The sequence below is a fragment of the Streptomyces sp. NPDC001157 genome (genome assembly GCF_053598255.1).
This window is the reverse complement of record NZ_JBSFJW010000054.1, coordinates 1-46,437: the sequence shown is the minus strand read 5'-3', so window position 1 is coordinate 46,437 and position 46,437 is coordinate 1. Positions and strand designations below refer to the sequence as shown.

Below are 46,437 nucleotides of genomic sequence, written 5' to 3'. Positions count from 1 at the left end.
CCGCAGCGAACGCGGCCCGGTGGCTCCGGCCAGAACGGGCACGGGTCCGGCGGGCGGCCAGTCCAGGGCGACGTCGTCCCTGCGGGGTCCGACGGAGGCGGTTCGGCGGCCGGGCCGTGCCCCAGGAGGGGGAGGCATCTCCCGGCCGCGCCGCCCGCGGGGTGCGGTCAGTGTTCGCGCGGCGCGGGCACCACGCGCTCCACCTCGGGGTGGACGGTCAGCAACTGACGCATGGCCGACTCGGCCGCCGTGCCGTCCCCGGCGCCGAGGGCGTCGACGATCCTGCCGTGGTGCGCCAGCGACGTCTCGTTCGGCCGGTCGCAGCCGGTCACCGGGCCGCCGGAGACCTGAAGGGCGGCCGAGACGATCCCCGAGAGGTGCTCCAGCATCCGATTGCCCGCAACCTGGATCAGCAGGGAGTGGAACTCGGCGTCGGCGCGGGAGAAGGTGATGGCGTCGCCCTGTCCCATGGCGTGACCCATGATCTCCACCATGTCGGCAAGCCGCTGCTGGACGTCCTCACGCCCGTGCCCGGCGGCGAGGCGGGCGGCGAGCGGTTCGATCGTCCAGCGCAGTTCGCTCAGCTCGCGGCGCTGGTCGTCGCGCTGCGGCCCGAAGGCGCGCCATTCGATGATGTCCGGATCGAGGAGGTTCCAGTCGCTGACCGGGCGCACACGCGTACCGACGTTCGGGCGAGCGCTGACCAGGCCCTTGGCCTCAAGGACCCGGAGCGACTCACGGACGACGGTGCGGGACACCTCGAAACGCTGGCCGATTTCTTCGGGCACCAGCGGACGGTCGGCGCCCAGATCGCCGGAGACGATCATCTGGCCCAGCTGCTGGACGAGTTGGCCGTGCAGCCCGCGTCCGCGGCTACCCGCGGCGCGCCGGCCCACGCGGCCCAGCTCCGGGTCCGCGCTCTCCCAGGCGGGGGCTCCGACGCGGTCGACCACATGGGCCTCGGCGTAGGGGTAGCGGTCGAGATCGCCCGGGCCGGCCAGACCGGAGTCGGCGGAGCGGGCGGCGGTCATCATGGTGTGCGCAAGGGTACTCACGGATCCTTTGTCGGCGCCGTCTCCAACTCCCTTGAGGTCTTTGGTGAAAAGCACACGAAAGGGTGATCGCTCACCCCGTCGCAATTGACGCCTTATCGGAAAGAAATGGGCTTTCCCCAGGGAGTTGCGCACAGGGTAGGACGAAAGCGCGCGGACGGTTGTCATCGGACCCTGCTGCGCAGGGTGGTGAGCAGATATGCGCAGAGCAGAGCGGTGAGCGACAACGTCAGGGCACCACCGACGGGTTGGGCGATCACCCTCGCCGCAGCCCACAGATAGCGCTCTCCCCCGAAGGGCCACTGCAGCAGGAACACCTCGCGCAACCGCAGCGGAAGCCCGGCCGCCATCCGCACGGACGATCCCGCCAAGGCTTTCTGTACGAGCGGAACGACGAGGACCGGTACGGAGACCACGGCCGCGAGTCCTGCCGTGGTGGACCGGAAGACGCCTGCGGCCAGCACTCCGGCCCAGGCACATCCGACGACGAGACCAAGCCAACTCGCGCTCAGCGAGAGCCAGTCCGCGGGAACTTGCATGAGCTCCCGTCCGTAGACGATGTAGAGCACTTCGGCGTCGCAGCCGACCGTGAGGAAGGCCAGCATCAGTGCGGTGGCCGTGGCGACGAGGAGTTTTGCGGCAAGCAGCCCCAGCCGACGGGGCACGGTGCCGCGATCCGCCGCAAGCGCGGGATGCCGGAACTCGTCGCCGAAGGCCAGCGCGCCGAGGAGTCCCGCACCGAGCGCGGCGGGCGGGAGCGGCAGCTCGCGCGGCCACGCGGCCATCAGGCGCGCCTGCGGGGTGTGTCCGATCCGGGCAAGAAGGACGGCGGCGAGGGCGGACACGACGAGCACGGCGGCCCCGGTGACGAACCCCGTGCCGATGCCGGCGGCGCGACGGATCTCGTAACGCAGAGGACGGAGGGGGCTGGGAGCCGGGCGGACGGAAATGGGGGGCGGAAGAGAGGGCGGGCTGTCGACGGCGCCTGCTTCAGTCGGGCGCACGGCCGGCGTCGGGACGCGACCGGCCGTCGCACGTGACGGGGGTGCATCGACGGGCGACTTCAGCACGCCGACGCTAGGGGTTGTGTCGGCCGAAGCCGGGGATTGCGGTTCGGGGTGCGCTTCGGGGTGCGCTTCATGGGACGCATCAGCCGGAGTCGGGGGAGCCGGTTCAATGCCTCCCTGTCCGACCGCTCCGGCCGGGGCCGGGCCGTCCGCCGACGCGTCGGGCACCATGACCCCGTCCGCCGCGTGCGGCTCGGCCGCCACCTGCGGCTCGTCGGCGGATTCCGGCCCACCGGCGGGAGATTCCACGGCCCCTGGCCCCATGTCACCGATCTCGTCGGCGAGTTGATGTACGAGGATGCCGTGGCGGAACGCGGTCTCTCCGACGTCGGCGCAGCTACTGCCGTAGACGGAGAGGCGGTTGCCGCCCTCGTGTACGACTTCCACGGAGCGTCGGGCGGTGCGGGCCTCCTTGGTGAGCAGGGCGGCAAGGCGCACGACGTGCGGGCTGCGGACGGCGACACGAGGGCGCAGCCGGGTACGGGCGAAGTCCTCGGCGTCCTGGTCGGCGACGAGCCTGCCCCGCTCCAGCGTGACGACGCGGTGGGCGCTGCGCGCGGCCTCCTTGGGGTCGGCCGTGGTGAGCAGGACGGTGCCGCCCTGGGCGGCGTGCGCGTGCAGCATGCCGTACAGCCAGCGGACCTCGCGGGGGGAGAGACCAGCGGCGGGTTCGTCGAGGACGAGCGTGTGCGGGTCGGACAGCAGGGCGCAGGCCAGGCCGAGGCGGCGGTCCATGCCGCGCGACAGGGTGCCGAGGCGTTCATCGCGCAGACTGACGAGGCCGACCACCTCGAGGACCTCGTCGGCGCGGCGGGCGGGAACTCCCGCGGCGGCGCACAGCATGCGGAGATGACCACGGACAGTGCGGGCCGGGTGTCCCGGCACATCACCCAGGAGCACGCCGACTTCGCGCCCCGGATGGGCGATGCGGTGCAAAGGGCGGCCCTTGAAGTAGGTGATGCCACGGCCCTGTTGGAGTTCGAGCATGAGTTTGAGTGCGGTCGTCTTGCCCGCCCCCGGCGCGCCGAGCAGCGCGGTGACGCGGCCTGCGCGCACGTCGAAAGAGACGTCGTCGACGGCGGGCGGAAGCTCCTTGCGAGGATTGCTGGTCAATCCGTAGGCCTGGATCACCCGAAGCAAGATAGCGCGCTATGTCCGATTTTTCGGGTATGGCGTGGCCTGCTCTGCAGGCTGTAACCGGTCCGCCGGGAACCGTGCCGTCACACTTCAGGGCGCAGCATCGGGGGGTTGAGCAGTGTGGCGCCGCCGGCCCGGAACAACTGGGCGGGGCGGCCGCCCTGGCGTGTGGTGGTCCCTCCGGTGGGGACGAGGAACCCCGGTGTGCCCGTGACCTTGCGGTGGAAGTTGCGCGGGTCGAGAGCCACGCCCCACACCGCCTCGTAGACCCGGCGCAGTTCACCGACGGTGAACTCGGTGGGGCAGAACGCCGTGGCGAGGGACGAGTACTCGATCTTGGAGCGGGCGCGCTCCACGCCGTCGGACAGGATCTGGGCGTGGTCGAAGGCGAGCGGCGCCACCGGTTCGCCGTCTCGGCCGTAACCGCCCTGCTGCAGCAGTTCCTCGACCGGCGCCCAGCGCGCATTGCTGGCGTCGCCGCCCGCTCGGGGTGCGGGCAGGTCGGGGGCGAGTGCGAGGTGGGCGACGCTGACCACACGCATCCGCGGGTCCCGCTTGGGGTCTCCGTAGGTCGCGAGTTGCTCCAGGTGAGCGCCGTTGTCCTGGGCGGGAACGGCCGGGTCGTGGGCGCGCAGCCCGGTCTCCTCGGCCAGCTCGCGTGCAGCCGCCTGCGCCAGATCCTCGTCGGCCCGTACGAAGCCGCCCGGGAGCGCCCAGCGCCCCTGGAACGGTGGTTCGCCCCTGCGTACCGCCAGCGCGCACAGGGCATGACGGCGCACGGTCAGCACGACCAGGTCCACGGTGACGGCGAAGGGCGGAAATGCTGACGGGTCGTAGGGCATGCGGCGATCATAGTCGTCTGCCTGACGATAAACACTCCTTTCGTCGGCCGCTTCGATGACTGATCCACTTCGGTCCGCTGTGAGCCTCGCCCCCTGGTTCCGGGTGCTGTGCGGTGGTATGTCGTCCCAGGTCACACTCCCAATTGCAGTCCGTCCGCGGCCTCCTCGACCATGGCGAGGCCGAGGCGGCTGACCCGTACGGAGAAGGGAGCGCCGGCGATTCGAAGTCCCCTCAGGACGATCTCGCCCAGGGGGGCACTGTGCATGGGCCGCAGTGTGATCGTCCCCGCCGGAGCGTCCGGACGGATACCCGCGAGAGTCACCAGCAGCAGCACACCGGCGGCCGCCGCGGTGGCGGCCGGACGACAGGCCGCCGGGTGCGGGAGGGGAATGCTCCCGGCGGTGCGCTGCTCCCCCGCGTACATCTCGGGCAGCCGGTGCCCGAAGCTCGCGGCCGCCGCCAGGGCTCCCTTCAGCAGCGAACCTGCCTCCTTCTCGTAGCCGGCGGCTGCCAGGCCTGCGACCGCGATCGCCGTCTCGTGGACCCGCACGGCACCGCTGCGGTGGCCGAACGGGTTGTATCCGGCTTCCTTCGCACCCAGTCCACGCAGCCCCCAGCCCGAGTCCATCCCCGGGCCGCCGAGCAAGCGGGCGAGCTGTTCGGTCTGCACCTTGTCGAGCAGCCCGGGGGCGGGCTCGCCCCCGCCGAGCAGGCCGGTGTCGAGGAGATGGGCCGCGGCAGCACCCAGGTACGGCAGCGGGGTGCCGTCGGGGGCGCGAGCGGCGGCCGGCCTGCCACCACCTCGGTCGTCGACCCAGAAGTCCTCCCTGAACTCCGACCGCAGCTTCCGGGCCCACTGCCGCAGTTCGGCGCCGCCCGGTCTCCCGCAGCCATCGAGCAGATCGGCGCCCAGCAGGGCCGCACGGTGGGCATGGGCCTGCGTCTCGCAGCGGACGGGACCGCCGGGATGCGGGTCACACAGGTAAACGCCCTCGCCGACGGTCGTCCGCAGCCAGGCCAGACAGCGCTCGGCCGCCGGCAGCAACTCCTCCGTCTCGGCCTCGGGAAGGCCCCAGCGGCGGGCCTCCGCGAGGAGCGCGGGGAAGAGCAACGTGGCTTCCGTGCCGGTACAACCTGGCGGCAGATGGATGCCCGCGTCCCGGCGCGGCCCGTGGATCATGCCGGAATGCGGTCCCGCGCCTCGCAGTTGAGTGCGGGCGAGGGCACGCAACGTGCCTGCGGCGAGCCGGGTACCGAGCGGCAGCGTCATCCGCGCCGCCGCCAGTGCGTCGGCCGGGGCCGGACCGCAGCGCCAGGGGGCTCCCGCCGCGAGTTGCATGTCGGAAAGGTGCGTTGGGTCGCGCACCAGGAGGGCATGGAGATCCTCGAGGCTTGTCCGTAGCAGCGGCTGGACTCTGGGGTCGTCGCCGGACGCCCGAGCGGCGGCAAGAGGGCTCGTGGCCGTGCGGCTCACCCCCCGGGCAGGGCCCGCTCCGTCCGGCCGTACCCGTAGCTCCACGCTTGTGCTGCCGCCAGGGGACAGCTCGAACTCCCAACGCAGCAACCCGGCGGAGGCCAGTGCGTCCGCGGGCGGCGGATCTGCCGTGACCGACGAGTTCCCGGTGGCGCAGGACCAGCGCAGGCCCGAGTCATGGACGCTGGCGGGCAGTTCGGGCCCAGCGGTACCCGACGCGATGGCGCCCAGGTCGGCCAGGTCCGTACCGAGCGCGACTTCGAGAGGCACACGCAGGGGGCGCCGGGCCGCACTGTGCAAGGTGATGCGCTCCGTCCCGTCCGCATGCCGAATGCGCTCGACGACAAGGTCCGGGTCCGGGCCTGAGTGCGGCGAGGCATGCAGCGTGCCCACGAAGCGGGCTCGGTCGGCCGAGGTCATCCGGGCTTGCACCGCGAGCGGTTCGCGCCCGGCCACGCGGACCTGGCAACGGGAGAGCACGCGTCGGCCCGCGCGGTAGAACCCTTCCAGCCCCTGGCCTGCCATCTGCCCGTGCTCCGACGAGATGGCGAGTCCCGGGAGCGCGACGCAGATCATGGCGGTGTGCGTGGACGGCAGTTCGACGGACCGGGGGGATGTCGGCAGCGGTGCGGCTCGGGGCGATGGAGTTGCTCGGGAGGGCGGGAAGGTGGACGAGCGGGGTGTCCGACTTGAGGGTGAGGGCATGGTCCGGCCCTGGCCCGGGGGTGACGGCTGTGAGCGTTGCCGACCTGTGCGTGGGTCAGAGGGCCGGGTCAGGTCGGTCGACCCGGGTGGGGGTTGATCCGAGCGTGTCGGCCGGGACGCAGAGTGGCCGGGCTCGGTCGGCTCGAGGGCACGGCGCCCAGGGTCGTGCGGGCGAACGGCAGTGAGACCCTGGTCGCTCGGCCCGCCAGGAAGTCGGTCCTGATAGGTCGCCCCGATTGCGGCCCCGGGTCGTTCCGTAGGCCCAGGCGGATGCCGGTCCTGGCCGCTCGTTGGGGAGGCGCGCGTGCCGGCGGCCGCAGACCGGGCGTCTCGCCGGGCGGCACGGTCCGCGTGTGTCGGCAGGCGGGCGCCCGTCGCGGGAGCCAGCGTGGACCGGTTTGCGCCGGAGGTATCGTCGCCGGCAGCGGAGGGCGGAGTCGGCTCATGCATGGGGCGGCTTCTTCTGCGCTCGGTGCACCTCGGGCGTATGCAGCGCCGGGTGGAGGGATCCGGACGGACGTGGACTGTGTGGCGGCCCCGCCCATCCAGGCGTTCCACCACTCAGGTGAACGGCAGAGCAGTCCTCCGGGTCACGCCCGCGACGGGCCCGCCCGGACGGGCGGCGGCGACGCTGATCATTTCCGGCGAATTCTGGTTCCCCCGGGCGGGACGCCCCGCAACTGTGGTCGGTCCGACCGCCCCGACGAGCGTTCGCCCAGCACCCGCTCACGCCTGCTCCTCTGTGCCGTCGCTTCCGGGACGCAGGCTTTCGGGGCACTGATCGCCACGGCGCGCGGCGCCCTTCCCGGGGGTACGCGGGCGCGTGCGGCCAGTCCGTGCAGAGCCGGGACCCGTGCCCCTTGCCACAGCCGTCCGCGAGCGAGGAACGCTCGTGCCACTCCCCCGGCCTTCCGCCCTCGCCGAGCGGGAATGGCTGCGCACCGTGCCACTGGAGCGGACACGGCGTCGCGGGCGGGAAGCCTCCTCCGACACCGATTCCGACACCGATTCCGACACAGATTGCGACACAGATTCCGACTCCGGAACCGATCCCGAGACCGATACCGAGTCCGATTCCGACACCAGTTCCGCCGCCCGCCCCGACTCGACGGCCCGGGCCGTCAGCGGCTCTGCGTTGTTCCCCTTGCCTTGCGACTGCTGGACTGCTGTCCGCCCCCGGTCATGTCGCTCCGCACGCAGGCACCGGCGGATCGACTCAGGGTCCAGCCCTTCGTTGCAGGCCTGGTGCAGCAGGCGGGCGAAGAGGTAGCCCGGATCCGCGCCAAGTGCCATAGCCAGGGCTTCCCGGGCCTCCAGGTCGTCACCCGTGGACCAGGCGACCCAACCGGCCAGCGTCAGCGGTGCCGCCGCGTGTTCGCCGTAGGGTCCGACGCACCGGCGGGCCAGGGCCCGCCAGAGCCGGAGTGCGAGTGCGGCCTCCTCCCCCTCCATCCACTCGGCCGCGCGGTCTCGGGTCGCACGGTCCTGGAGGCCGAGAATCAGTGTCGCGGCTTCGTCGTGTGCGAGCAGTTCGTCATCGCGGAGATCCGCCGTGAGCGTGCCGGACACGGGCGGTGCGCCGGCCAGCCGGCGCATGATCTGCGCGGACAGCTCCAGTGTCTCCTCGGCGACCCCCTCGCGGCTGGCGCCGTCGAGGATCCTGGGGACCAACGCCATGCTCGCGGTGTCCAGCGCGCTCTCCTGCTCCAGGGCGGCCGCGGTCTCCCAGGGCAGCAGCCTGGCCCGCAGTTCGCGCAGAGTGCCCCGTACCTGCAGGCCGGCGTATGTGGCAGCGGCGGCCAGCACGGAGGTGCCGGGCAGGCCCATGGGCAGGCCTTCGGGCGGGCAGCACGCCTCGTTACCGCAGCAGTACGACCAGAAGCGGCCGTCCGAGATGCACAGCGCCTCGATCACCGGCACATCGAGCTGACCACACTCGACCCGCAGTTTCTGGGCCAGCGGACGCAACCGCTCCATGACCTGCCGACCCGACTCGCCCTTCGCCGGTTCCTGGCAGAGGTACGCGACCATCTGTTCGGGTCGGGCGCCCCTGCGCTCGCTGCCAGTGACCAGCCCGTGGGCCAACTGCTGGGCGACGGAGGCCCAGTCGTCCGCACTCGCCGGAATGCCGAGGCGGGCACGGCCGCCGAAGCGGCCGCGGCCGTCCCTGTCGTGCAGGGCGACCAGGACGATGCTTTCCTCGGGCCGGTACCCCAACAGATAGGGGAGGGCATCGGCCAGTTCGGCCGGGGTGCGCAGCGTGACCTGGTGCTCGGGGCCATGACTGTCGTAGGCGGTGCAGTCGACGTGGGCCGGGCGGCCCGGCCGCTCCTCGTGCGCGTCTAGTGCACCGTACTCGCGTGGCGCGCCGCGCCCGCCGTGGTCGTCCGAAGCAGCCGGGCCGACGCGCTTCTCCGGCCGGCCGGCTTCGCCGTGTCCGTCGTGGCGCTCGGCGCCTTCCCGTCCGGCGGCCTTGCCGTTTTCGGGGGATCCAGTGGTTTCGCCGTGGTTCGTCATGCGCAGACGATCTCGCGGATCGCGATATTCCGGTTTGCCCTGTGGATAAGTCAGGCCAGGGACATGCCAAACACCTCTCTCCTCCACAGGCCCGGCAGGGCTTGTCAGCGCCGTCCTGTTTGATGGGGTGCATGGAGCACACGAGCAACGCGGAACTCCGGGCGGCCGCCGACGCGGTCCTCGCCCGCCTCGTCGGGGACGCCACGGGCGCGGCCCGACTGCGCGAGGACCAGTGGCGGGCGATCGAGGCGCTGGTCGCCGACAGACGCCGGGCGCTCGTCGTGCAGCGCACGGGGTGGGGCAAGTCCGCGGTCTACTTCGTGGCGACGTCGCTGCTGAGGGCCCGAGGCAGCGGGCCCACGGTCATCGTCTCCCCGCTGCTCGCACTGATGCGCAACCAGGTCGAGGCGGCGGCCCGGGCCGGTATCCATGCGCGGACGATCAACTCCTCGAACACCGAGGAGTGGGACACCGTTCAGGACGAGATCGCCGCAGGTGAGGTCGACGTCCTGCTGGTCAGTCCGGAGCGCCTCAACAACCCGGACTTCCGGGATCAGGTGCTGCCCAAACTCGCCGCCGCCACCGGGCTCCTGGTGGTGGACGAGGCCCACTGCATCTCCGACTGGGGGCACGACTTCCGCCCGGACTACCGGCGGCTGCGCACCATGCTCGGTGATCTGCCGCCGGGCGTCCCGGTGCTCGCGACCACTGCCACCGCCAACGCGCGCGTGACTGCCGACGTCGCCGAACAACTCGGCACCGGGGGCTCGTCGGACGCTCTGGTGCTGCGGGGCCCGTTGGACCGGGAGAGCCTGAGCCTGAGCGTGCTGCGGCTGCCGGACGCGGCACATCGGATGGCCTGGCTTGCCGACCACCTGGGCGAGTTGCCGGGTTCCGGGATCATCTACACACTCACCGTGGCCGCCGCAGAGGAGGTCACTGCTTTCCTGCGGCACCGCGGTCACACAGTCGCTTCCTACACGGGCAGGACCGAGAACGCCGACCGGCAGCAGGCTGAGGACGACCTCCTGGCCAACAGAGTGAAGGCCCTGGTCGCCACCTCCGCGCTGGGTATGGGGTTCGACAAACCGGATCTCGGATTCGTGGTGCACCTCGGCTCGCCGTCTTCGCCCATCGCCTACTACCAGCAGGTGGGCCGCGCCGGACGCGGCGTCGAACACGCCGAGGTGCTCCTGCTGCCGGGGAAGGAGGACGAGGCGATCTGGGAGTACTTCGCGTCGCTCGCCTTCCCGCCGGAAGACCTGGTACGCCGCACTCTGGACGTCATCGCGCGCGCGGACAAACCCTTGTCACTGCCCGCCCTGGAGCCCTTGGTGGAGCTGCGCCGCTCCCGCCTGGAGACCATGCTCAAGGTTCTCGACGTGGACGGGGCGGTCAAGCGGGTCAAGGGCGGCTGGATCGCGACCGGGCAGCCGTGGACGTACGAGGCGGAGCGGTACGACTGGGTCGCGCGGCAGCGCAGGACCGAGCAGCAGGCGATGCGTGAGTACTCCTCGACGACCGACTGCCGCATGGAGTTCCTGCAACGCCAGCTGGACGACGAGGGCGCGAAGCCCTGCGGCCGCTGCGACAACTGCGCGGGCGCACGGTTCACCACGGACATGTCCACGACGGCACTGGACGCGGCACGTGTCGATCTCGGTCGGGCGGGCATCGAGGTGGAGCCACGCCGTATGTGGCCGACCGGCCTGCCGGCGATCGGCGTCGACCTCAAGGGACGCATCCCGGTCGATGAACAGGCAGCTCCCGGGCGGGCGTTGGGCCGGCTGTCGGACATCGGCTGGGGCAACAGGCTGCGGCCGATGCTGACGCCACAGGCCTCCGACGGCCCCGTGCCGGACGACGTGGCGAAGGCCGTTGTGGGCGTGCTCGCCGACTGGGCCAAGGGGCCCGGGGGCTGGGCCTCGGGAGTGCCTGACCCGCAGCCGCGCCCGGTGGGTGTGGTCACCGTCTCCTCGCTCACCCGCCCCCAGTTGATCGGCTCCCTGGGCGCGCACATCGCGGAGGTCGGCAGGCTGCCGTTGCTCGGCTCCGTGGAATACACGAGCGACGCGCCCCACGTCTCCCGGAGCAACAGTGCACAGCGCCTGAAGGCACTGGCCGGCACCCTGACCGTGCCGCCCGCCCTGGCTTCCGCTCTCGCCGAGGCCGGGGGCCCGGTCCTCCTCGTGGACGACTTCACCGAGACCGGCTGGACGCTCGCGGTCGCAGCCCGGATGCTCCGACGTGCCGGTGCGCAGGGGGTGTTGCCACTCGTCCTGGCCGTCCAGAGCTGACTGCGGCACCGCACGCCGCTTGGGAAGACGCACCTGAACCCCGCCGCCCCAACGGTGTACCAACTCCGGGTGAACGGTGGGCTCATGCGTCGTGACGCAACGCACTGGGTAGGGATATAAACCGCACACCGCCGTGTTTCGGTCAGTGGCCCCAATTGCTCGTTGCCGCATCCAAGTTCGACAGGAAGAATTGAAGTCCGCTCCCCGCACGGCTCGTCCGTGGTCCGGTAGGGCTCTGCTGCGGCGTGCGCTCCCCTGAACATGACCCCGCCCGCAGTGTGGGCGCGTAGCCGAAGGGAGGACCGTGACCTTCGGATTCGCTCCGTCCTCGGCGGCATCCACGTCGACGTCTGCCGACCTGTCCGCCGCATCCGCCAACCCTCTCACCCGCATGCTCGAACCCGCGGAGTGGGCCGCCGCCGGAATTCCCCTGCTGCGCAATCCCCGAGAGGTTGTCAGCGGACTTCATTCCCGACATCACCCAAGGCCCGCGACCGCGGTGGTGGCCGTCCTCGACCCGGACGAACGCCTCTGCGCGAGCGCCTCGTTCACCCGCCGCCCGGCTCCGGCCGACGGCTGGATGTTCCGCAACACGCTGCTCGCGCAGCTTCGCCGGGTCATCCCGCACGACCTGCGGCGCCGCACACCGGTGCGCACCGCGGTGCTGCTCTACTGCCGTGAGGGCGACGCGCGTTGGACCGAGGAGGACGGCGCATGGATGTGGGGCCTGCGTGACGCGTGCACACTGCACGGACTGCGCTGCGGGGCGTACATCACACTGACCCGGGACGGCTGGCAGGTGCTCGGTGAGGGTCGTGGCGGGCGCCGCCCCAACGCGGACTCCTCAGCGGAGCCCTTGGGCATGTCCGAGGCGCCGCCTCCACTGCCACGCACCGGTGGTGTGGCCTCGGAGGTCATGCGCCGCGCTGCGGCCCGCTGAGAACACCGACGGACCACGCCCGACCGACCAGCACACTCCCTTCGTACACCGGCTTCGCGGCGCCGAGGGGAGTCTGCACACGACAGTCAGGGCCGTCCGTCGGCACTCCGAGCAACCACCGCCCCATGCCGTGGGGGACCTTCGCTGCACGAGCGGCGGACGCCGCCCGCCAAGGCGCCGCCGCTCCCCCACCTGCTGGTCACACACGACACAAGTGGAGGGAAGCACTCGCGCAGCGGTCATCCCCGCGGTACCTGCGCATGCCGAAAACGCCCGCTGTGCCGATGCCGCCGCAGCGGCGTCCTTGTCGCTCCGGCATCTCCGTGGAGGTACCGGAACAGACTCAGACGCCCGCGCCCAGCACCGAGTTGATCTGCTGCGGGTCACCGCAGACGATCAGCAGGGCTCCGGCCCGGGTGAGGGCCAGCGGCAGGGCCGAGGCGGCGGCTGCGTCGGAACCTCCGTTGACGGCAACCACGACGACCGGCCGCAAGGCTGCGCGACCTGCGACAGAGGCGTCCATGTAGAAGACGTCGTCGCCCGCGTCGTGCTGCGCCCAGTACGAGGCTTCACCGAAGGACAGCTCGTGGGCGGCCCACGGGTGCTGTTCACCGGTGGTGATCACCAGTACGTCACCGGGGGCACGCCCCGAGTCCAGAAGCAGGTCCACGGCTTCCTCGGCGGCGTCGAGCGCACCCTCCGCCGAGGCCGGGATCAGCTGGATCTGCGGGGTGGCCGAAGCAGTGACAGTGGCAGGGGCCGCCGGGACCGAGGGTCCGGGCTTGGCCACGGCCACGTCACGCGACGTGCGCTGCACCGGCGGCGTGGGCCGGAGCGGACCAGGACGACCGGGGCGCGGCGGGGCCGCGGGACGGGGACCGGGTACGGGACGGGGGGTCGGCGCGGTGCGGCCGCTGGCCGGCGTGGCGCGGGGACCCTGGGCACTCTCGTGAATCTGAGGCTCCTCGGGAATGAGAGGCATGGGCTGATATTTATCAAACGTTGGTGCGGCTCGCGTCGGCGGGTGGCACATGAGCGCGAGCGGAATCGTCAGAAGTCGAAGCCGAGCTGACCCTCGATCTCCGGAACGCTTCCGTCCGCCCAACTGCGGACCTTCTTGAGATGTCGCCACTGGGGCAGCGCATCAAGATAAGCCCACGACAACCGGTGGTACGGGGTGGGTCCCCGCTCCGCCAGTGCGGCCTTGTGCACGGGCGACGGATACCCGGCGTTGTCCGCAAAACCGAAGTCTGCATGGTCGATACCCAGTTCGGCCATCATTTTGTCGCGCTGAACCTTGGCGATCACCGAGGCCGCCGCGACCGCCACGCACGACTGGTCACCCTTGATGACCGTACGGACCTGCCATGGCGAGCCCAGATAGTCGTGCTTGCCGTCAAGGATCACCGCGTCGGGACGGACCGGCAGAGCCTCCAGGGCACGCCCCGCCGCCAGGCGCAGCGCTGCGGTCATGCCCAGCTCGTCGATCTCCTCCGGCGAGGCGTGGCCCAGCGCGTACGAGGTCACCCACTTCTGCAGTTCCACGGCAAGAACAGTGCGCCGCTTGACGGTGAGCAGCTTGGAGTCGGTGAGGCCCTCGGGGGGCCGACGCAGTCCCGTGACCGCCGCGCAGACGGTGACGGGGCCGGCCCACGCACCGCGCCCCACCTCGTCGACACCGGCAATGATCTTCGCTCCGGTCGTGGCGCGGAGGGAGCGCTCGACGGTGTGAGTAGGTGGTTCGTACGGCATGGCGCCTTCAGCCTACGCCCCGCGGATCATCCGGCGACACCCCGGCTCCCCACTACGACCACAGGTCCACGGCTCGCCTCATTCAACCGACCCCCGGTCGCAGCAGCGGAACCATCAACTGGTCGATCATCTCTTCGAGATCGCGATCGTCCCATTCGCTTCCGCGCAGCTTGGAGCGGTACATCATCATGGCCGGGATGGCATCGAAGACATAACTGTTCGCCGCGTCGGGTCGCACCTCATTCCGCTCTATTCCGCGGGTGATGACCTCACGAAGCAGCTTGATGGTGGGCTCCACGATCCCGTCGAAGATCACGCCATGGAAGCGCTCCGCTTGAATCGGGTCGCATTCGTGAATCACGGAGCGGACCGCGAAACCGGGTCGCGAGAACATCGCCGCACGCGCCTGCCGGCACAGCGCGAGCAGATCTTCGCGCACGCTGCCCAGGTCGGGCGCCTCCTCTATGCGCGGCAGCCCGGCCTGGAGGGCATCAGCGACGAGATCCTCCTTGGACGGCCAGCGCCGATAGACGGCGGCCTTGCCGGTCTGGGCGCCGGCGGCGACGCCTTCCATGGTGAGGCCGTTCCAGCCGACCGTACTGAGCTGTTCCAGGGCGGCATCGAGGATCGCCCGTTCGAGCACGGCACCGCGCCGACGGAGGGAGGCCGCCTGAGCGGGGGCGGCCGTCCAGCGCGAAGTAACCATCTGCGTATCTCCAGCGAGCAGGGGGAGCGGGGTTTTCGGGGATGAGAGAGCACCAAGCGGCAGCAACGGGGGGTTCGCCACGTGACATCAATTTAAGTGAACGCTTGCGTTCACTATCAGGGACTCACTACGGTTGACGCGACAGTGAACGCGAGCGTTCACTAACGCACTTGTGGGGGACTCATAGTGACAACCTCTCAGTTGATCAAGGAACAGAAGCCAGGTGCGGCTCGCCGGGAGGGGCATCCCGGCATTGCGCTCGCAGTCATCGCGGCCTGCCAACTCATGGTGGCGCTCGACGCGACGGTTCCACCGCGTGTTTCACCGTCCTCAACATCACCATCGCCGGTATGGAACAAGCGGGGGTCGACCACGCCCTCGACCAGCATCTCAGGCAACGGCGGCTCTTTCGATGGTTCAGGAACCGGAACCGCCTGAATCCCCTCAACCTCCGCCAGCGTCTCCACCACGTGCTCCCATGTGCCGTCCGCGTTCCAACGGGTCCAGCGGCTCATGAGGGACTTGCCCACGCCGCGAGTCATACGTGAAGCGGCCTCGTTCCATGCCTTCGCCGTCCGCGCTTTCCACAGGATCGCCTCTACGGCATCACGGACCGGTAGGTCGGTGGACTTGCCCGATCCCCGGCCGGTCTTCGTGACAAATGGCTGGATCACCGCCCACGCCGCATCGGGAACTTCGACCGGAATGAGCAGAATGCGCTCTTTGAACCATGCGCCGACAGCGCAGCTGGAGCGTCCCTTGCGCACGGGGACAGGGCTCTGGAGCGTCACTTTGACGTCGATGAGATCGATGGCGTCCGCCCGATCCTCATCATTCATGGACGGCATCTGAGTACGAGCTCGTTCGGCGAGGGCACGAAGGTCCCTGGCTCGGCGCTCGGCGGCTTCGTTCTCACGCTGCCATGCGGCGGCTTCCTCGCGGAGCTTGCGCAGCTGGCCGAGTTCGGTGTTCATAGGGCCGGTGGTTTGGGTCACGACCTGGGTTGCGGCCTCTTGATCGAGCCCTTGCTGCGCGGCCTGGATCTGCTGGTACGCGCCGAACACCGCAAGACACAACGGCAGCAGCGTCAGAAGCACGGAACTCTCGGCGATCTCCAGGAATCGGCCCCAAAAGGGGGTGACCCCCTTGCTGGGGACGACCAGCGCGATCGCGGCGATCGCCCCGGCGACGACGGCGACCGCGACCGACAGCCAGACCAACCTGATGTCGAGGGCCGTGCTGTCACCCCGCAGCGCCTCCAAGACCATCCGCCCAGGCGGATTGATGCACAGGCCCAATCCCAGGAGCACCAGCGAGGCAAGGCCTGCCGCAAGGGTGCAAGCCACCTGAGCGGTGGGCCGGAACAGGTGGGCGCGCGTCAGCAGGGCCAGACCCGTGGCGAGCGCGAGCAACTGTGCCCACAGGTCGTCGGAGAACCCGAGCACCGCGGACGCCCTCACGACCAGCGCGCACCCGCCGACCAGGCCGAGCAGCAGTTCGTGGCCACGCCGCGCCTGCGCGGCGATGCGTTCGGCGTCGATCACGGCGGATGCCTCGGCGCCCTGGCCATCGCCATCGTCGGCATCGTCGTAGTCGCTGCCGACGACGGTGCGGGGCGGGTCGAAGCCGATGGGCAGGCGGGCGAAACGCGTGGCAAGGCCCGGCAGGAAGGCGAGAGCGCCCAGCGCGAGCGGAGAGCAGACCGCCGCGGTCTCTGCCGGCCTCATCTCGGCGAGGATCGCGACGAACGTCAGCAGCATGCCGATGGCCGAGGCGAATGCGAAGGCGACGAAGGGGCCATCACCGCTCGGTGTCAGGAACACCAGCACCACCGATCCCACGAGCACGGCGGCGCAGGCGAGCAGGAACTGCAGCCTGCCGATGCCCTCTCCGGCCGGCAGCGCGACCAGTCCGCTGCCCGCGACTCCCAGGTTCGCGAGGGCGCCCGTGCCGAAGGCCACGGACGACCCGCGGTCGCCCTACACCCGGGCGCGTACCGCGGCGATCGCCAGGAGCACCACGCCTGCGACCGCGGCCACGGTGCCCGGCAGCCCGTTCATGTCGTGGCGGGGGTCGGCGCTCCAGGCCACGAAGGCGAGCAGCATCAGCGGCACGCAGCCGCCGAAGAGTCCCGCGCTGCGCAGGAGTTCGTCGTTCCACAGCGCACGGTCGCGGGTGACGGCGCTGGCCGTGGCGTGCGAGACGTCGTCGAACACCGCGGGCGGGAGCGAGTCGGAGAAGGGGCGCAGCAGCAGGAATTCGCCGTCGGCGATGCGCTGGGTGGCGAGTGAGCGCGCCTCGTCGAGCACCGTCCCGTCCCCGGCGCACCAGGTAATACCCGACCGGGGCGCCGGATGCCGGGCTCTGCCCCGACAGGCGCAGGATCTCCGGGTAAAGGTGCGCGAGGGGAATGTCATCGGGCAGCGCCACATCGACACGGCTGTCGGGCGCCGCCACGATGACCCGGCGAAAGCCGGTGCTGCGGGCGGTCGGCGTCCCTGGTCCCCAATGGTCCCCTGGCCCAGGATGGCCTCCGGGTGCCGGATGGCCCCCCGGCCTCGGGTGACCGCCGGTACTTCCCGCCGTTCCAACTAGTCGACAGGGTGTCCGCCGCCCTGGCCGAGGGCCGGCGCGGCAAGAGCGCGCTGCGTCACGCGACCGGGAGCTTGGAGAGTCCCCGGCAGAGGAATTCCTGACGCAGACCGGCCTGACCCCGGCATCGCCCCAGTGAGCCGGATACCAGGCGGTCTTGGAGTTCATGCCGGCCGACAGCATGATCGTCGATGACCTCCTCGCAGCCATCGAAGCCACCACCGACAGCGAACAGCTCAACGCGGCCGACACCGTCCGCATCCTGCGGGCCATGCAGGTCTTCGACGTGGACGCTGACGGCAGGCACCGCCTCGAACCCGTCCTGCGACGGTGCTGGACGCGGGCGCACTCCGGCTGATCGGACGCCGGAAGGCGTACGGGCTGCTCTGGTGCTTGTCCGCAGGGCAGCCCGTGGGCGCCAGGACCGCGGAAGGAACGGCGCGGTGTGGTGCGCCCCGCTTACACAGCCGGACTCGGCCGTCCCGGTCCTGGCCTGCAAAGGCGCGGGCGAAGCAGGATGGCGCCGTGCTCGGCAGCAGCCGAGGACCGTTGCCTGTCGCAGAGGGTCGTGAGGGTCCGCGGCATGAGACCGCCGGAGGAACTGGACCATGTCGACTCGTCCGCGCTCACCCATGCGTACGGCAGCACGGGGAGCGCGCTCGTTGCTCCACCTCCGCCGGCTTCATGTCAGCCCGTGGCGCTACCGTCTTCGCTCATGACCGTGTTACTCGAAAATGAGCTCCGGGACCTCTTGGCGGAACAGCTGGACGTCCTCGAACCAGGACTGACCCTGGTTCAGTGCGAGTTCACGCTGAGCGACCGGCCGCTCCACACGAGGGGCTGGATCGACATCCTCGCTCGTGACCGGCACGGCCTGTGGGTGATCATCGAGTTGAAGCGTGCGAGGTCGACCTCGCGTGAGGCGTTGCACGAGGTCGCGAAGTACGCAGAGCTGCTCCAGCGCGACAAGCAGGTCGCTCCTGACCGCATCCGTGCCCTCATCGTGTCGACCGATTGGCGCGAACTGCTCGTCCCCGTGAGCAACATGGCCCGGGACTGGAGCCATGACCTTCGCGGCTACGAACTCCAGGTGCGTGGTCACCGGACACTCGGCGCAGAGCGCGTCACGCTGCTTCCCGCGTCGCCGGAGCAATACATCACGCCGGTGCATGGCATCTACCTCTACGCGACTCCCCAAGATCGCGACCGAGGATGGAGGCACATCCGGCGGATTGCTGCCGAGATCGGCGCACCGAACCTACTTGCTGCCGACTTTGATCGCGTCAGCGCCAAGGGCGCTGTCATCGCGCACTACGGCCTGTACTTGGGCGTCGGCACCGTGAAGTGGGGGAGCACGTTGTCAGAGGCCCCGGAGGCGGAAGGGTACGCCGCGGAGCACCCGGCCGAGTATGAGGCATTGTGCGAAATCAATGCCCGCGTTCGCTGCGCGGGAGTCGAGTCGGCTTACCCCGGAGCGCTGGGTACTCTCCTGGGTGATCCCAATTGGGACATCACCGGGTATCGGGGCACTGGGGCGTTCTCCCTGAACAACGGCGCGTACGAGGAACGCGACTGGTTGCAGATGCTGGTTGGTCACGATCGAGGAGACGGGCACTTCAAGTTCATCGGGTCCGCCAACCCCCGGATCACGAGCCGGTGGCGTTCCTTTGTGGACCATGCTATGACCAGTCTCGGCGGCAACCCCGAATGGGAGATGCTCATCCGAGCGTGGCTTGAGCGAGTTGCCCAGCAGCCAGGGGACATCGACGTCGTCTTGTGGATCTACAACCCCTGTGACCTCATTAAGACCATCATCTACGGATGGCCGGACGAACTCGCCCGCTGGGAACCACGCATCAAGGCTGTCGCCAGTTTCCCCGACGGCAGCAGCTCCGTCGCCGAGGGCAGGCTGTGCACGAACAGCACTGGCGGCGCACCAGGCTTCCACCACTACGTGCACGAGGTGTACAGCGATCCCGTCAGCTGGATGACAACTCAATACGGAGGCACCACCTGGGTGAGTGACCTGGACCTGGTTCGCCGTCTCGGGCTGCGCTATACGTTCCTTGAGATCACCAGCGACCACCCGGGGCCGCCAGCCCCAGAAGACGAGCGCGGACTGTGGCTGGTCGAGGATGGGCAGGCGACCCGCTACTCATCCAGTGACCCGGAGTTCTTCCTAGCCTGGCAGCTCAACACCCACAACGGGAAGCTCGTGACCCTTCGAGAGTTCCTCAAGATGTACCGCTACGAGGTCAACACGCTCCGTATCGAGTACCTCAACTGCATAGACATTAGGCGCTGAGGGCGCGGCGCCTGAGGCTGCCCCATCGACTGACGGCGAAGAAGGACCCGAAGCAGCGGCGCCGGCCCAATACGCCGAGCACCGCGACATACCCGTGGTCGCTGACCGCCCGGGACGGTGCAGCCCGCGGGCTGCCGCGACCTCCGCACGCCCACCACCCCGGGCAGGCCCAGAGAGGAGTCGCGCCCGCTCAGTGCACAACGCGTGCACATCCCCCTGGGAAATGTCGAGAACGTCCAGGCCATGAAGAGGACTCGGGCAGCCCGCCCCAATGGCCTGACCAAGGAAAAGTCCCTGTTCAGGGCCCTGAAGGCGGACGAGTCGGTCTGCACTCCGGGTTTAGAGCGAGACGGCTGCCGTCACCACTAGCATTCCGCCCAGCGTCCGCGGCGATCCCACTTCCCATGTTCTGCTGCTCCCGCCCAGGACTCGAATCTGCGGCCAAGCAGTATCGGCCTACCGCTTCAGCTGGACGACCGCCTGAATCACCAGCTGCCCGCTCCCGACCGACGGCTTCCCCTGTTCCCATGTCCTGGGTCCCCCACCGAGGAATCGCACCTGCGCAAACTCAACCCGCAGCCGCCCTCTGGGATCAACCCCGCTAGAGAACGCTTGTGTTCACAAAGGCCGACTCGCTATCGTCCAAGTTAGTGAACGCACACGTTCACTACTTCGTCTCTGGGGGACCTTCTGTGACGCACGATCAGATACAGACGCAGTCACCTGTGCCCGCACCACCGGGTCCAGCCTCACGGCCGTCACACCCGGGCATCGCGCTCACGGTCATCGCTGCGTGCCAGCTGATGGTGGTGCTTGATGCCACCATCGTCAACATCGCCTTGCCGCACATCCAAACCGCCCTGAACTTCTCCACCACCAATCTGACTTGGGTGGTCAGCGCCTACACGCTCACCTTCGGCGGCCTTCTCCTGCTGGGCGGCCGCGCCGGTGACATCCTCGGTCGCCGCCGGGTCTTCATCACCGGCATCCTGCTCTTCACCTTCGCCTCTCTGCTCGGCGGACTCGCCCAGGAACCCTGGCAGTTGCTGGCCGCCCGCGTCCTGCAGGGCATGGGTGGCGCGATCGCATCGCCCACCTCGCTCGCGCTCATCACCACGACGTTCCCCGAAGGCCCGGAACGCAACCGGGCGTTCGGTATCTTCGCGGCGGTCTCCGCGGGCGGCGGCGCCATCGGGCTCTTGGCCGGCGGACTCCTCACCGACTGGCTCAACTGGCGGTGGGTGCTCTTCGTCAACGTACCCATCGGCATCCTCATCGCGGCACTCGCACCGCGCTACATCAACGAGTCCGAGCGGCACCCCGGGCGCTTCGACCTCACCGGGGCCGCCACCTCGACGCTGGGTATGGTCGCCCTGGTCTACGGGTTCATCAGGGCGGCATCCGACGGCTGGCGGGATTCGCTCGCTCTCGGCGCGTTCGGCGCGGCCGTGGTGCTCCTCGCCGCCTTCTTGCTCGTAGAGAGCCGCGCCAAGGAACCGATCACCCCGCTGCGGATGTTCGCCAACCGCAACCGCTCCGGCACGTACGTCATCATGATCAGCCTCGCCGCAGCGATGTTCGGCATGTTCTTCTACATCGTGCTCTTCGTACAGAACGTGCTGAGCTACTCCCCCATCCGTGCCGGCCTCGCCTTCCTGCCCGTCACCGTCGTCATCGCGTTGGGCGCGGGGATATCGCAGCGGCTGCTGCCGACCTTCGGTCCCAAGCCGTTCCTGATCACCGGCGCCACTCTCGTCGCCATCGGCCTGGCCTGGCAGTCGCTGATCGACTCGGGTAGCTCGTACGTCGGCGGAGTGCTCGGCCCGATGCTGATCTTCGGCTTCGGTATGGGGCTCAACTTCGTCACCGTCACCGTGACCGCCGTCTCCGGCGTCGCCCCACACGAGGCGGGCGCGGCCTCCGCCTTGCTCAACGCGACCCAGCAGGTGGGCGGTTCACTCGGTCTGTCCATCCTGACCACCGTCTTCGGCTCGGCCAGCCGCGACGAGGCGACCAAGCAGGCCGCGTCGTTCATGGCCCACGCCTCACCCGAGCAGAAGGCCGCGTTCGCCAAGACCCACCAGCTACCGGCCCCGTGGAGCCACGAAGTCCTCGCACACGGCATCTCCACGGCCTTCATCCCGGCCGCCGCCATGGCCGTCCTCGCGCTCGCCGTCGCCGCTGTCGTCATGCGCGTCCGCAAGAGCGACCTGGAGGCCCTCAGCGGCACGGGCGGCGCCCCGGCCGTGTAAAAGCCCTGACCGTCCCCCGACCGCGGCGCCCGTGGCCGAGCCGCCCCGTCCACCACGGGGGCGTCGGCCCACGGGCGTCGTGCGGCGCCCTGAGCCGTGGGACTGGGACGCCCCCGACGAGGCCGTCACCGTCGCCACATGACGTCACGTCGTCGACGCCAATCGGAACCTGATAACGCACGTTGGAACGCCACCGGAGCCACCGAGTATGAGGCGGGCTGGAGTCGACTTCAACAGTCCTCCGCAACGTTCCCCAGCTCACATGCCGTTTGCCCCGTAGGGGTAGGGCCCGCCCAACGGGCCTCAATGTCTGGGAGGTCGGGCCAGAGCGTCGATGGAGCGCTGAAGGAAGTCCCTGAGCGCCTTCGCCGTCAGCGCGATCGGAGGGCCGCCTCGAGGCCGCCGTGGGATGCCGGACACCCACAACTTCCCTTGCGGTCACGTCTCTACGCTAGAGGACAACCTCAGCGTGGACGCGTCGAAGGTGCGTCTGGAGGCACAGAGCACGGCCAAAGAACCGTCCCCGGGGCCGGGCGGCACTCATCCGTACGAACTGGCGCGCACCCGAAACCGCGAGAAGGACCGGTCCGGCTGTGCACTCGCACCGGCTCGTGAGCGCAGTTCGGACACCGCCACCCTCAACCCGCGTCCGGGCAGCGACGGGGACCACGCCGCCCGCCGACCACACCCGTTCCACCCGCACCACATCCACGTGCGGAGACACAATTCGGACGAGGTCATCACACTCGCTGACACTGCCGCTACCCATCACGGAGTGTCACCGGCGCACGGTTGCACAGCCCCGTTTCACGGAAATCTTGCCAGGGCCATGAAGATGCTCAACCCGGTACAGGCGAACGTGCACCGCCCGCCGCGCCGGTGCAAAGCCGGCCCGTGACTGGAGGTCCTGGTTCCAAGGTCGCTGTGGAGATGGGTCCATCGGCCGACGCACGCCCCGGTCACCGAGGTGATCATTTGGGTTGTCCGTTCGAGCCGAGGAGGAGTCATGCGGGTGGAGCAGGTGGACTGGGTCGACACGGCGGCACCTACCAGCGCTGTCGCGTTCATTGAAGCCGTGGAGAATCACGGTGCTGCTTTGCAAGCGCGACTCGTCGTCCGGGCAGGGCAGTCCCGAAAGGGATCTGGCCCCAACTCCACTGCAGGTTCTCGGTGCTGTTGCGGCACTTCGACGAATGGCAGCAGAAGCCGGCCTTGGCCTTCGAGGCCCGGCTGCTTGGGCAGGGAGGCGTGCGGGCGGTGGTCCGGATCGCTCAGGTCGGCGAGACCACCGTGCGCCGTTCCCGGCCGGCGCACCACACGGACGGTCTCCTCCACGGACAAATACGCCGGCAGCGGATGGTTCCCCGCCCAGGCGGTGGATCGGATCAAGGCAAGCAGGTGCTGGTCAGAGCCGGGATCAGGGCTCTCTGGGTGCGCAATCAAGTGATGACTCATCAACTTGCGGGCGCGCGTGGACCCACGTCGTCGGTTCCGGCCTCCCCCACCCGAGCTCACACCAAACAGCTGTTCTTCCACACAGCCCGCGACCACGCGACCATGGACGAGCCGAAGCGGATCGGAAAGCGCGGCTCGACTGCGCCATCGACCGCCACCCCCGGCCGGTGCTGGTGCTGGTGGCGGTCTGGGGGACGACGTTGCACTCGGAGCGGCCGGGTTCAGAGGGCGGCCGCTCGGCGGCGCACGACCACGGCCTGGATGCCGAGGGTGACGGCCAGGTAGAGGTAGATCGTGGAGAATCCGAGCACACCGGCCTTGGCCGAGTGGTCGATCCACGCGTCCATGCCGAAGTGCACGGCCATCGAGACCAGCCACAGAACCACGGTGATCATCGTCCCCTTGCAGAGGGCCTCCCCGGCCGGGTCACGCCACACCTGCATGGTCAGCGCCCGTACGGCTCCGAAGGCGGCGGCGACCACGAAGCTCAGGCAGACGATGGTCAGGGTGCCGGCGGACAGCGGGTGATGGGTCGTCACCGACTTCACTCCGAACACCATGGCGGCCACACCGAGCACCACGAGCACCCCGACGAGGACAAGCGGCGCGGACTTGCCCATCGGACGCGCGCGCAGTTGTCGGGCTATGAGCAGCGCCAGGATGACGAGACCGATCAGAGCGCTGGTGGTGTTGTTCACGCGCGGGACCTCCTTGGGTTTTTTCTTCGCGTCCGGCCGCGGACTTGCAGTGTGCAAAGTCGCGACGGCGAGGAGCAGGTTATCCAATAAGGCATCGATCTCGCCTGCCCTTCCTTGCCGCACAGGGTTTTTTCCAACCCTGGTTCCAGATCTCCTCCACCCCGGGGTGGAGGAGATCATCTCCATCCCGGGACGGAGGCGCACCCATGCCACACTCCCCTAGCCTCGAAGGGCCGCGGTTCACGTGGCGAGGGGCCGAAAAGAAACGTCCGAAAAGTAGCGCACCATCAGAGGACGAATGAGTGCGTTGGCCGTTTCCCGCCCTCGATACCGGGTCGCCCGCCCCCCGTCGGGCGGCCCGGTTACGGGCCGGTAACCCCGCACCGCACTACCGGAAAGTAAGACTGTCGACAAGCCCGTGCCAATGTCACGCAAAACCAAGGCGGCCACTAGCCCGGTACGGACCACGACAGAAGTCGATCTGACCTGGAGAAAGCCCTTTCCTGTCACCCTGGGTAACAGGGGGGATACGCTAAGCTCCTTGCTGTGTGATCATGCGATGCATAGCGTGTGCCCTGGTCCCGGCGCGGGCGACCCCCGCGCCGCCAATGAGCAACCGGGGGAACAATGCGCGCGGTCGGTATTCTTGTGTCTTTTGCGGACAGTCGAGCCGCATCATCGAGCACTTGCTCTTCTGATCGTCGGTCCTTCACGCAGCCATAGGCGCCAGGCCAGGCAATCGAAACCGCCCCGTCCTCGGCGGTTCACCGAATCCATGGCCCATACCGTGTAACCGACATCTACGCCCCAAGCCGCCTGACCAGCTGGCTATCGGGGAAATCGGCCCATCAGTCTTCCGCCGGTGGATGAATTTTCCGCCGACGGGACATTGACGGCGTCGCTTGCTCCTCCAGAAGGAAACGTTGTGTTGAACCGGGAAACCGCACATTCCGGCTAGACCGCGAAACGGGGAATAGCAGATGGAAATAAATAGACTCCATGTTGTCATCGCAACAGCCCGAAGAGCCGCAGGCTGGAGTCAAGAGGCACTGGCAGAGCGCTCCGGAGTCAGTGTCAGAACCATTCGCAACCTGGAGCTGGGTACCAACAAGAACCCGCGAAGAGCCACCGTCGAACTGATTCTCAAGGCCCTGCAGACAGCCCCCCGGCCGCTGTCGTCACTGCCTCTGCCTCTCCCCTCCGAGGCCGCCATGACGGCGCACCATACCGTCCTCAACGGCGCCGATGTCCCTGCCGGAGAGTTCGACAGCCCCTCAAGCACCCTTCCGTGGCTGGGCATCCGCCCGCAAACTGACGTCCTGGTGGGCCGGCAGGACGATCTGCGGCACGTGTGCGCCGCGGTGAAGAGCAGTCGCCTGCTCGTGCTGACCGGGCCCGGCGGAGTGGGCAAGAGCCGCCTGGCCCTTGCCTCGGCGGCCCAGTTACAGCGGATGTACCGTGACGGCGTCGCCGTGGTCGAACTGGGCTCGCTGCTGCCGGAACGGGACCGGGAGAGCGAGGCGTTGACAGCGGTGACCAAGGCGATGGAGACCCGTATGTCGTGCTCGCCGGCCTGGCAGACGACGGAGTTTCGCATGCTCCTCGTCATCGACAACGCCGAGCATGTCCTCAAGGCCGTGACCGAGGTGTCACAGCGACTGCTGCATGAACATCCGGGCCTGGACATCATCGTGACCTCCCGCCGGCCGCTCGCACTGATGTCCGCGACCTCCTGGGAGGTGGCACCGCTCCCCGTGGACAGCCCGTCCGGCACGGGGCACTCGCCCGCGGTGGAACTCTTCCTGATCCGGGCGCACACCAGCGTGCCCACCCTCGACATCACCGACCGCCTTCCCGCCGTGACAACGTTGTGTACGCGGCTGGACGCGCTGCCGCTGGCCATCGAGGTGGCCGCGCACCGCCTGAGGTCGGTGTCGCTGAACACCCTGCTGCGAGACGCTCCCCTCCTGCCGATCCTCGACCAGATCGGCCTGGGCAGCCTCTCCCGTCATCGCCCCCTGTCGAGCGCCGCCAAGTGGAGCTACGACCTGCTGAACCCCTCCCAACGCACCCTGCTGCACCATCTGGCCCACATCCAGAACCCGTTCACCATCGAGGACGTGACGGGTTTCGAGTCCAGCGTCGACGACAGCCCGGTCGACAACATCACGGTGCTGGCCGAACTCGTCGACCACTCCGTCGTTCAGGTGCGCCGGGGCCGCGAGTACGTCTACCGCGTACCCACGTTGATCCGTGAGTACGTCACCGGGTACGTCAGCGATCCGGCCGTCAGGCCCCTCGCGGTACCCGTCTGAGCACAGCGTGCCGTCCCACGGAACCGCGGCACCTGAACCTGCCGTTCAGTTGCCGCTCCGCTGCCTGGAGGGACGTCGCCGGCGGCCCGAGTATGAGGTTCCACTCCTACTGGACCGCCGAATGGAACACACGATGAGCCCACAGGACGACGTCCGTGCCGCCGTGCTCGAACACCCTGCGGTGAAGGGGGCCGCGGTCCGCGTCGACGACGCGGCCCCCCAGCCCCTCACCGTCTGCTACGTGGTGCCCAGCGAGTCCGGCCCCCGCTCCTTCGCGCTGGACCAGGTCCAGGGCGTCAACCCGCACGAGACCCAGTACCTGTACGACGAGATCTTCGTCCAACGCTCCTACATGCGGGGCGGGGTGACGTTGCGTGAGGACGCCGTCGTGTTCGACGTCGGCGCCAACATCGGCATGTTCTCCCTGTTCGTGCGCGAGAACTGCCCGAGCGCCACGCTCTACGCCTTCGAGCCGCTGGCCCCCGTGTACCGCCTGCTGGAGCGTAACGCCACGCTGGCGGGCGGCCGCGTCCACGTCCTCCGGCACGGTCTGGCCGACCGGGAGGCCGAGGTCAGCTTCGCGTTCTATCCCGGCAACTCCTGGATGTCGGGCCTGCAGGACTACTCCGACCCGCAGGCCGAGGCGGACGTCATGAAGACGTACCTGCTCAATGAGCGCAGCCAGGGAATCGCCAAGGCCCGGGACGAACTCATCGACCATTTCGACGAGTACGCCCCCGCCCTCTTCCGGACCACCAAGGAGCCGGCCCGGCTCAGGCGGCTGTCCGAGGTCATCGACGAGCAGGGCGTGGAGCGGATCGACCTGTTGAAGGTCGACGTCCAGCGGGCCGAGCTGGACGTCCTCCACGGCCTGGACGAGCGGCACTGGCCGCTGGTGCGGCAGATCGCCATGGAGGTCCACGACAGCACGGGCTCGGAGACCGAGGGGCGTCTGAAGGAAGTGGTCTCGCTCCTGGAGAAGCACGGGTTCACGACCTGGGCGGTGCAGGACGAACTCCTCACCGGAACGGACCGGCACACCCTGACGGCGATCCGGCCCGAGTACGCCGACGATCCGCGTCCGGTGGTCGCCGATCACCTGCGCAACGGGGGCACCGCGCGGCAGGAGGCGGAGCTGCTCGACTGGCTGCGCGAGCGGCTGCCCGGGCACCCGCTGCCGGACGCGGTCGTGATGGTCGACAGCCTGCCGCTGTAGGGCCGCGGGACAGAGCGGGGCCGGGACGGCCGGAGGGGGCGACCCGGCCGTCCGTCGGCATGTGCGCGGCCGGCTCGGCACACAAGGGCTCGCGTCAGAACGCCCCCGGTCGCGCACCGGGATACGCCAAGGCGCGGTGGTGCGGACGGCGGAGGCCGCCGGCACCACCGCGCCGAGGTCGTCGGACCGGCCCTGGCACGGGCCGGATCCGGCTAGATGTCCGAGGCGAGGTGCAGGTAGTCGGGCACCTGGGGAACCCTGTCGGAGCGGTACTCGAAGACGGTGCGGTCCGCGGACTCGGCGACGACGTCGAAGCCCGCGAACCGGTAGGTGATCAGCATGGCCCGGTTGCGGCCGCTCGGGACGAACTCCCCCCGCAGCGTCACGCCCTTGTCCTTGGCGCGGGCGGCCAGCCGGCCCAGGAGCACCGCGCCGACACCGCGGGACATCACACGACAGGAGATCAGCAGCAGCTTCAGGGTCCACACCTGTTCGGCCCGCTCGACCAGCATCACGCCGATGGTGCCGTAGTCGCCGAAGCGGTCGGACAGCTCGGCCACCAGCAGGTCGTGATCGGGAGAGGTGCGGAACGCCTCCAGCTCGGAGGCGTCGTAGGTGTACCCCGTCGCGTTGAGCTGGTTGGTGCGCACGGTCAGCTCCTCGGCCCGGCGCAGATCGCCCGGCCCCGCGTGACGCAGCACCAGGCGCAGGTCGAGCGTGGCAAGGAAGCTCTCAGCGGGGCCGGCGAACGACTCCTCCGCCTGGGCCCGCCGCAACTGGGCCTGGTACATCGAACGCCGGCGCCCGGCCTCCGGAGTCAGGTCCCGCGGCGTCAGGTCGGCCCGCTCCGCGAGCGCGGCGGCCTCCACCGCGTCGACGGTGCGCACCTGGGGCAACACATCGCCGACCTCCGCGCGTTCGAACGCGTCGTCGTCGACGAACAGGAACGTGTCCAGGCCGATGTTGAGTTCCTCGGCGATCCGGGAGACCGACGCCGACTTGGCGTTCCAGCCGATCTGCGGCGCGAGGAAGTACTCGTCGAGGCCGGCCTCCTTCAGACGGCCCATGGCCACCGTCTCGTCGTTGCGGCTGGCGATCGACTGGAGGATGCCGCGGGAGTCGAGCACTCTGATCACCTCCGCCACGTCCTCGCGCAGCACGACCTGGGGGTCCTCCAGGAGCACCCCCTTCCACAGTGTGTTGTCCAGGTCCCAGACCACGCACTTGACCATGGGGCGCTCCGCCACGTCCTCGTCGGCGTTCCGCATTGCTCCGCCCTTTCCTCAGTACGTCTTCGGCGAGGCCGCGCCGTACGACTCGACATCCGCGTGTCCGAAACGGCCGATGAGGCCTTCGCTCACCTCGGTGCTGCCTTCGATGATTTCCATGACCTTGGCGTCCCGGTAATACCGGTTCACCGGGTGGTCGGGCGTGCATCCGGCGGCCCCGTGCACCTGCACCGCGTCGCGTGCCGCCTCCGCGGCGTTCGTCGCCGCGAGGTACTTGGCCTTGACCGCCGCCATGGACGCGTCCGCGTGGCGCTCCCAGATCAGCTCGCCGGCCTGGAACGTCAACAGCCGCCCGGCCTCGTAGTGCACGGTCATGCGCGTGAGCAGGCGCTGGACGAGCTGGTGCTCCATGAGTCCGCGTTCGGCGGCGTGGTCCCGGCTCTCGGCCAGGCAGCCGCCCACGATGCCGATGCTGCCGCTGGCCACGCTGTAGCGTCCCAGGGTCAGTGCCTCCGTGACGATGAACGGATGAGCGCGTCCGGGTCCGGCGAGCAGGTTCACCCTCGGCACGCGACATCCCGTGAGGCGCAGCTCGGCGAGCATCGCGCCGCGGGTGCCGAGCATGCCCGCCAGCGGTACGACCTCCAGGCCCGGGGTGTCCCGTTCGACGAGGAAAGCGGTGAGTCCCTCGTCGGCGCGGGCGAACACGAGGAAGACGTCGGCGATGGCACCGAAGCTGATCCAGCACTTGGTGCCGTCGAGCCGGTATGCGTCGCCGTCGGCGGTGGCGCGCGTGGCGAGCGCGGCCACGTCGCTGCCGGCGTCGGGCTCGCTCAGGGCGAACGCCCCGATCGCCGTGCCCGCGGTCAGCCGGGGCAGCCAGGTGCGACGCTGGGTGTCGTCGCCCCACCGCTCCACGGTGTGCGCCACCATGTCATGCACCGTCAGCAGGCTGCGGGTGCTGGAGCAGGCCCGGCCCATCTCCTCGTGCAGCAACCCGTAACCGAGGTGGTCCAGGCCGCGCCCGCCGTGGGCCGGGGAGATCAGCGAGGCCAGGAAGCCGGCTTCCGCCAGGCGGTCGATCAGGGCGCGCCCCACCCGCTCCTCGCGGTCGTGCCGGGCGGCCGCCGGTGCGACCTCCGACTTCGCGAACGCGTGGAACTCCGCACGCAGCGCGCGCTGTTCCGTGGTGAATGTCAGTCGCACTGCTGCCTCATCCGACCGCGGAGGCGGTCTTGCCGGCGAGGTAGGCGGTGATGGCGTCGACGGAGCAGAAGTTGCGGAGGTCGAGCTCGTCCGTCTCGACCACGACGCCGAACTGCCGCTCCACATAGGTCACCAGCTGAACCGCGAACAGCGAGTTGACCAGTCCCACGGCGAAGATGTTCTCGTCGTCGGGCACCTGTCGGCCGAGGTGTCCGGCCAGGTACTGCCGGACACCTTCACGGATGCTGTCCGGCTGCTCGGTAGTCACAATCGTCCGTCCTTAAGTCGATCTCGGTCGCTACTGCTCGTAGGTGTGGAAGCCACGTCCGGATTTGCGCCCCAGGTATCCGGCGTCGACCAGCTGCCGCAGCAGCGGGCACGGCCGGTACTTGCTGTCGCCGAACCTCTCGTGGAGGACCTCGACGCTGCGCAGGATGGTGTCCAGACCGATGAGGTCGGCCGTTTCGAGCATCCCCATCCGGTGGCCGAAGCAGGTGGTGAAGATCCGGTCCACCGAGGCCGCGTCGGCGACTCCCTCGAACACCAGGTACGCCGCCTCGTTGACGGCGAGCATCATGACCCGGTTGGAGACGAAGCCCGGGGAGTCGTTGACGACGATGCCCTGCTTGCCCATGCCGGACAGCAGGCGCAGCGCCGTCTCCACGGTGGCGTCGGAGGTGTGCACCGCCCGGATCACCTCGACCACGGGCTTGAGGGGAACCGGGTTCATGAAGTGCATGCCCAGGATGCGGTCGGGCCGACGGGTCTGTGCGCCGATCCGGGTGATGGGTACGCAGGAGGTGTTCGCCGCGAACACCGTCTCCTCGGGGCACACGGAGTCGAGGATCCGGTACACCTCGCTCTTGACGTCCCAGTCCTCGACCACGTTCTCCACCACGAACTCCGCCGCCTTCAACTCGGCGTGGTCGGTCGTGGGGCGGAGCCGCTCCAGGACGGTGTCCACGGGTTCGTGCGCGCCGGCCGACTGCGCCCCGAGCATGCGGGCGAACCGCAGGTCGCGTCTGATCTGCGCCAGGGCGTCATCGAGGGCTTCCTCGGCGATGTCGACCAGGACGACCTCGTGCCCGGTCATGGCCAGACTCTGCGCGAGCCCGCGTCCGATGGTCCCCGCGCCGACCACACCGACGGTCCTCATGTCTCTTCACACTCCTCGTGGATCCCGGCCCCCGGAGAGGGAGGTGGGGAGGGCCGACCCGGCCTCGGGCGTCATACGCGGGGCGATCCGGACCACCGGTCGGTGGGCCGGTGTGGGGCCCCGGACAGTCGGGGCCCCACGCTCCCGCGCCAGTGCCTCGCTCTCGGCCGCAGGGCCCCGAGGCACTCTCAGGCCGGAATCCTGTCAGCGGGCCCCGTGTCGCTCCAGGCAACAATGCGGCAACTGGACCGGCGCCCGATCCCATCGGTGATGCCGGTTCGTTGCCTGGCCCACGTGATCCGGGCCGGGCAGCATCGCCGGCATGGCACAGCTGGAGCACCGACCGTCCTCGGACAGCCCCCCGTCGCTGTGGCAGAACCGCGACTACATGGTCTGGTGGGCCGGAACCGGACTGTCGACGCTCGGCAGCAGCATCTCCTCCATCGCCTTTCCGCTCTACGCCCTCTATGCCACCGGCTCCGCGGCCCAGGCGGGAAGCATCAGTGCCGCCAACCTGCTCGGCTCCGTCACGATGACGCTGGTCGGGGGCGCGCTCACCGACCGGATGTCGCGCCGGGCCATCATGATCTGCGGACCACTGGTCCAGGCGGTCGCGCTGGCGCTGGCGGCGTGGCTGGTGCACCGCGGCGGCGCCCCGCTGCTCTCGTTGGTGGCCTGCGCCCTGTTCAGCGGCCTGGCCTCCGGCCTGACCATGGGAGCGGCGACTCCGGCCCTGCGCCGTATCGTCCCCAGGGAGCAGGTCGGAGCGGCCACCGCGCAGGGCATGGGACGGGACCTGGTCGCCCAGCTCTTCGGGTCGCCGCTGGGCGGGCTGCTGTTCGCCACGGCCCGCTGGCTGCCGTTCCTCGCGGACGCGGTGTCGTACGTGTGCGCCGCGGTGGGCGTCGCCCTCATCCGCAGGCCGCTGGGTCCGGACCCCTCCGAAACCGGCCGCCAGGGCCTGTTCGGCGGTCTGGCCGCGGGCGGACGGATGGTGTGGCACCACCCCTACCTGCGCTTCACCGTCGTGTGGGGCGCCTTCCTCAACGCGGTCACGCAGGGCTTTCTGCTGCTGCTCATCGCCCTGGTCAAGTACCGCGGCGGCGGCCCGACCGCAGTGGGGTCGGTGAACGCGGCGGCACTCGTGGGCGGCGTCGTCGGCGCGGTCGTCACACCGCGGATCATGCGGAGGCTGCGGGCGAAGACCGTCGTCGTCATCGCCATGTGGCTCTTCGTCCAGTCCTTCGCCGCCGTCGCCGCGGTACCCCGCCCCTGGCAGATCGGCGCCGTCCTGCTGGTCGCCATGGTGGCGACCGTCCCCCTCAACGTCGTGCTGGAGTCCTACGAAGCCCGGCTGGTACCCGACGAGTACAGCGGGCGGGTGGCGGCCGTGACCCGCTTCGGGATGCAGTGCCTGCAGTGGACAGGTCCGCTGGTCGCCGGCTTGTGCGCCGACCTGTTCGGCGTCCCCGGCGCTGTCCTGACGCTCATGATCGCGATGCTAGCCTTGGCGGTGGTCCTTCACCGGAGCCGGTCACTCGGCGTGCTGGACATTCCGCTCAAGGACGTCGTGGAACTCACAGGGCCCGCCGACGGCGAGGCCAGCGGCGCCGGGACCGCGTCCAGCGGGACGCACGGGTAGGCACCCAGCCCCTCCAGAAGGACGGCATGGCGCGGCGTCTGTCGCCGGATGCCAGAGGGAAGGACAACGCAGAGATGCCGGACACGCCCGCGACGCGACGACATGTGTGGACGGACTGGCCCGCGCCCGAAGCGGTCCACCGCTCCGCCAGCGCCCACGTCCGGCGGGTCGGGGGCTGGGTGCGGGCGGTGCTGCTGGCGCTCGTCCTGGTGGTGGCCGTCGTCAAGCTCCCTGGCGGGTCCGCTGCCCCACTGCGCCGGGTGGCGTTGTCCGGGCTGATCGTGCTGATGCTGGCCGCTTCCGTGACCGCCCGCCGAATGGCCCTGAAGCAGCGGCTGTTGCCGGCGGCGGGCGCGCTGGCCGTACTGGCGGCATGCGTGGCCGCAGCCCAGCTGCTGGGTTCGGAGTTGCTGGCGCTGGGGCTGCTGTGCGTGCCCATCGTGTCCATGGCGCACCTGGCGCCCGTATGGCTGGCCGTCGCCTACACGGCCGCTGCCGACGCCGCGCTGGTGCTCGTCGAGGCAGGCCGGGGCTGGCATGTCTTCTCGCTGCTCGCCGGGGCGTGTCTGCTCCTCGGCTACCTCAGCCGACAGGACCGTGAGGCGCGGGCGGTCGTATGGCGCCTGCTCGCCCAGGAGCGGGCGGCGCGCGCGGCCGAGCAGATCGCGCGCGACGCGCAGGCGGAGTCCGCGGCGCTGAACGAACGCGCGCGGATCGCCCGCGAGATCCACGACGTGCTGGCGCACAGCCTGTCCGCTCAGTTGATGCATCTGGAGACGGCTCGGCTGCTGCTGGAGCGCGGGGCCGACGCCGGCGAGGTGACGGAGCTCGTGGTGAACGCGCGCCGGATGGCGCAGGAGGGGCTGGTCGAATCCCGGCAGGCGCTGTCCGCCCTGCGCGGCGAACAACTGCCGATCGCCTCGACGCTGGCCGACATGGGCGGCGAACTCGGGGCCGAGGTCTGTGTGGAGGGCGAACCCCGTCCGCTCGGCGGGGAGGCGTCGCACGCCGTACGGCGGGTGGCCCAGGAGGCGCTCACCAACATCCGCAAGTACGCCCGGGGACACGGCGTGACGATCCGCCTGGAGTACGAGCGGGACACCGTTCGGCTGGAGGTCGTGGACCGTGCGCCCGGAGACGACCGGGCCCGCGACGCCGGGTCCGGCTCCCCGACGCCGCCGGCCGGGGCCGCGGTGAGCGGCCCCGGTTACGGCCTGCGGGGCATGCGCGAGCGGGCCGAGATCCTCGGCGGCACGCTCGACGCCGGTCCCACCGGGGAGGGGTTCCGGGTCCTGCTGGAACTGCCCGTGTGACGGACGGGATCAGACGGAGGGGTCGCTCCCCACGCTGACGATCCCGTTCTCGCCGTTGACGAACACCACACGCGGCTCCAGCTTGGCCGCCTCCTCGTCCTCGACGGACGCGTAGGCGATGATGATGACGATGTCCCCGGGCTGGATCAGCCGGGCGGCGGCCCCGTTGATGCAGACGACGCCCGAGCCGCGCTCGCCCTCGATGACGTAGGTCTCCAGGCGTGCGCCGTTGTTGACGTCCACGATGTGGACCAGTTCGCCGACGAGGAGGTCCGCCTCCTCCATGAGGACCGGGTCCAGCGTGAGCGAGCCCACGTAGTTGAGGTCGGCCTGGGTGACCGTGGCCCGGTGGATCTTGGACTTCATCATGGTCCGGCGCATCGTCTTCCTCGTTTTTCGGTAGGTCGGAACTCTTGCAAGGGGGGAAGGGGAACAGGAAAGGCTGGGGACCGGGATCAGGAGGCGGCGCGGAAGGCCAGGACGACGTTGTGCCCGCCGAATCCCGAGGAGTTGCTCACGGCGGCGACCTGTCCGGCGGGCAGTGCGCGGGGCACGTCCCGGACGACGTCCAGTTCCACGGCGTCGTCCGGATCCTCCACGTTGATCGTCGGAGGGGCGAGGCGGTGGTGCACGGTCAGGACGCTGGAGACCGCGGCCAGCGCGCCGGAGGCTCCGATCAGGTGGCCGGTCATGGACTTGATCGCGGACACCGGGGTGGCCCGCGGGCCGAACACCGACGAGATGGCCCGGCTCTCCACCAGGTCTCCGCCCGGCGTGGAGGTGGCGTGCGCGTTCACGTGCGCCACGTCCGACGCGCCCAGGCCGGCGTCGTCGAGCGCGGTGCGCAGGGCGCGGGCCATCGACCGCCCGCTGGGCTCCTGGCGGGCGATGTGATGGGCGTCGGCGCTCACGCCCGCTCCGGCCAGCTCACCGTAGACACGGGCGCCGCGTGCTCGCGCGTGCGGCATCGACTCCAGGACCAGCATGGCCGCGCCCTCGGCGATCACGAAGCCGTCGCGCTTCTTGTCGAACGGCCTGGAGGCGCGGTGCGGCTCCTCGTTGTGGCACGACAGGGCGGTCATGCTGGCGAAGCCCGCGATGGTCAGCGGGTTGATGATCGCCTCGGCTCCTCCGACGACGACCACGTCGGCCCGTCCGAGGCGGATCAGGTCCAGACCGGCCGCCACCGCCTCCGCGCCGGCGGCACACGCGCTGGTCGGCGCGTGCACGGCGGCCTGCGCCCCGATCTCCATACTGACCTGCGCCGCCGGGCTGTTGGCCATCAGCATGGGCAGGGCGAACGGCGAGACGCCGCGCGCGCCACGGCTGTTGAGGACGTCGTAGTTGTGCAGCAGGGTGGACAACCCGCCCAGCCCGCTGCCCACGACGACGCCGACCCGGTCACCGGGCGGTGCCCCGTGGGTGTCGGCGGGGCCGGTGAACCCGGCGTCCGCCCATGCCTCGCGCAGGGCGATGAGCGCGAACTGGCTGGAGCGGTCGAGCCGCCTGGCGTCGACCCGGCTGAACATCCCGGCCGGCTCCACCGCGGCCCTGGCCGCGATGCGCACCGGCAGTGCGGCGGCCCAGTCGTCGTCCAGCGCCCGTACGGCGCTGCGGCCGTCCAGCAGACCGGACCAGGTGGTGCCCACATCCCCGCCGAGTGGGCTGATGGCACCCAGACCGGTGATGGCGACACTCTCGGAGGGCGTGGGCATGAACGTGTCCCTTTCGCGTCAGGTGGCCCGAGCGGGGAGGAAGGCCGGCGTTCCGTCGGATGGAGGCATGGCGGCTGATGTCCGGCCGGTGCCGACGGCGGCCCGGTGGGGCGGACCTCGGTGGCGGCGCGGTCGCATCATGCCTGGGGCCGGTTGCCGCACTCCAGGCAAGTGCCCGGCAACTCGCACCGGTCCGCAGGCAGTGCCGGAGACGGCCCGCGACCGGCACCGCTCACGCGGGTACGACGACGGCCGCCAGCAGGTAGCTCCCCTGTACCGTCCAGCGGCCGTCGCAGCGGGCGATCGGGTCGCCGCCCCGCACGGGAAGGGGATCGCCGAGGCCTGCGGTGAAGGTGCCGTCCGTGTGCAGCGTGATGTCGCTGTCGGTGAAGCCGACCGAGTGCCCGGTCAGTACGTGGAGCGCCTTGAAGACGCTCTCCTTGGCACAGAACATCAGCCGATCCCAGTGCACGTGGGGTGACTGGTCCCGCAGCAGCCGCGCCCGGTTCCGCTCCGCCGGCGAGGTGATCCGGTCCGCGACGAGCGGCGGCAGCGCCTCGTGCGGCTCGGCGTCGATGCCCAGCGCCGAGGCGTCCCGCAGCCGGGCCACCACGCCGGCCCGGTAACCGGCGCAGTGCGTCATGCTGCCAGTCACCCCGGTCGGCCAGCGCGGTGCTCCCCCGGGTCCGGGCAGCAGCGGGACGGCGGGAACACCGAGCTCCGCCAGCGCGCGGCGGGCGCAGACGCGTACGGTGCTGAACTCGCGGCGCCGTTCGTCCACCACTCCGGCCACCGCTTCCCTCTCCTCGGGAAAGAGCCCGGTGCCGTCGTCGAGGTCCTCGTACGTCTCCTGGACCATCACCCGGGCGGGCACCAGGCCGCGCATTCCCCCGGCCCGGCCCGCGGGCGCCCCGGTGTCAGGCACCGGTGAAGGAGGGGTCCGGGGTGAAGGACACCGGAAGGGTGGCGAATCCGCTGAGGAAGTTGGCGTAGATCCGTCGCGGCTCGCCGGTCAGTCGCATGTGGGCGGCCATGGCACGCAACCCGCCGAACACGGCATTCAGTTCCGCCCGGGCCAGGTAGGCCCCGATGCAGAAGTGAGGGCCGTGGGCGAACGTCAGATGCTTGTTCGGCGTCCTCGCCAGGTCGAACCGGTCGGGGTCGGGGAACTGCCGCTCGTCACGGTTGGCCGACGCGTTCCAGACGGTGACGATGTCGCCGGCCTCGATGAACTCGCCGCCCAGGAAGCAGTCCTCGGTCGCGGTGCGGCCCGAGTGCAGGCTGGGCGTGGTGTAGCGCAGTATCTCCTCGATGGCGGTCTCCAGGCTGACCTGCCCGCTCTTGAGCGCCTGCCACTGCTCGGGGTTGCGTATGAGTTCGAGCAGACCGCCGATCATGGCGAACCTGGTCGTCTCGTTGCCCCCCATGATGATGCTGTAGCAGTTGAAGATGATCTCCTCGTGGCTCAGTGGGCGGTCGCCGACCTCACTGGTGACCAGCAGGCTCACCACGTCGTCGTAGGGCTTGGCGCGGCGTGATGCGGCCAGTTCGGAGAAGTAGAGCAGCAGTTCGTTCTTCGCGCTCCAGGTGCCTTCCTCCGTGGGGGCGCCGTCGGAGGAGGCGAGGGCGGACGGGGTGAGCGACAGGATGTGGGCGCGGTCGGACTGCGGCACGCCCAGCAGGTCGCAGATGGCCGCCAGCGGGATGTTGGCGGCGACGTCGGCGGCGAAGTCGCCCTCGTCCTTGGCGACGGCGTCCTCGATGAGCTTCCAGGTGGCCGTGCGCAGGCTGTCGACGATGACCTCCAGCGCACGGGGGGTGAAGTGCTTGTTGAGTACGGAGCGCAGCGCCGTGTGATGGGCTCCGTCGGTGACGGCCAGCATCCGGCCGCCGGCCGAGTCACCGCCCGCCAGCAGGGTGTCGAGGACGTTGCCCCGCTCGGACGAGAACAGCCGGCCGTCCTTGTAGACGGTCGCCACGTCGTCGTAGCGGGTGATCACCCAGAAGCCGTCGCCGCGCCGGGTCGCGGGGTGGCGGTGGACGGGCGCGGTGTCGCGCAGGTGTCGCCACACCTCGGTGAGGTCGTACTCGGCGTGCAGTCGCGGATCGGCGAGATCGACGCCCTCCAGGGCGCCGGGGTCGAGCAGCGGACGGTTGATCATGTTCAGCTCCTGGTGTCGGGGAAGAAGGCCGTGGTCGCACCGGCCGTCTCGCCCCCGTCGATCACGAACTCCTGGCCGGTCACGAACGCCGCCGCGTCCGAGGCCAGGAAGAAGAAGGCCTCGGCGATCTCCTCGGGAGCGGCATGGCGGCGGGCCGGGATCCGCGCGTTCACCTCCGCCAGCATCTCGTCGGTGTACTCGGCCCGTTGCATGGGCGTGAGCACCGCTCCCGGCGTCACGCACACGGTGCGCACCCGCGGGCTCAGTTCCATGGCGAACGTCTGGCACAGCGACACGACACCCGCCTTGGTCGCGTTGTAGTCGGCGTACAGCGGGTATCCCCGCGAGCCGTTGACCGACGCCGTGGCCAGCAGGACCCCGTGGCCCTGGCGGACCATGTACTCGGCGGCGTGGCGCCACAGGGCGAGCACCCCGAGGAGGTTCACGTCGACGATCCGCCGCACGTCCTCCTCGGTGAGGTCCAGCACCCCGCGCCGCTTGCTGATGCCGGCGTTGGCCACGACGACGTCCAGCCGTCCACGCTCGTCGTGCACCCGCGCCAGGGCGTCGCGCACCGCGCCCCAGTCGGCCACGTCGGTCTCGATCCACCGCCGGTCCGGGCCGTCGGCCTCCTCCGGCGGGACCACGTCCAGGTTCACGACGTAGTCGCCGGAGCCGAGGAACCGCTCGGCCGTCGCTTTCCCGATGCCGCTGGACGCACCGGAGACAACGATCGTTCGCATGTCGGGAACTCCCCCTCAGAGCAGGACGCGGTGGCTGTCACTCTCACGGCTGACGAGCCCCCGGCGCAGATTGCGGGTGACCGTGAGGCGCTTCAGCCAGCGGTCCGTGCCGTCGTACCGCGCGCGGAAGGCCCTGCGGCCGTGCACCGCCCGGTAGTTGTCGAGCACCAGCAGCGTGCCGGGGCCGACCACCACGTCCTGCTGCACGCTCTCCAGTGCGGCCATGAGCCGGTCCAGGGCGTGCTCGGCCGCGCGGTCCTCCCCGGCGATGCGCATGAACGGCCGGTCGATGCGCAGGTAGGGGTTGAGCCGGTCGCCGAACAGCACGGCGGTGGCCTCCGGTTGCTGCTGCATCCGGCGCATCTTCGCCAGCGCCCGGTGGTTCGGGTCGCGTGCCTCCAGCTGCCTCAGGTGTTCGTCGTCGGGCAGGATGTAGAACCGCGGCTCGGCCAGGATCCGCCGGTCCTCGTCGCTCAGCTCCAGATCACGCACCGACGCCATGATCGTGGGCACCCGGTCGTCGTTGCGCAGCCCGAACAGGAGCAGGTAGTCGCACCGGTCGGGGTGGAACCCGTCCTCGGTGTGGAACTCCAGCAGCGCCTCGCTGCCGTACCCGCTCTGGCACTCCTCGTCGCCCTGGATGGGCAGGAGGTTCTGGACGATCCGCCCCGACTGCAGGGTCGCCCAGGCGAACGGCTCGCCCAGCGCCATGCCGCACAGCGCCACGAAGATCTCCTGGTCCCGTGTCGACTTGGCGCCGATGGCGGCCTCCCAGTGCGACGGCGTGGGCCCGATGGTGGTCTCGTCGACCGGGAAGCCGTGCACCAGGGCGCACGCCGAGCGCTCGGAACGCCGGAAGCCGTCCAGGAACGAGCGCAGGCCCGGCGGCAGTCGATGGCCGGAGTCCCAGAACCGGTCGTAGAACTCCGGGCTCGCCGGGTCTCCGCCGGAATCCCTCAGCCGCTCGACGCATTCCATCAGCGCGGCGACGTCGTCACCGTCGAGCGAGTACTCGACGGGTATGTCGAGTCTGGGCATCTTTCACACACCTCATAGCGATCGGAGGGGATACGGCGGCCCGTTCAGCGGGACGCGACCGCGTCCGCCTGCTCCTGTTCCATGGCCCGCACCAGACTCTTGGGCCTCATGTCGGTCCAGTGCTCGTTGACGTAGTCGAGGCAGGCCTGCCGGTCGGCCTCGGGGTGCACGACCTCCCAGCCGGCGGGCACCTCCACGAAGGCGGGCCACAGCGAGTGCTGGCCCTCGTCGTTGGCCAGGACCAGGTAGGTGCCGTCTGCGCGCTCGAAGGGGTTTTCCATGGCTGTGCTCTCCTGTCGGTGGGAACCGGTTCGTATGCAAGGGAAAGGTGGTCGTGAGGGGGTGGGGTCACCGCGGCGCCCGGTTCGGCGCCGGTCCGCTCAGCGGGCGTCGGGTCCGGCGGACCGCGGCCCGGTGACGGCCGTCAGGTGCCGGGCGAGCCGGCTGACGGCGCGGTTCTGGAAGATCGCCCGTACGGCGACCTCGACTCCGAACTCCGCGCGGATACGGCCCGCGAGGCGCAGCGCGGTGAGCGAGTCGGCGCCGACCGCGAAGAGGTCGTCGTCGGCTTCGAGGTGCTCCAGGCCGAGGACCTCGGCCGCGATCGAGCAGAGCCGCTCGACGGCGGGGAGCCGCGGTTCGAGGAAGCGCCCGGTCAGGGCCGTCCGATCTGCGGCCAGCTCCTTCAGCAGGGCGCCGAGCCGCCCCGCGATCCACTCGGCGGTGGCCGCGTCCACCGCTTCCGGACGGTGGCTGATCTCCAGGTACAGCCGGTCCCCCGGAACCGCCATCAGCTTCAGCGGGTAGTGGTAGGCGTCCCTTCCGGTGAAGCCCGTCAGACGCAGTCGGGCACCCGGTACCGCGGGGAGCACGGCATCGGCCGGGTAGTTCTCGAAGACGAGGGACGTGTCGAACAGGGCGTCCATGCCGACCAGCCGTTGGATGTCGGCGAGTCCCAGGTGGTGGTGACCGCTCAGTTCCGTCTGCTCCTGCTGGATCCTGCCCAGCAGCGCGCCCACCGGCTCGCGCGGGTCCAGCCGGACCCGGACGGGGACGGTGTTGATGAGCAGCCCGACCATGTCCTCGACGTCGGGCAGTTCTGGCGGCCGTACGGAGACGGTGGCGCCGAAGACGACGTCGTCCCGGCCGGTCAGGGTGCTCAGCAGCAGTGCCCAGGCGCCCTGGACCAGGGTGTTGAGGGTGACACCGTGGGCGCCGGCGGTGGCCGTGAGGAGCCCGGTCAGCTCTTCCGGCAGCTCGGTGACCACGCGGTGCGGCAGGTCGGGCACGGCCGCCGCCTCCGTGCCGGGCGCGACGAGTGTGGGCTCCTTCAGGTCCACGAGCGCCTCACGCCAGGCGGCCTCGGTCGGGTCGCGGTCCTGTTCCGCGTGCCACCGCAGGTAGCCCTGCACCTCGGGGACGGGGGCCAGTCGGCCGAGGTCGCCGTGGTGGGCGTAGAGCGTGAAGAGGTCACGCATGATCAGGGGGGTCGACCAGCCGTCGGTGAGGATGTGGTGGCTGGTGAAGACCAGCCGGTAGTGGGTGTCCTGGAGCCTGACCAGGGTGAAGCGCAGCAGGGGCGCGGTCGCCAGGTCGAAGCGCCGGGCCCGGTCCTCGGCCAGCAGCCGCTCCAGTCCGGCCTGGCTCTCCGCCGGGTCCGGTCCCCGCAGGTCCACCTCGGTGAAGGGGACGGTGACCGAGCGGGCGATCAGCTGGACCGGCTCCCCGCCGTCCCGCTGCACGAACGCGGCGCGCAGCACCGGGTGGCGCTCGACGAGTTGCCGACAGGCGGTGCGCAGCAGGTCGAGCTTGACCTCGCCCTCCAGCTCGAAGACCAGTTGGACGTTGTACACGTCGACGCCCTGGGTGTCGTAGCAGGCGTGGAAGAGCAGCCCTTCCTGCAGCGGGGTCAGCGGCAGCACGTCGGCCAGTCCCTGCTCGCCCTGGCGCGCGTGGAGACGATCCAGCTCGGCCTGGTCGAGGTCGACCAGCGCCACGTCGGACGGGGCGAGCGCGCCCGCCACCGGGTGGGTGGAGTGCTCCACGAGCGCGCGCAGTGCGGCGAACCAGGCCTGCGCGAGCGCGTCGACCTCCTGGGGCGTGAGCAGTTCGGCAGCCCATGTCCAGGTGGCGACCAGGCAGGGACCACTGGGGCGGTCCTCGGTCGCCGCGTTGACCTCCACGGTGTGCGCGAGCGGCATGCTCTCCTCGACGGCGGGCACCGACACGTCGGGATCCACCGCCACGGCCCAGTCGTCGTCGCCGGAGGCGGCGAAACGGCCCAGGTAGTTGAAGCCGATCTGCGGTCCCCGGAAGCCGGCCAGCTCGGCGGCGGTCCGCTCGTTGAGGTGGCGGAGCATGCCGTACCCGATGCCGTGGTCCGGGATGGCACGCAGGTGTTCCTTGACGCGGCGCAGCGCCCGGGCGAGCAACGGTCCCGGATCGGCGGCCGCGGTCCAGTCGTCGGTCCCCGGGTCGAGGTACGCCGGGAACAGCGTGGTCAGCCAGCCGACGGTACGGGACAGGTCCGGGCCGGGGCCGATCTCCTCGCGGCCGTGTCCCTCCAGGTCCACCAGGACTCCGGAGGCCGCGGACACGCCCCGGTCCCGGCGCCAGGAGGAGACGGCGAGGGCAAGCGCGGTCAGCAGCACCTCGTTGATGTCGGCTCGGTAGGCCGCCGGCACGCTCGTCAGCAGCTGCTCGGTGCACTCGGGCGGCAGGGACAGGGTGAGGCTGCGGCTGGTGCCGTGCTGGTCCCGTGCCGGATCCAGCGGGCGCCGCGTCAGCAGCGGGTCCTCGCCGCCGAGTACCTGCCGCCACAGCGAGAGTTCCGCCGTGCGCTCCGGTCGGACGGATTCCTCGGCCAGTCGTGCGCCCCAGGTGCGCAGCGGGGTGGGCACCGGGTCGAGGGCGGGCTTCTCGCCGCGTGCGAGGGCCGCCCAGGCGGCCTCCAGGTCCGGCAGCAGGATCCGCCACGACACCCCGTCCACGGCGAGATGGTGGATGACGAGCAGCAGACGGCCCTGGCGTTCGGGTCCGGCGTCGAACCAGACCACGCGCATCATGTCGCCGGTTCGGGGGTTGAGGGCGTCGAGCGCGTCGGCGGAGTGCCGACTGAGGCCCTCGCGCATCCGGGTGTCGTGGAGCGAGGAGACGTCGACGCGGTAGACGAAGTCGTCCGCCGAGGTCGCCGCCGTCGGTCCGACCTCCTGCCGCCAGCGGCCCGAGTCGTCGACCAGTAGGCGCAGGCGCAAAGCGCTGTGCCGGTCCAGCAGTGCCTGGACGGCTCCCTTCAGCCGGTCGAGGCCCAGTCCGGCGGGCACCCGCAGCAGCACCGACTGGTTGAACCGGTCGACGGGGCCGCCGAGTTCCCGCAGCCAGTGGGTGATCGGTGTGGGGAGCACCTCGCCGGCTCCGGAGTCCTCCGCCGGCGCGGGTGCCGCCGGCTGCTCGGCACCCGCCACCCGGGCCAGCGCGGAGACGGTCTTGTACCGGAACACGTCCTTGGGCGTGAGCACGAGCCCCGCCTTGCGGGCCCGGGCGACCAGCTGGATGGACATGATGGAGTCGCCGCCGAGGTCGAAGAAGCCGTCGTCGACGCCGAGTTCGCCGACGCCGAGGACCTCGGCGAACAGCGCGTGCAGCACGCGTTCCCGTTCGTCGCGGGGCCCGCGCACGGCGGACCTGGCGACGGTGGTCCCCGGTGCCGGCAGGGCTCGGCGGTCCAGCTTGCCATGGGGCGTCAGCGGCAGTTCCGACAGGACGACGAAGTCCGAGGGGACCATGTACGCGGGCAGTTCCGTGGCGGCGCGGGCCCGCAGTTCCGCCACGTCGACGGTGCCCGCGGCGACGGGCAGCACGTAGGCGACGAGCCGCCGGGCCCCGGGGACGTCCTCGCGCACCACCACGGCGGCGTGCGCGACCGAGGGGTGGGCGCCGAGGACGGCCTCGATCTCACCCGGCTCGATGCGGTGGCCGCGGACCTTCACCTGGTCGTCGGTCCGCCCCCCGTAGACCAGGTCACCGCTCGGCGTCCACCAGGCGATGTCACCGGTGCGGTACATACGGGTGCCGGGCGCGCCGAACGGGTCGGCCACGAAGCGCTGCGCCGACAGTCCCGGGCGGCTCAGATAGCCGCGCGCCAGTTGCGGTCCGGCCAGGTACAGCTCGCCGGGGACCCCGCAGGGCACGGGGCGCAGCCAGGCGTCCAGCACGTAGGCGCGCGCGTTGGGCACCGGACGGCCGATGGGCACCGCCCCTGGTGCGAGGACGTCACCGGGGCGCACCCGGAACTCCACGCATCCCACGGTGGCCTCGGTCGGGCCGTACTCGTTGACCACGGTGGTCCCGGGATGGCGGGCACGCCACTCGGTGAGCATCTCCGCGGTCAACTGCTCACCGCCGACGACGAGTTCACCGGTGGGCGAGTACCAGTCGGCGACGCTGGTGAGCACGGACAGATGACTCGGCGTGGCCTTGACGAAGGTGGGCCGTCCGGTGCCCAGCAGACCGTCCGGCGGCGGGGAGCCGTCGAGGTCGGCCAGGCGCAGCCGGCCTCCCCGGGTGAGCGGCCCGAACAGAGCGGTGACGGTCAGGTCGAATGAGGCCGGCGAGTGCAGCAGCGCCCGCCCGCCGAGGCTCGGGTAGGCCTCGTGAGCGAAGGCCAGGTAGGCGAGGACCGAGCGGTGCTCCACCATGACGCCCTTCGGCCGCCCGGTGGAGCCGGAGGTGTAGATGACATAGGCCGGGTGGGACGGGCTCAGGGGTGCCGTACGTTCCGTGTCGTCCAGGTCGTGACCGGGAAGCTCGGACAGGGCGGCACGGACCTCCGGGGCGTCCAGCACGACGGCTCCGGGCAGCGGGGCGACGTCCGAACGGCTCACCACCGCCACGGGGGCGCTGTCCTCGACCATGAAGGCGATCCGGTCCGCGGGATAGGTCGGATCGACGGGCACGTAGGAGGCGCCGGTCTTCACCACGGCGAGCAGGGCCACCAGCAGGTCAGCCGAACGCGGCAGCACCACGGCCACCGTCCGCTCAGGCCCGGCACCGCTGCGGCGCAGGTGGCGGGCCAGCCTGTTCGCCTGTTCGTTGAGTTCGGCGTAGCCGAGTTCCCGTGCGTCCCACTCGACCGCGACGGCGTCGGGGGTGCGGCGCACCTGGGCCTCGAACACCTCGGGCAGGGTGGCGGCGGGCACCTCAAGCGCGGTGTCGTTCCACTTCTCGACGATGCGGGCGCGCTCCTCACCGGAGAGCAGCTCGATGCGTCCCACCGGCGTGGAGGGCGCCTCGACCACCGTCCGCAGCAGCGTCCGCAGCCGCTCGCCGAAGTCCCGCACCGTGTCCCGGTCGAACACGTCCGCGCGGTAGTTGAGCTCCAGCCGCAGCCGCTCACCCGGGACGGCGACCAGGCTCAGCGGGTAGTGGGTCGATCCGGTGGTGTCGCCGCCGCCGTCGCTCTCGTCGAGGACGGTGATCTGCAGGCCGGGCACCGGCCGCTGCACGGACCCGCGGTCGAGCGGGGCGTTCTCGAAGCCGGTGGAGGTGTCGAAGAGTTCACCCCGGCCGACCAGCCGCTGAATCTCGGCGAGCCCGAGGTAGTGGTGGTCCCCCAGCGCCGACTGCTCGTCCTGGACGCGGGCCAGCAGCGCCTCCAGCGATTCCGCGGGGTCGAGCCGGATACGCACGGGCACGGCGTTCATCAGCAGCCCGACCATGCTCTCGATGCCGGGGAGCTGAGGCGGACGTCCGGAGACCGTCGTACCGAACACGACGTCGTCACGGCGGGTGATCATGCTCAGCAGCAGCGCCCAGGCGCCCTGCACGACCGTGTTGAGGGTCAGTCCCCGGTCGCGGGCCGCCGTGCGCAGGGCCGCGGTGAGTTCCTCGGTCAGTTCAAGGGTCGCCAGGGCCGGCATCGCGGCGGTGCCGGCGGAGTCGGCTCCCGGTGCGACGAGGGTGGGCTCGCCGAGGCCGGCGAGCGCGGTGCTCCAGACCCGCTCGGCCTGTTCGCGATCCTGCCGGGCGAGCCAGGCGAGGTAGCCGCGGTAGGGCACGACGGCGGGAAGCGCCGATCCGTCGCCGTCGTTGGCGTACAGCTGGAACAGGTCACGCAGCACGAGGGGCAACGACCAGCCGTCCAACAGGATGTGATGGTACGTCAGCACCAGGACGTGCTGGTCGGTCTCCTGCTTGACCAGGGTGACGCGCAGCAACGGGGGCCTGATCATGTCGAAGCGGTCGGCGCGGTCCTCGGCCAGCAACCGGTTCAGTTCGGCGCGCCGCTGCGCGGGCTCCAGCGGGCTGAGGTCGGTCTCGGTCCACGGCAGTTCGACGCCGCGGTGGACCAGTTGCACCGACTCGCCGGACGCGCGGCGCTGCTGGAAGCCGACCCGAAGCACGGCGTAGCGGTCCAGCAGGGCCTGGAAGGCGGCGCGCAGCCGGTCAGCGGAGAGTTCTCCCGTCAGTCCGAACGCGGTCTGGACGTTGTAGACGTCGACGCCCTGGTGGTCGTAGACGGCGTGGAAGAGCATGCCTTCCTGCAGCGGTGACAGCGGCAGAACGGCTTCGATCGGCGATTCCTTCACTTGCTGGTCCCCCATTGCGTCTCGAATTCGTTCAGCTCGTCCTGATCCACGTGGACCAGTTCCTCGTCCGGCGCGTCCCCGAGCCAGGGGGCGGCCTCGGCTTCCACCGCGGTGGCCAGTTCGGCGAGTGCGGCGACGGTCTTGTGCCGGAAGACGTCGCGCGGTGAGATCACCACTCCCGCGGCGCGGGCGCGGGAGACGAGCTGGATGGAGACGATCGAGTCGCCCCCCAGGTCGAAGAAGCTGTCGTCGACACCGACCCGCTCCACACCCAGCACCTCAGCAAACAAGGCACACAACAACCGCTCCCGCTCCGTACGCGG

At 70.3% G+C, this 46,437-nt stretch carries 31 protein-coding genes and 3 pseudogenes; 10 read left to right on the top strand and 24 right to left on the bottom strand.

What is annotated here, in order from left to right; all coding sequences use genetic code 11:
- Window positions 1–167: 167 nt before the first annotated feature.
- The 5 genes from ACWDAG_RS44560 to ACWDAG_RS44540 form a co-directional block, all read right to left on the bottom strand.
- Window positions 168–1,055, bottom strand: coding sequence for a FadR/GntR family transcriptional regulator (locus ACWDAG_RS44560; protein ID WP_123967933.1), 888 nt, complete (start codon window positions 1,053–1,055; stop codon window positions 168–170).
- Between the two features lie 161 nt (window positions 1,056–1,216).
- Complete coding sequence (locus ACWDAG_RS44555) at window positions 1,217–3,250, bottom strand: ATP-binding cassette domain-containing protein (protein ID WP_450701288.1); 2,034 nt, start codon at window positions 3,248–3,250, stop codon at window positions 1,217–1,219.
- An 89-nt stretch (window positions 3,251–3,339) separates the two neighbouring features.
- Window positions 3,340–4,098 (bottom strand): NUDIX hydrolase, encoded by a 759-nt coding sequence (locus tag ACWDAG_RS44550; RefSeq protein ID WP_030939512.1) that lies wholly within the window; start codon window positions 4,096–4,098, stop codon window positions 3,340–3,342.
- A gap of 131 nt (window positions 4,099–4,229) precedes the next feature.
- Window positions 4,230–6,149: a glycogen debranching N-terminal domain-containing protein gene (locus tag ACWDAG_RS44545; protein WP_450701287.1), complete on the bottom strand. Its 1,920-nt coding sequence runs from the start codon at window positions 6,147–6,149 to the stop codon at window positions 4,230–4,232.
- 855 nt (window positions 6,150–7,004) lie between these two features.
- Entirely contained in the window at window positions 7,005–8,795 is a 1,791-nt protein-coding gene (locus ACWDAG_RS44540) for a DUF4192 domain-containing protein (protein ID WP_450701286.1), read from the bottom strand.
- 131 nt (window positions 8,796–8,926) lie between these two features.
- On the opposite strand from ACWDAG_RS44540, the gene ACWDAG_RS44535 reads away from it, so the two are divergent.
- Both ACWDAG_RS44535 and ACWDAG_RS44530 read left to right on the top strand, forming a co-directional pair.
- Window positions 8,927–11,092: a RecQ family ATP-dependent DNA helicase gene (locus ACWDAG_RS44535; RefSeq protein WP_450701285.1), complete on the top strand. Its 2,166-nt coding sequence runs from the start codon at window positions 8,927–8,929 to the stop codon at window positions 11,090–11,092.
- A 304-nt stretch (window positions 11,093–11,396) separates the two neighbouring features.
- Window positions 11,397–12,032 carry a hypothetical protein gene (locus ACWDAG_RS44530; protein ID WP_450701284.1) on the top strand — a complete coding sequence of 212 codons (636 nt, stop codon included), beginning with the start codon at window positions 11,397–11,399 and terminating at the stop codon, window positions 12,030–12,032.
- 343 nt (window positions 12,033–12,375) lie between these two features.
- Here the strand turns inward: ACWDAG_RS44530 and ACWDAG_RS44525 are convergent, their stop codons facing one another.
- The 5 genes and pseudogenes from ACWDAG_RS44525 to eccD all read right to left on the bottom strand — a co-directional run.
- Window positions 12,376–13,014 carry a hypothetical protein gene (locus ACWDAG_RS44525; protein ID WP_450701283.1) on the bottom strand — a complete coding sequence of 213 codons (639 nt, stop codon included), beginning with the start codon at window positions 13,012–13,014 and terminating at the stop codon, window positions 12,376–12,378.
- Window positions 13,015–13,082: 68 nt separating this feature from the next.
- Window positions 13,083–13,784: a ribonuclease HII gene (locus tag ACWDAG_RS44520; RefSeq protein ID WP_450701282.1), complete on the bottom strand. Its 702-nt coding sequence runs from the start codon at window positions 13,782–13,784 to the stop codon at window positions 13,083–13,085.
- Window positions 13,785–13,866: 82 nt separating this feature from the next.
- Window positions 13,867–14,490, bottom strand: a complete 624-nt coding sequence (locus ACWDAG_RS44515) for a TetR/AcrR family transcriptional regulator (RefSeq protein ID WP_450701281.1) — start codon at window positions 14,488–14,490, stop codon at window positions 13,867–13,869.
- A gap of 479 nt (window positions 14,491–14,969) precedes the next feature.
- A pseudogene (locus tag ACWDAG_RS44510) lies at window positions 14,970–15,329 on the bottom strand (transposase); the annotation flags it as partial.
- Between the two features lie 195 nt (window positions 15,330–15,524).
- Window positions 15,525–16,950: pseudogene (gene eccD, locus ACWDAG_RS44505) on the bottom strand (type VII secretion integral membrane protein EccD); the annotation flags it as partial.
- Window positions 16,951–17,248: 298 nt separating this feature from the next.
- Here eccD and ACWDAG_RS44500 point away from each other — a divergent pair.
- The 3 genes from ACWDAG_RS44500 to ACWDAG_RS44490 all read left to right on the top strand — a co-directional run bounded on the left by ACWDAG_RS44500 (window position 17,249) and on the right by ACWDAG_RS44490 (window position 21,639).
- Entirely contained in the window at window positions 17,249–17,440 is a 192-nt protein-coding gene (locus tag ACWDAG_RS44500; RefSeq protein ID WP_450701280.1) for a hypothetical protein, read from the top strand.
- A 357-nt stretch (window positions 17,441–17,797) separates the two neighbouring features.
- Window positions 17,798–19,387, top strand: coding sequence for an endonuclease NucS domain-containing protein (locus tag ACWDAG_RS44495; protein ID WP_450701279.1), 1,590 nt, complete (start codon window positions 17,798–17,800; stop codon window positions 19,385–19,387).
- A 725-nt stretch (window positions 19,388–20,112) separates the two neighbouring features.
- Entirely contained in the window at window positions 20,113–21,639 is a 1,527-nt protein-coding gene (locus tag ACWDAG_RS44490) for an MFS transporter (protein WP_450701278.1), read from the top strand.
- Window positions 21,640–23,315: 1,676 nt separating this feature from the next.
- On the opposite strand, the gene ACWDAG_RS44485 is transcribed toward ACWDAG_RS44490, so the two are convergent.
- Window positions 23,316–23,792 (bottom strand): hypothetical protein, encoded by a 477-nt coding sequence (locus ACWDAG_RS44485; protein WP_450701277.1) that lies wholly within the window; start codon window positions 23,790–23,792, stop codon window positions 23,316–23,318.
- A 980-nt stretch (window positions 23,793–24,772) separates the two neighbouring features.
- On the opposite strand from ACWDAG_RS44485, the pseudogene ACWDAG_RS44480 reads away from it, so the two are divergent.
- The 3 genes and pseudogenes from ACWDAG_RS44480 to ACWDAG_RS44470 all read left to right on the top strand — a co-directional run.
- Window positions 24,773–24,949: pseudogene (locus ACWDAG_RS44480) on the top strand (helix-turn-helix domain-containing protein); the annotation flags it as partial.
- Between the two features lie 54 nt (window positions 24,950–25,003).
- Window positions 25,004–26,107, top strand: coding sequence for an ATP-binding protein (locus tag ACWDAG_RS44475; RefSeq protein ID WP_450701289.1), 1,104 nt, complete (start codon window positions 25,004–25,006; stop codon window positions 26,105–26,107).
- A gap of 133 nt (window positions 26,108–26,240) precedes the next feature.
- Window positions 26,241–27,323: an FkbM family methyltransferase gene (locus tag ACWDAG_RS44470; protein WP_450701276.1), complete on the top strand. Its 1,083-nt coding sequence runs from the start codon at window positions 26,241–26,243 to the stop codon at window positions 27,321–27,323.
- Window positions 27,324–27,535: 212 nt separating this feature from the next.
- Here the strand turns inward: ACWDAG_RS44470 and ACWDAG_RS44465 are convergent, their stop codons facing one another.
- The 4 genes from ACWDAG_RS44465 to ACWDAG_RS44450 are packed head-to-tail and all read right to left on the bottom strand — an operon-like array spanning window position 27,536 to window position 30,914.
- Complete coding sequence (locus tag ACWDAG_RS44465) at window positions 27,536–28,591, bottom strand: HAD-IIIC family phosphatase (protein WP_450701275.1); 1,056 nt, start codon at window positions 28,589–28,591, stop codon at window positions 27,536–27,538.
- 15 nt (window positions 28,592–28,606) lie between these two features.
- Window positions 28,607–29,758, bottom strand: a complete 1,152-nt coding sequence (locus ACWDAG_RS44460; RefSeq protein ID WP_450701274.1) for an acyl-CoA dehydrogenase family protein — start codon at window positions 29,756–29,758, stop codon at window positions 28,607–28,609.
- A 7-nt stretch (window positions 29,759–29,765) separates the two neighbouring features.
- The gene (locus tag ACWDAG_RS44455; protein ID WP_450701273.1) at window positions 29,766–30,026 is read right to left on the bottom strand and encodes an acyl carrier protein; all 261 of its coding nucleotides are present in this window, start codon (window positions 30,024–30,026) and stop codon (window positions 29,766–29,768) included.
- A gap of 30 nt (window positions 30,027–30,056) precedes the next feature.
- Complete coding sequence (locus ACWDAG_RS44450) at window positions 30,057–30,914, bottom strand: 3-hydroxyacyl-CoA dehydrogenase family protein (RefSeq protein WP_450701272.1); 858 nt, start codon at window positions 30,912–30,914, stop codon at window positions 30,057–30,059.
- Window positions 30,915–31,236: 322 nt separating this feature from the next.
- On the opposite strand from ACWDAG_RS44450, the gene ACWDAG_RS44445 reads away from it, so the two are divergent.
- Window positions 31,237–32,556 (top strand): MFS transporter, encoded by a 1,320-nt coding sequence (locus tag ACWDAG_RS44445; RefSeq protein ID WP_450701271.1) that lies wholly within the window; start codon window positions 31,237–31,239, stop codon window positions 32,554–32,556.
- A gap of 74 nt (window positions 32,557–32,630) precedes the next feature.
- Window positions 32,631–33,869 (top strand): sensor histidine kinase, encoded by a 1,239-nt coding sequence (locus ACWDAG_RS44440; protein ID WP_450701270.1) that lies wholly within the window; start codon window positions 32,631–32,633, stop codon window positions 33,867–33,869.
- Between the two features lie 9 nt (window positions 33,870–33,878).
- Here the strand turns inward: ACWDAG_RS44440 and panD are convergent, their stop codons facing one another.
- From panD to ACWDAG_RS44395, 9 genes are all read right to left on the bottom strand, one after another.
- Window positions 33,879–34,250 (bottom strand): aspartate 1-decarboxylase, encoded by a 372-nt coding sequence (panD, locus tag ACWDAG_RS44435; RefSeq protein ID WP_327299452.1) that lies wholly within the window; start codon window positions 34,248–34,250, stop codon window positions 33,879–33,881.
- Between the two features lie 74 nt (window positions 34,251–34,324).
- Window positions 34,325–35,584, bottom strand: a complete 1,260-nt coding sequence (locus ACWDAG_RS44430) for a beta-ketoacyl-[acyl-carrier-protein] synthase family protein (protein WP_450701269.1) — start codon at window positions 35,582–35,584, stop codon at window positions 34,325–34,327.
- A 232-nt stretch (window positions 35,585–35,816) separates the two neighbouring features.
- On the bottom strand, window positions 35,817–36,509 hold the full coding sequence (locus ACWDAG_RS44425) for a 4'-phosphopantetheinyl transferase family protein (protein WP_450701268.1): 693 nt from the start codon (window positions 36,507–36,509) through the stop codon (window positions 35,817–35,819).
- The gene (locus ACWDAG_RS44420; RefSeq protein ID WP_450701267.1) at window positions 36,502–37,746 is read right to left on the bottom strand and encodes a cytochrome P450; all 1,245 of its coding nucleotides are present in this window, start codon (window positions 37,744–37,746) and stop codon (window positions 36,502–36,504) included. The genes ACWDAG_RS44425 and ACWDAG_RS44420 overlap by 8 nt, the downstream gene beginning before the upstream one ends.
- A 2-nt stretch (window positions 37,747–37,748) precedes the next feature.
- Window positions 37,749–38,489: an SDR family NAD(P)-dependent oxidoreductase gene (locus ACWDAG_RS44415; protein ID WP_450701266.1), complete on the bottom strand. Its 741-nt coding sequence runs from the start codon at window positions 38,487–38,489 to the stop codon at window positions 37,749–37,751.
- Between the two features lie 15 nt (window positions 38,490–38,504).
- On the bottom strand, window positions 38,505–39,527 hold the full coding sequence (gntD, locus tag ACWDAG_RS44410; protein WP_450701265.1) for a guanitoxin biosynthesis L-enduracididine beta-hydroxylase GntD: 1,023 nt from the start codon (window positions 39,525–39,527) through the stop codon (window positions 38,505–38,507).
- A gap of 44 nt (window positions 39,528–39,571) precedes the next feature.
- The gene (locus tag ACWDAG_RS44405) at window positions 39,572–39,808 is read right to left on the bottom strand and encodes an MbtH family protein (protein WP_450701264.1); all 237 of its coding nucleotides are present in this window, start codon (window positions 39,806–39,808) and stop codon (window positions 39,572–39,574) included.
- A 99-nt stretch (window positions 39,809–39,907) separates the two neighbouring features.
- Window positions 39,908–46,114 (bottom strand): amino acid adenylation domain-containing protein, encoded by a 6,207-nt coding sequence (locus ACWDAG_RS44400; RefSeq protein ID WP_450701263.1) that lies wholly within the window; start codon window positions 46,112–46,114, stop codon window positions 39,908–39,910.
- The coding region (locus tag ACWDAG_RS44395) for a phosphopantetheine-binding protein (protein ID WP_450701262.1) at window positions 46,111–46,437 on the bottom strand (327 nt) is incomplete at its 5' end. The genes ACWDAG_RS44400 and ACWDAG_RS44395, both read right to left, overlap by 4 nt.

What these genes read in the sequence shown, in the direction of transcription:
- ACWDAG_RS44550 (WP_030939512.1), bottom strand. Translation starts at nt 4,098, where the DNA reads ATGCCCTACGACCCGTCAGCATTTCCGCCCTTCGCCGTCACCGTGGAC.
- ACWDAG_RS44545 (WP_450701287.1), bottom strand. Translation starts at nt 6,149, where the DNA reads ATGATCTGCGTCGCGCTCCCGGGACTCGCCATCTCGTCGGAGCACGGG.
- ACWDAG_RS44540 (WP_450701286.1), bottom strand. Translation starts at nt 8,795, where the DNA reads ATGACGAACCACGGCGAAACCACTGGATCCCCCGAAAACGGCAAGGCC.
- ACWDAG_RS44535 (WP_450701285.1), top strand. Translation starts at nt 8,927, where the DNA reads ATGGAGCACACGAGCAACGCGGAACTCCGGGCGGCCGCCGACGCGGTC.
- ACWDAG_RS44525 (WP_450701283.1), bottom strand. Translation starts at nt 13,014, where the DNA reads ATGCCTCTCATTCCCGAGGAGCCTCAGATTCACGAGAGTGCCCAGGGT.
- ACWDAG_RS44520 (WP_450701282.1), bottom strand. Translation starts at nt 13,784, where the DNA reads ATGCCGTACGAACCACCTACTCACACCGTCGAGCGCTCCCTCCGCGCC.
- ACWDAG_RS44515 (WP_450701281.1), bottom strand. Translation starts at nt 14,490, where the DNA reads ATGGTTACTTCGCGCTGGACGGCCGCCCCCGCTCAGGCGGCCTCCCTC.
- ACWDAG_RS44500 (WP_450701280.1), top strand. Translation starts at nt 17,249, where the DNA reads ATGCCGGCCGACAGCATGATCGTCGATGACCTCCTCGCAGCCATCGAA.
- ACWDAG_RS44495 (WP_450701279.1), top strand. Translation starts at nt 17,798, where the DNA reads ATGACCGTGTTACTCGAAAATGAGCTCCGGGACCTCTTGGCGGAACAG.
- ACWDAG_RS44475 (WP_450701289.1), top strand. Translation starts at nt 25,004, where the DNA reads ATGACGGCGCACCATACCGTCCTCAACGGCGCCGATGTCCCTGCCGGA.
- ACWDAG_RS44470 (WP_450701276.1), top strand. Translation starts at nt 26,241, where the DNA reads ATGAGCCCACAGGACGACGTCCGTGCCGCCGTGCTCGAACACCCTGCG.
- ACWDAG_RS44465 (WP_450701275.1), bottom strand. Translation starts at nt 28,591, where the DNA reads ATGCGGAACGCCGACGAGGACGTGGCGGAGCGCCCCATGGTCAAGTGC.
- ACWDAG_RS44450 (WP_450701272.1), bottom strand. Translation starts at nt 30,914, where the DNA reads ATGAGGACCGTCGGTGTGGTCGGCGCGGGGACCATCGGACGCGGGCTC.
- ACWDAG_RS44445 (WP_450701271.1), top strand. Translation starts at nt 31,237, where the DNA reads ATGGCACAGCTGGAGCACCGACCGTCCTCGGACAGCCCCCCGTCGCTG.
- ACWDAG_RS44440 (WP_450701270.1), top strand. Translation starts at nt 32,631, where the DNA reads ATGCCGGACACGCCCGCGACGCGACGACATGTGTGGACGGACTGGCCC.
- panD (WP_327299452.1), bottom strand. Translation starts at nt 34,250, where the DNA reads ATGCGCCGGACCATGATGAAGTCCAAGATCCACCGGGCCACGGTCACC.
- ACWDAG_RS44430 (WP_450701269.1), bottom strand. Translation starts at nt 35,584, where the DNA reads ATGCCCACGCCCTCCGAGAGTGTCGCCATCACCGGTCTGGGTGCCATC.
- ACWDAG_RS44420 (WP_450701267.1), bottom strand. Translation starts at nt 37,746, where the DNA reads ATGATCAACCGTCCGCTGCTCGACCCCGGCGCCCTGGAGGGCGTCGAT.
- ACWDAG_RS44415 (WP_450701266.1), bottom strand. Translation starts at nt 38,489, where the DNA reads ATGCGAACGATCGTTGTCTCCGGTGCGTCCAGCGGCATCGGGAAAGCG.
- gntD (WP_450701265.1), bottom strand. Translation starts at nt 39,527, where the DNA reads ATGCCCAGACTCGACATACCCGTCGAGTACTCGCTCGACGGTGACGAC.
- ACWDAG_RS44405 (WP_450701264.1), bottom strand. Translation starts at nt 39,808, where the DNA reads ATGGAAAACCCCTTCGAGCGCGCAGACGGCACCTACCTGGTCCTGGCC.